The sequence below is a fragment of the Acidobacteriota bacterium genome (assembly GCA_018268895.1).
In the GTDB taxonomy this organism is placed as follows: domain Bacteria; phylum Acidobacteriota; class Terriglobia; order Terriglobales; family Acidobacteriaceae; genus Edaphobacter.
In genome coordinates this window covers 863,003-920,673 of record JAFDVP010000007.1, presented here as the reverse complement: position 1 = coordinate 920,673, position 57,671 = coordinate 863,003, and the positions used below count along the sequence as shown (strand labels likewise).

Sequence of the window (57,671 nt, the reverse complement as noted above, 5' to 3'; positions counted from 1 at the left end):
GCCCCTGCCCCTGGTTCGTTTGCCGGTGGTTCCGAATTGTCATCCGGCAGCTCTGCCCCTGACTCCAGCTCCACTCCTCCCAGCCCACAGGCCGCCGATGATCTTCCCGACGCTCCCAGCGCCTTGGGAGGAGAGCCGGAGCCGCAGTTGGAGGATGTCGTCGTCATCGGCGAAGCCTCGCTCAAGGCCAGCGGCAAGGGAGATCGGCCTTGCAACGCGTGGAGGGCGATGCGCGTGATCTACGTCGATCCCAACAAAGCCGATGCGCAGCGGCCCGCGTGCAGCGAGTTGGTCTATCCCTATCAGCGCTTTCTCAATACCGACTTGGCGATCCCTCTCAGTTGGCAGCAGAAGGGATACCTCGCGCTGCACTACAGCACCGATCCGGCCAGCCTCGGTACGATCGCCGGAGTCTCCGCGATCAACATTGCCTCCGACCCCGATACGGCCTATGGCCCCGGCCTGAAGGGCTTCGGAAAGCTGGCGGGGATCAGCATGCTGCAGAACGCCACGGCCGAGTTCTTCGGCACCTTCGCCGTGCCCAGTCTCGTGCATCAGGACCCGCGCTACTACCGGATGCGGGACAGGCCAGTCGGCAGGCGGATCCTCTACGCCATTACACGCAGCTACGTCTCGCGCAGCGACACCGGCAAGACGATCCCCAACTACGGCACGCTCGCCGCCTACCCCATCGTGGCCGAGCTGAGCAACCTCTACGTTCCGGGTATTCAGAGCGACGGGGCCTCCACCGCCGAGCGCATCGCGACCGGACTCGCGCTCGATCCGGTCAACAACCTGGTCAACGAATTTCTTCCCGACGTCGCCCGCCACATTCACGTTCGCATCATCTTTGTGCAGCAGATTCTGAACAATATCGCTGCCTCGCAGGGCGGGATGCCCTAGTCAAACAGGCAGAGCGGCATTTTGCATCATTTTCAAACCTGCCATTCACCCAACTGACGTTACCGTTCAATGCGCGTTTTCGCCGTTCGCTTGCTTAACCTTCGGTTAACCCTCCAATCTGAGTACCTTTTAAAAGATTCAAGTCCAGCCTTCTCATCTACTTAACAGGTGGGCGCGCTATGGGTTGAATCAGGGTGCTCACTTCCGGCTGGCGCCCTTCGGCCAATAAGCTTTATTTGGAAGCTGCATCGGCTATACCCAGATTCAGCCGGAAGACATCAGGAGACAAAACGCTATGGCAAAGTCCGCGAAGTTGGCCGAAAAGGCCCTTACGTATGGAGCAAAGGCTGCATGGGCCGTGTTCGACAAACTGAACTCGATCTCGCCCAACCCGAGCTTTACCCCGAAGTGGAGCGACAAACCCCTCCTGAAGTCCTACCAGAAAGAGAAGCCCCCGCTGGGCTGGCCGCGTACCACCGACTCGCTGTGCCCCAAGTGCATCCCTGAGATCCGTCAGCAGATCGTCGACGGCAAGCTGCCCCACGAGATTCTTCTGAACGAGAAGGTCGGCGAGATCAAGGCCCAGATCATCGAGCGCGACGGCCAGATCCTGATGGTCAAGGACTGCCCGATCCACGGCCACTTCGAGGATGTCATGTCCATCGACCCGCCGATGATGAAGCACCTCGAAGATGTCTTCCCCGGCCGCGACATCCGCGCCCACAACGACGAGAAGCTCCACAACCACGGCACGTCCACCGTGACGCACGGCCGCGGCTCGGTTCTGACGATCGACCTGACCAACCGCTGCAACATGATGTGCGACCCCTGCTTCATGGACGCCAACCAGGTCGGCTTCGTGCATGAGCTGACGTGGGACGAGATCAAGACCATGCTCGACAACGCGATCCAGATCAAGCCGCGTCGTCAGATGAGCGTACAGTTCTCGGGCGGCGAGCCCACGCTCTCGCCCTACTTCCTCGACGCCGTCGCCTACGCCCGCAAGGTCGGTTACAACTCGGTGCAGGCCGCGACCAACGGCATCGAGTTCGCGAAGTCGAAGGAGTTCGCCAAGGCCGCCGCTGAGGCCGGTCTGCGCTACGCCTACCTCCAGTTCGACGGTATCGGCAACGCCGCCAACTCGCACCGCAAGGTCGGCAACGCGTTCGACGTGAAGCTCCAGGCGATCCACAACCTGCACGAGGCCGGCGTCGACATCGTTCCCGTCACGACGATCGTCAACGGCATCAACAACGAGCAGGTCGGCCGCATCATCGAGTTCGCGCTCGACAACCCGAAGAAGATCAACTTCCTTTCGTTCCAGCCGGTATCGTTCACTGGCCGCGACGAAGAGATCTCGGACGAGCGCCGCACGGCGCAGCGCTACACGCTGTCGCACCTCGCGCACGACATCCGCAACCAGACCGGCCTCGGCGAATCCACACGCGACTGGTTCCCGATCTCCTTCATGTCCACCTTCAGCGACTGGGCCGACCTCGTACACGGACCGGAGCATGACTGGGGCCAGCTCTCCTGCGGCTGCCACCCGAACTGCGGTATCGGCATGGCGCTGATGATCGACAAGGAGACCAAGGAAGCGGTTCCGGTCACCAGCTTCCTCGACGCTGTGCAGCTCGCCAAGGACGTCGCTCGCATCAACGACGCCGCCCGCGGCAAGTTCCTGTCCATCGTCGGCGTCTCGCTCGCGCTTCTTCGCAACTACAACCCCTCGAACGCCCCGACGCACTTCCGCATCATGGACCTGCTGCAGAAGTTCGACAAGTGCTTCGGCGCCACCGGCAAGAACTACGGCAAGGTGACCGGGGACCGCACCATGGCCGACATCGAGAAGCGCCGCGCCGACCGCTGGAACTTCCTCTTCATCGCCGGCATGTGGTTCCAGGACCTGTTCAACTACGACTTCCGCCGCACCGAACAGTGCATCATCCCCTACGCCACGCAGGAAGGCGAGATCAGCTTCTGCGCTTACAACACCGGCGTGGGCTGGAGGAACATCATCGAGAAGATGCACATGACCGCCACCCTCACCAAGTGGTACGAGGAGCACGGCCGTCATGAGATCTTCGCCGGCGGCAAGAAGGTCGGTATCGAGAAGCAGGAGAAGTACGACCTGGTGCTGAATGAGTCCCACGTCAACGCCGCTGCCAACGACACCTTCGACAAGAGCGGCATCGCCAAGAACGCCCGCGAGGAGAAAATCCGGGCGCGCGACGCGAAGATCAAGCAGGACGCGGAAAACGCGAAGATGGCCAAGCTCTATCGCAAGGAGATCCTCAAGGAGCAGGAGCAGCCCGGCTTCATCTCCCTCGGCGAGATCAAGGCAGCCCCCTCACCCGCGAAGGTTGAGTCGGAAGAGACCGTCGCCGGAGACTAACCATTGTGGAGCAGACGCGCTCCGCGCGAAAGCCAAAACTACAAAGGCCGCCAGTAATGGCGGCCTTTCAGCGTCAGGAGGCTGAGTTTGCCTCTACCTGAGCAATCTACGCAAATCCAAGTATCGTTATTCTGTTGCGTAACCGAGAAGACTGCCGCGCCAATCCTTTTGTCACGTCGTTCAATCGATTGAGAAGCAAGGCTATAATCCGTTTTGCGAAAGTGGAGCGCAATCAGCGCAATAAGGACGACCGATGTCTTTTGGACAGACTGCAAGCACTGGAAGGCGAGCTTTCTTGAAGAGCGCACTGGCTGCAGGCGCTGCAAGCACGATACCGGCGGCGTCCATTGGCCAACCCCCTGTTTCCGCCAGTAGCGACGATCGTTCGTATTGGCTCGAAGTAGTCCAACGCATATCACACCCTGTCCTTGAGGCCGTTGGAGGGGGACAGTTACGGGCACTGATGCCGGTTGAAGCAGTTGCCGGCGTTGTGGAGGACCGGAAAAAATCGACGCATCTTGAGGCATTCGGCCGCCTTGTAACCGGCCTTGCACCCTGGCTGGAGAGCTCGACCGAAGGCAAGGAGGCCGGGCTCCAAGCAAAGTATCGCGAGTGGACGCGCAATGGGATCCGTTACGGCACCGATCCGCAGTCGGCCGATTACATGAACTTCGGCATGACACCGCAGTCGGTGGTGGATGCTGCGTTTCTTGTGCTTGGCATTTTGCGCGCGCCAAAACAGTTGTGGGAACCACTGGATGCTGCGACAAAGGCAAATGTGATTAAGGCGCTTGAGGCCACGCGGCAGATCCTTCCGGGGCAGTCGAACTGGCTTCTATTCTCGGCGATGATTGAGGCCGGGCTCTACTTCATGGGAGCGCGGTGGGATGCCATGCGGGTGGACTACGCCCTTGAGATGCACAAAGAGTGGTACATGGGCGATGGAACTTATGGCGATGGCAAGAGCTTCCACTGGGACTACTACAACAGCTTTGTGATTCAACCCATGCTGATGAAGGTTCTGGAGACTGTTCCAGCCAGAAGTGCAATGTGGACTGCGCTAAAGCCTGTCGTTTTTGAACGCGCACAGAGGTACGCGGCGATCCAGGAGAGAATGATCAGCCCTGAAGGCACCTTTCCTGCGATCGGACGCTCGCTGACATATCGTTTTGGCGCCTTCCACCTGCTGAGCGATATCAGCCTGCGACGACAACTGCCCGAGGGAGTGACTCCCGAACAGGTGCGATGTGCGCTGACTGCCGTGATGCGTCGCATGGTCGAGCGGCCAGGGACATTCGATACAAAGGGTTGGCTCACGATTGGCTTTGCGGGACATCAACCAGGATTGGGCGAGACATATATCTCAACCGGAAGCCTTTATCTGTGTTCGGCGGCATGGCTTCCGCTCGGGCTTCCCACGAGCGACAGCTTCTGGTCAGGCTCGTCTCGACCATGGACCGAGGTGAAGGTGTGGAGCGGTCAGAATATGAAGACCGATCATGCCCTACCCTCTTAGCTCTTCCATGGAATCGCTCAGAAGTGCTGGCAAGCAGTGACTTGGGATATTGGCAGAATGACATCGAGCGTTGACGTGCAATACCTGTTTGTGAGTAGAATCTAGTTTCGTTCTCAATGGTTGGATCGTTGAGTCTCATGGATCGATCGGATCGCGGGCCCAAATGTTTCAAGCCGGAGTGAACTGTGGCTACCAGCACTGCTCGACCCGAGGAGCGCACGCTCAATCATCCGTCTGCGGACTGGTCGACATCCTACACGCAGTTTCTGGCGCGGAGTGCCTCCAGCACAGCCAAAACATTGAAGTTATACCAGGAGGCGCTCGAATACGTCTCGCAGGGACGGCTGCCTGCGACGATCTTTCAGGAGCACTTCCCGCGCTTCATCCAACAGCATGGCGCCGTCTATACCGATCGCCTGGGGAAGATTGGCGCAGAGTTCCTGCACAGCGTCAGTGCTTTGAACAGAAGCAGGTCGCCCCGCGCAGGCGAGACGAATGACCTGAATGATGAGGTGACCCCGCCGGTCTTCGACGCTTCGAATCCTGCGAGATGGTTTGAGCAGTATGCGGAGTATGCGGGCAGGCTGAACGCGCAAGCACTGGCGGCGTATCGGCGGCAACTCGACCGGGTGGCCGCCGGTGAGCTGAAGGCGGAGGATGTACAGGAGAAAACGGCTGCGCAGATGTCTGAGGAACTGCCTGAGTATTTGCAGCGAGTGGGCCAGTTGTATTTCGACTTCATGAAGGAGCTCGATGAGCTTCGCAGCAACTATGAAGAAGATTACTTCGAGGGCATCCTCGCGCTCGCGAATGCGAGCAACGGTGAACCGGTTAATTTCTTAATGCTTCGCGGCCCAGTGGGTGGGGCTGCATTTGCATCGCTTGCCATTACGAATACAACTGAACAACGAACTGCGATCCACTATATCGCTACGGAGGTTCGCCGCCTCGATGGCATAGAAGCCGCTTTCAGCCCGAAGATGGCGATCACTCCCGAGGTGCTGGAGCTTGGACCGGGTGAAGAGGCGACCATCACCTTCTCCCTTCAACTGGAAGCCGATAAATACGATGCAGACGTCCCTTACATCGGATTTTTGTACATCACCGGCGACGGCGATCTTCGAGTAGAGATGCAACTGAGAGTTGTCGCAACGGAAAACGACACCAACGAAGTTTGATGAGGCCGGAGTATGTCCCGCTCAAAAGAAACAAGCGGTTTTGAATCGACTGAGCCGCGGGCCAACGCTCACGAACCCATCGCCATCATCGGCATGAGAGGCCGTTTTCCTGGCGCAAACAGCCTGGATACCTATTGGAAAAATCTGTCGGAAGGTGTTGAGTCGATCACGACCCTGACACAGGAGGAGATGCGCGCGGCAGGAATACCCGACCACATTTCGCGTCTGCCGGGATATGTGAATGCGTCTCCGCTGCTTGAAGGCGTGGACAAGTTCGATGCGCAGTTCTTCGGCTTCTCGGCTCGCGATGCCACGCTTACGGACCCGCAGCACCGCTTATTTCTGGAGACAGCCTGGGAGGCGCTTGAGGATGCGGGATATGACCCGGAGACCTTCGAGAAGCCGATAGGCATCTTCGGTGGATCGGAACTGAGCACGTATCTGTACCACCTCTATCAGAACCAGGATGCGCTGAAATACATCGACGGCATGCAGTTGATGGTGACCAACGACAAAGACCACCTCTGCACACAGGTCTCTTACCGTTTGAACCTTAAGGGGCCGAGCGTTGTTGTGCAGACGACTTGCTCCACCTCGCTTGTTGCAGTTTCGCTTGCCTGCGAGAGCCTGCATCATGGGCGTTGCGATATGGCCCTGGCAGGCGGCGTCACCGTGCGCGTCCCCCAGCGAGGAGGGTATTTCTACACGGCAGGCTCCATTCTTTCTCCGGATGGGCATTGCAGGCCGTTCGACGCGAAGGCGCAAGGAACGATTGTAGGCAGCGGCGTTGGACTGGTTGTTCTTAAGCGGCTGTCGGATGCGGTGAGGGGGCGAGACAATATCCGCGCTGTCATTCTTGGCACAGGCATCAACAACGATGGCAACGACAAGGTTGGCTATACGGCGCCGAGCATTCACGGGCAGGCTGCGGCGATCCGCGCCGCCCACCGCATGGCAGGCGTATCGGCAGATTCGATTGGATATGTTGAAGCGCATGGGACGGGGACGATTCTTGGCGACCCGATTGAGATCTCCGCTTTGTCGGAGGTCTTTCGCGAGAGCAGCAAGAAACGTGGGTTCTGCGGAATTGGATCGGTGAAATCGAACTTTGGACATCTGTCGTGCGCGGCGGGCATCGCAGGACTGATCAAGACGGTGCTCTCGCTTGAATATGCCGCGATTCCGCCGACTGTACATTACACAGCGCCGAACCCTGGGATCGACATCGCAGCCAGTCCTTTTTATGTGACGCAGAAATTAAGCCGGTGGGAACGGAATGGAACTCCACGACGCGCAGGGGTCAGTTCGTTCGGCGTGGGAGGAACGAATGCTCACATTGTCGTGGAAGAGGCCCCTCGTCCGACAGAAGCAGCTACAAAACGAGAATTTCAGTTGATGACGGTCTCGGCGCGAAGCGAGGCGGCCCTGAAGATCGCGACGGAACAACTGGCCGCTCACCTGGAAGTTCACCCAGAGATCGAGCTGCCCGATGCGGCGCATACATTGCATGTGGGCCGCAGGCCATTTCGCTTTCGCCGTGCCATTGTTACATCGGACACCGACCGCAATCGTGCAATCGACACGCTGCGAGAGTCGACACATCTGTCTGTAGATGCTGCTCCGACAGAGCGTCCAGTTGTATTCATGTATCCGGGGCAAGGGTCCCAGTATCCGGAGATGGCGAAAGGTTTGTACGACAGCGAGGAAGTTGTTCGAGACGCAATCGATCGCTGCGCGCAGCTTCTACAACGCCACTTGAAGCAGGACATTCGCCAGATACTCTTTCCAGGTGCGAGACAGAGCAAGAATGCAGCGGAGGCTTTGAAGGACACAAAGTATGCACAGCCGACATTGTTCATCATTGGCTATGCGCTCTCGATGCTCTGGCAGACGTGGGGAATCAAGCCGGCGATGATGATCGGGCACAGTGTTGGCGAATACGTTGCCGCGACGCTTGCTGGAGTCATGTCGCTCGATGACGCTCTCGCAATCATTGCCCGGCGCGGGAAACTCATCTCGGCGTTATCTCGCGGCTCGATGCTTGGAGTGTTCGCAGAGCATACAGCCGTGGAAAACTTCGTTACCGATGGGTTGGCTCTCGCTGCTCTCAATGCACCGGGGTTTTGCGTCCTGTCCGGTTCCACACGAGCCATCAACCGCGTGGAGAAACTTCTCATTGGAGAATCGATACCGAATCGCAAGCTGCATACGTCACATGCCTTTCATTCCGAGATGATGGAGCCGATCCTCGCCGAATTTGAGGAGGTGTTCGCAAAGATCAAGCTGCATTCGCCCAGACTTCCATTCATTTCAACATTGACCGGAGGCATGGCGGACGCAAACGTGGCAAAGCCGGAGTACTGGGTGTCGCAACTGAGACAGACGGTTCGCTTTGGCGATGGGTTGCAGTTGCTGGCTGAAGGAAAAACAGCCGCCGGCAAAGATCCGATCTATCTTGAAGCAGGCCCTGGGAACACTTTAACCACGTTCGTCAAAGCAACGGCGAAAGCTACTGGTACGAAGGGAGAGTGCGTGAGTTGTCTTCCGACAGCTGACAGCGCAATACCCGATACAGAGACGATTCTTGCTGCGCTTGGAAGGCTATGGACCGGTGGAGCGGCGGTTGACTGGAAGGGATTTCATCAGGCGGAACGAAGAAGGCGGGTCAGTCTGCCAACCTATCCGTTTGAGCGGCAAAGCTACTGGGTAGGGGCGCTGCCGGACGCACAAACTCAGACTGTAGAACTTCGCGATACTTCGAAATGGATGTTTAAAGCGCTGTGGAGCCGCACGAAGCCGCTCAACACAGATGCCGCATCGCTAAAGGGACGCAGGATTCTCATCTTTGATGAGACGACGGCGCCTGGAACCGATATTGCAGAAACGCTGCGGGGAGCGGGGGCAGACGTCATTGCCGTGCGGCGTGGGAACAACTTTAAAAAGACAAAACGTTTTTACACGCTGAATCCCGAGAACCCGGAAGACTATCAACGCCTGGCAGCGGATGTGTGCAGCGGAGAGGGCCGGCTGGCTGGCGTTGTCTATTGCTGGAATGCGGCGCCTCCGGGCGATACCTTGCTTGACGATGCTGCGCCGGTTGCATTGTTGGGTCCAATGCGGTTGGCTCATGCACTCAGCAGCCAGTTGACGGTGCGCCCTCTGCCGCTGCTTTTCGTCGCGCGCGGCACTGCTCTTGTAAGTGCGGAGGACAGGCTCGATCCCGCGCGAGCGCTTTGTGCGGGAGTGGCCAGAGTGCTTCCTCAGGAGCACCCCGGCCTCCGTGTTGCTCACATCGATGTCGATGATGATGTATCCGTCGCTAAGGCGATCGCTACGGAGATGGCAGCAGGACTTCCCGATCCCGCAGTCGCAACCAGAAAGGGGCAGCGCTTCGTCGAAACATTCGTCCCGGCAGCGACCAGCGTGCCAAAGGCTCCTCTCAATCTACCTGCGTCTCCTGTCGTTCTGATTACCGGCGGACTCGGTCACATGGGACTGCACCTTGCAGAGGCGATGTTTAACCGCATCGGTGCGCGGCTTGTCCTGATGGGGAGAACATCGCTGCCTTCTCCGCCGGAGTGGGAGGCAGCGAGCAAAGATGTCTCCGCTTCAGCCGGTCAGCGAAATATCCTGAAGCGTCTAGCAGCGATGCGCTCGAAGAGGGACGACGTGCTTGTCTTGAAGGCTGATCTCAACCATGCGCAGGAGGTTTCTTCTGCGGTTGATGCTGCCATTGCGCATTTTGGAAGGATCGACCTCATCGTGCACGGGGCCGCGCGAATTGATGCAGCGGCTTTTGCTTCTGCGGCAGAGACGGGAATCGACGTGATGGAAGCGCAGTTCTCGCCCAAGATTCGCGGCCTGTTTCACCTGATGACTGCAATGAAAGGGCGGGAGCCGAAGCGCTGGGTCCTGCATTCGTCAATCTCTTCTACCCTTGGCGGTTTGGGACTTGCAGCTTATGCGGGCGTCAATGCGCTGCTGGACGTGCTCGCGTTGCAGCAAGGAGAGAACTGGCTGAGTATCGATTGGGACGCCTGGGACAATGCTGCCGAAGCGCAGAGTGTGAGTATGCCACTGGCGATTACCCCGCCTGAGGGAAGCGATGCTCTGCTGAGGCTGCTTGCATCGCCGATTGGCTCGCGCGTCGTGGTGGCCGTAAATCTTGAGGAACGATTGAAGGCGTGGGTGCAGCATAAGAGTGCGGATTCAACTGCTGCGAAGGCCGAACTGCATCCGCGGCCTAATCTTGCAACGGCTTATGTAGAACCACGAACAGATACTGAGCGCAAGCTGGAGGAGATATGGGGCCAGCAGCTTGGTCTTGATACGATCGGCATCCATGACCGCTTCTTCGATCTTGGCGGACATTCGTTGCTGGCGGCGCAGATTGCCGCCGAGATATGCGATCGCTTTCAAATCGAGCTTCCCGTGTTGAGGCTCTTCCAGGCACCCACCATTGGAGAGCTGGCGGTAGTTGTCGATAAGGCGCAGACCGGAGCGGGAGAAACGGAAGCCGCGGGTCTTCCCTTGGCAACTGACATTCCTGAAGCCACGGAGCTGCAAGGCGACGAGCCAGGCAAAGCGGCGAAGGCCGGCTACCGCGATTTCTACAACGATGTCACGAGGCGGCTTGAGACCTCAGGTCTGGGCGCCGCATCATTCTTTCTCAACTACGGCTATATCAGCAAGAACGGTACGGATGAGTCTTGTTACGAGGTCCCGGAACATGTGTTCAATCGAAACTCAGTGCGGCTTGCCTTTGAGTTGATTGGCAACGCTTCACTCAAGGGGAAGCGAGTGCTTGACGTGGGCTGCGGCAGGGGAGGCACGGTAGCTCTTATGGCAGAGGTGCTCGGCGCGAAATCGGTAGGCGTGGACCTGTCGCCTGAGGCCGTAGCATTCTGCAGACGCACCCACAAGCACGGAACGAAGTTCGTCGTTGGCGATTCGGAGAACCTGCCATTCAAGAACAATACGTTCGATGCAGTGACGAACATCGAGTCGTCGCACACTTACCCCAATCTACGGGCGTTCTTTGGCGAAGTCAGTCGGGTGATCAGGAAAAAGGGGAAATTTCTTTATACGGATCTTCTGCCAGTCGAGCGCTGGCTTGAAGTTCGCGCACTCCTTGCTCCATTGGGCTTCCGCATTCTCAGCGACAGAGAGATCACGCAAAATGTGCTGGCATCGTGTGACGATGTGGCCTCCACTCGCGCGGAGGCTTTTGGAGGACACGACGCGATGATCGACAACTTTCTTGCCGTTCCCGGATCGGCTGTCTACGAACAGATGAGCAGCGGCGCGTGGCAGTATCGCATTCTACGCGCCGAGCGGATCTGAGACGAAAACTAGTGTCAGCAGCAGCCGCATAGGCAGCCGACACGATGAGAGCCGCAACGGTCGGGGAGCACAGCTACAGCGACGACGATGGGGCGAATCAGGCAGCCATCGGCTTTGAGCGTTGCATAGCCAACCTTGCATGAATCCAATGCAGCATTTATACGAGCAACTCCCGCAGCATCGGTGGTATCGGTTGACTGCCCGCAGTCGATCGATACAGTGATGGCAACGGTCTTTTCTCCGCATGGCGGCAGAGTGAAGGTTGTATCGGACAGGGAGCCCTTCCAGGGCAACTGCTGTCCGCTATCGGTCAGGAACGAACCGAACTCGAGAGTCACCTGGCGTTCGCGCCGCGAATCGTTATCGAAGGTGATGAGGATCTTGCGGGTCTCGCCGCAACGCGCATATTCGACCGTGTCCGCGCACCGAATGCAGCAGTCGCAGCCGCAATCATCCTCTTCGTGGCAGTTGCAGCCATGATGACGCTTTCCGTGGTGCTGTGGAGCAGGAGTAGCCGTTGTTGATGCAGCCTGCGCCATATCCACCATCTGCTGCAAAGCTGTCGTAGGGCTTTGATACAGATTGGTATATCCCTTCTGAACATTTCCGACGTAGTCGTTGTAATCCATCATCCGCATCCTACGGGTGTCGTGACAGTAACCGTAGAACACCTCGGGGCCTTTCGACTCCGTGCAAGGCCCCGAATAGCGACTTTGTTGAGTGTTCATAGCTGTCTCCTTAGCTCATGCAAGATTTTCGATCTACCGATTGCCACTGATCCGCACGCGAAGGCCACCATCTTGAGAACCTTGGGAACCAGACTGCGACTTCTGCTGCGATACCTGCGGCTGCTGCGCGTGGCAGTTGCAATGTGTGTGCGCCGGCTTCACAGGATCGTTCAACAGCGTTTCGTAACGGCCGGAGGTCGTAAACCCGAACAGCTCCATTCCCATAAACGTAAAGCCGAAGTGCTGCGAATACGGCTGCTCCATTCTTATTGGCGGCAGAGGAGCAATCTTGATGGTCTGGCAGGAGTCGACAGCGACCGGCTTCAGGTCGACGACGGAGTTTGAATCGCTTGTAACGGAGAGCGGTTCCACCTTGAGATCGAGCTTGGAGTCGCTATTGCTCGTCGATTGCGTCACGACAGGCTGCGTCACAGCCAGGGTTGAGTTCACATTGATGGGAGCAATCTCGGCGATGTGGATGTTATCGAGATCGGTATCGATGTGAACCGTCGAGCCATCACTGCCGAGCTTGATGGTCCACGGATTCGGAATAGACGGGGTTCCACCCTTGCTCATGGTGTGCTCTCCTTCGCTTTGCGCCGGGCAGCGCGGGCACCGTAGTTGGCCGTGGTATAGATATCAACAGAAAGCGTCGCATTGTAGAGCTGAAGATTTGCGTGGTAATGCCGCAAAGGCTTCAGGCTCGCGGGAAGGTCGAAGGTCACATCGACCGAGAGCCTCTGGCCGGGATGCAACACGATTGGGTCCCGCCGGGTGACGAGCGTTCCCGCCTGAAGATCGCCCCAGTGCAGAAGAATCCCCTTCACCATGGACTCGACTGACGCCTTATCAGAGTCGTTAATGCCGGCGACAAGCGCCGAAGCCAGATCGAACGAATCGAAGATCGGGGCCTCGCACTGAGCACCTGTTGGCAGATCGACGTTGCCCGCATTCTCGGCGATAAAGGTTCTGGTGTAAGTTGTATCGCCGCCGGCGAGTATGGTGATCTGCGCGGGGTCCATGCGGAGGTCGACGACCTCCTCGACATGCGCTTCCGCAGCGAGAGTGCGGTCTCCCACGGTCAGCTCAAATTCGTAGCGTCCAGGCGATGTGCTGGAGTCGAGCACGATGGTTCCGGGGACACTCGCCTGCTCGCCCGGATATAGCTTTGCGAAGAAGGGCATCTCGCCTAACGGCAGTTGCGCAGCCCCCCTGAGCGAACGGGACTTCAGGCCGACGCTTCGCAGCTTTTGTTTTCCCGCGCTATTGTTGACGAGCGGGATGGTTCCACTGAGGCCCTGTGGAGGGCCAGAGAAGAAGAGTTTTTTGGCGGAGCCTGCAAGTTGCAGCGTGGGCTCAACCCGAACCATATCGCGTTTATCAGCAGTCATGCGGGGACATGCCTCCCTGATAAGGGCCCGGTAGTGGGATTACGTTACTCGGTATTCCAACGCGATGTCAATGCTCCGGCCTGCAATTAAGCGGCTTTCTTTCAGCCGCATTCCACAAAGTGGTTGGGTTTCAGGAATCATTTTAAGGATCGAACTCTAAACGTGCGCTTTCTCCTTCAATTCCGGGACTTCATTCCTGAGCACGTTCAACAGTTCGCCCAACTGCTGCTGCAATGCAGCGACCTCTGGCCTGCCATAGAGATTCTTTGTCTCGCCGGGATCGTTTTGAAGGTCGTAAAGTTCAAACTCCTGCGGCTCGTTCACATAGTGAATCAACTTATAGCGCTCTGTCCGGATGCCACGGTGAGGTGGAACCGCTTCGGGGTTTGGCCATTCGTAGTACTCGTAGTACCACTCTTTTCGAAATGATGGATCGGGAGCTTTTGCGAGTGGAAGCACACTCTTACCCTGCATGTGTTCGGGAATGGCAACACCGGCAAGATCGAGGAAGGTCGGGGCAAGGTCCGTGTCGAGAACCATCTCACTGCGGACTGTGCCCGCGGGAATCCTGTGTGGATAGCGAATCATGAGCGGCACACGAATGGACGGTTCGTGCATGAGGCGCTTGTCGAAGAGCCTGAACTCGCCAAGAAAATAGCCATGGTCGGAGCTGTGCACGATTGCGGTGTCGTCGAGAATGTTCTTCTTCTCAAGATAAGAGAGAATGCGCCCAATGTTTTCGTCTACAGCAACAAGGCCAGAGTAATAATCTTTCACAATGCCCTCGTGCGAGCCGCAGGCCGTGTGCGACATTGTGGTGCCGATTTTGTTTTCTGCGTCGACAAACCCCTTTGGCTTTCCCGGATAACCCTTCAGATCGTCGTCGAAGGTGGCTGGCTTCGGAATTGCAGTCGAGCGATATAGATCGAAATGGCGTCGCGCGCGGAAGAACGGTTCATGCGGAGCGACGAACCAGACCAGAAGGCAGAACGGCTTATCGCCACGGTCCTCCTCAAGCCAGGCCAGAGCGCGATCTACCGTAAGGTCGTCGGGGTAGACACCGAAGTACTGCTTCTGCTCGCCGATCTTTCCTTTACGCCCCTCTTTAAATAGAGGGTTCGCATAGTTATTGCTCGGATCATTGTGCCCGAAGTAGTAATCCCAGTAGCGATCTTCCACTCCGTTGCGAACATGCACCTTTCCCAGAATTGCAACTTCGTATCCCGCTTCATGAAGAATTTCGGTAAAGAGCGGGATGTCCTTGGGCAATGGTTGGTGCGGCTTTGTGTTATCCAGCGCGCCGCTGCTTTTTGAATAAAGCCCCGTCAGCGCTGTGGCACGCGCTGGAGCGCAAAGCGCATTGGTGCAAAAGGCATTCTGGAAAAACATCCCTTCCTTGCCGATACGATCGTGATTCGGCGTCTTCAGAACAGGATTTCCGGCAATGGACAAGGCATCGGCCCGCTGCCCTTCTCCAAAGAAAAATACAAGGTTGGGCCGCTTCTTAGCCTGTTCCGGGGCAGATGCCGAGAGTGTTCCGGGAGCGACCATCGTGACGCCAACGGCAGCGAGTGAGCCTTGCAGGAACTCCCTGCGGTTGGTCGTCGCCGACTGTGATTCAGACTTTGGTTGACTCAAATCCTCAGGGCTTGTCATGTTCCTCCAGCGTTAGCTTGCGCTTTTGGATCATAACGAATTATTAGCAGGCATGCGACTGCTTATGCACCGCCCCACCGACAGGCATCAATACTGGTTTGGTTGCGGAGAATAATCTTTGCCGAACTTATTTTTGTGATGTGCCAGTGGATCGGCGCCTGGAACAAAAATCAGATCGCCTAAAGATACGCCTCGCGCCGCTATCTGAACGATGCGTTCCGCTTCATCTGCCGAAGCGGGCTGAAGCTGTTCCGCCCAGGTTTCAACACGATATTTGCCTGGAGGTACTCCATGAACAACGATGGTGCCATCAGCGGATGAGATCGCATAGTAAGGAGACCTCAAGGAGACAACCACCGCTCCCATCTCTGGATGGATATTGCAGAAGATGTAGGAAACGCCTTCGCGATCGAAGCTCACCGCACGATGCGAACCTGCCTCATACAGCCCCAGATCGAACCGCCTGCCGTTGAACAACGAGAAGACATTGTGAAAGAACGGATCGAGATTGGGAAAATCGACGCTGGTGCCGATGGGAATAACCAGTAAATGCGGGCTGAATTCCTTGTTCTTCTGGATGAGCCGGACATGTTGTTTCGGTACAGGTGCAGGCAAGGGTCTATCAAGAGGCGTAAGCCAAAGCACCACATTCGCAGGCGAGATGTGTTTTGCATGAGCTGCCGGAGTCACTTCATTGACGCGAACTTTGGCGATCACATCGCCTTCCTGGGCATACAACCCTGGCAATGCCGTTGCTGCCAGAAGCAATAGCATTGCGGGCTTGGAAGTTTTGTCGAGCTTCATCATGAAAATGACCGTTCCTAGAAGCGATACCCAAAAGAGAGCGTAAAGAGGTTTGCCACCGATGCTGCGCTGTTGATGGGAGATGTACGGATACGCCGATATTCCGGCGATATAATCAGGTAAGTCCGCGGCGTATAGATCAGGTTTGCAGAGATCATCTGATTTCGCGCGCGAAGCTGCACTGCTCCAGCGGTTGGCGAAAGAATGAGCGAGTGGAAGTCGCGGGCAAAGCCGTTGTCTTGACCGAATGCCCCGTTAGCTTCAAGAAGCCGTGTAAAACGCACCTTTGCCTGCGACCACCCTCCGACGTCATTGAGCAGACGGAACGTGGCGCGTCCGGTAATTGGATCGGCGCCGTTGACGACATCCTTATAAACGCCGCCTCCAAGTCCGCCGAGAGCGCGGCCTCGATAGACTTCACCGCTCAACTCAACGAATCGGGTGACCGGCAGCTTCCAGTCACCAGTGACTGCCCATGAGTCTCCATTCCGCCCCGTGTAGCTTTGGCGAGAGTAGTATCCGCTTGCGCCGAGTTGCAAATATGCGAGGCTACCCTGTTCTCCGTGTGTGTATGAAAATCTTGTCTCATAGGCAGGTTGAGCACTGCGCTCGCCAGACGAGGGCGCGCGATAGACGTCCGGATTGTTATAACCGGCTGCCGGCGGATCCCAAAGGCCAAACTGCCACCCGAGATCACCGTTGCGCGGACCGGCGAAGAGATGCTTGTAGCTCAACTGGGGGGCCCATGTCCACAGGTTGCCTGCCCACGCCATCCCGGGTTCAGCTACAGTCGCATACGAACTCGGCGAGAGCGGAGAGATCAATGGCTCAACGAACCCAACCTCTGCTGTATCGCGTTGCCACGCGAGGCGCGCACTTCCCGTGCGAAGGCGAACAAGACCGCCGCTCGTGCCGAAGCTGTTGTATGGAATTCCACCGTAAAAATCGAAGTTGACGTCCGCCTGACTCGAGGCGCCAAGCAGACGAGGTCCAACCGCATGGACTCCTAAAATTGTCTGACGCATGCTGGCTCCCGAACTGCGCGTGGACGCATCAGGGGCCGGCGCAACTGCCAGCGAGGGTAGATCGAAGTTGTCGACAGTGCCGCTGTTGGTAAAGGCATTGAAGAGAACGAGCCCCGTAAAGCGAACGGGATATTTCGAAACGCTCTCCACCTTCGACTGATCGTGTTGCGCCACCTGCGATTCGAGAACATCAACGCGCTCCGACATCTCAGGCGGTGGAGCGCTGGCGCTTTCCACAGCAGGCACTTTTTCCGTAGAAGCGCTTGCAGCTAACTGCGTGCGCAGAGCGGCTAGTTGTTGCTGAAGCTGATCGATCTCATGTTGTGAATCCCGCAGCTTCTCCTGTGCAGCGTCAAGCCGGGTCGCAATCTGTTTGAGCTGCGCCTCGGGAGTAAGCGCGGAAGTGTCAGCCCCAGTAGATTGCCCACGCATCAGGCTTCCCGTACATGCAAGATCAACACAGAGGAGACACAAGACCACTCTTGAGGTCAGGAGCCGTGGGCGAAAAGCGAATGGGAGGTTCATGATGTTGTCTCCGTAGGCGCACTGGTCCCGATGACTGCATCGGTAGACGCCTGCTCTGTAACTTTGGGTAACACCATAGAAAATACGGTCAGGTTATCGGATGTGCGCTCGAACTCAATATGCCCGCCATGCTCCGATGCAATGTGCTCAGAGAGGGTCAAACCCAGCCCTGTTCCACTCTGTTTGCCTTCACTGACGAACGGCATGAACATTGTTCGCTTGACAGTCTCGGCGACACCGGCCCCGTTATCTGAAATGCAGATGCGTATGGAGTTGGGGTCTTCCACAAGCGTAAGGCTGACTGCTGGAGCTTGCGAGCTTTGCTTTGCGGCTTCGCAGCCATTCAGCAGCAGGTTGTAGACAGCGCGACCCAGTTTCTTCGCATCGACATACGCTGTCAATGGAGATAGCCCAAGTAGCGATATTTGCACATCGCGCGCTGCCGGATGCGAACGCAGCATAGCAACGGCACGCTGCAGAATGAGCGCAATCGATTCAAAGTGCCGGTGCAAAGCCCTGCCGGTCTGGCTGAATAATAAGAGGGAGTCGAGCAGATCGGTCATACCATGGACTGCCGTGCTCACCTCGGCCAAAAGCTCTTCGCGCTCGGCCTGCGGAATGTTCGCTTCACTCATAAACTCGGCATTTGCGTAAATAGCTGAAAGATAATGCCGCAGATCGTGAGAGATCGAACTCGCCATGCGGCCAATCGTAGCCAGGCGTTCAGCCTGCACAAGCTCCTTCTGCGATTGCTGCAGCTGCGTTCGCATGCGATCGAAGGCGCGGCTCAGCTCACGAACCTCTTCCGCTCCTTCGTCGCGGATGCGATAGGTGTAGTTGCCCCCGCCGACTGCACGAACTCCTTCCATCAAAGAAGCCAGCGGGCGCGTAATGGACTGCGAGATGGACAGGAGGATTGCAGCGCCGGCGCACAATACCAGAAGCCCCAGCGCCGTAACCCAGCGGTTGACACGCATGATCAGGGCCTGCCCCTGCTCAAAGGATTTCAACACCACCAGGAGTGGGCGTGGAGCGCCGATTCCGTGCGTCTGCAATGGGATGGCCGCGGCAAGATACCGCTGACCACCAAGCCTCACCGTCTTTCCTTGTGCGTCATTTTGAATTTGAGGAAGAACTGCTCGCAGTTGGCCCTGAAGATCGGGACTGAGAGTAGCAACAAGCAGGTTGCCTCGATCTGCAAATGCAACCTCCGCGGCCGCGGCCTGACTGACCTGCTGCGCTACGCGCTTATCAAGCGCGTAGCCAACGGCAATATATCCGAGCGTGGAACCGGTTACGTGGTCGCCAAAGATGATCGGCTGTGCAGCAACCTCGTAAAGGCTCCCATCAAGCACCAGGTAAAAGGAGTCTTCTGCCGCGCGCAGATGAGGCTGAATCGAATTTTCGAACTCGGATGCATGCAGCACCGAGTCGCGCCTGTATCCGGCCGCCAGCTTGAAATCGGGAGTAAAGAGTGCAAATAGATCGCTGTCGCTGGTGCGCCAGAATTCGGTTCCGGCATCTTCAATTGTCTTCTTATCTTCCGAGGTCATCAGCGCTTTAATGGTCGGGAGATCCGCCATGAGGACAGATTCGCGGTGCATCATCTCGCGGTGATAGTGCTGGAGATTCTGATAGGTCGTAATGGAGTGGGCCAGGTCGGAGCTGAGGTCGCTTCGCGTCTGCTGCTCAACAATGACACGGAGGATGAGGAAGCTCAGCAGCGTCCAGCCGAAAAAGATGAACAGTAACGGCACCAGCAGCCTGGTGCGCATGCGAAGCCGATCGAGGATGTTTTTTATGAACATGCCGGTTCAGCCAGTTCACTGCCCGCCGACGAACTTATATCCGATGCCGTGCATCGTACGAAAGAAATGCGGGCGCGCAGGATCGGGTTCGAGCTTCTGTCTGAGCTTCATCACCTGATTGTCTACGGTCCTCGTGGTGGGATAGGAATGATAACCCCATACGTCGGTCAGCAGCTTCTCCCGCGTAATTACTCGCTCCGCATGATCGATGAAGTAGCGCAGCAGCTTGAGTTCGTGAGCTGTCATGACGACGGGCTTTCCGTCCTTTCGAACTTCCATGCGCGCAAAATCCGCCGTGACATTGCCAAAACTGGCTACTTCGCTGCGTTCCTCACGACGGCCGCGACGCAACGCCGCCTGCAAGCGGGCCAACAGCTCGCGCGGGCTGAATGGTTTTGTGATGTAGTCGTCAGCACCAATCTCAAGCAGGAGAACCTTGTCCGCAACCTCGGTTACAGCGCTCAAGATGAGGACGGGCGTATCCGGCAATGAATTTTTGATGTTTTTGCAGACGTCGCGGCCAGACATTCCTGGCAGCATCAGGTCGAGAATAACCGCGTCAGGCTTGATCGCCAGCGCTGCGGCAAGCCCATCGGTTCCATTGACTGCGGCGTGAACGTCAAATCCTTCCGTCGTAAATTGCCGCTGAAGGGCTTTTTGGATGCGTGGATCGTCTTCAATTACGAGAATCTTGCTCATGTTCTGCCACCTGTACCGACACTTCTAGTGTGTACAGAAATCTCTTATTGCAGAAGGCGAATTATCACCAAAATACAATCCTGAGACAATTTTGTGACATTTTGACACAAGAAAGACTAAGAGCGGCTTACCTGGTGGAAGAACCGTAACAGATTGCCTCCCCAGAATTTGTCGATGCGCTCTTCTGTGTATCCCCTGCGCAACATGGCATCGGTAATCATAGGCAGATCGCGGACATCTCTCATGCCGCGCGCCAGAGTAGGTCCGCCGTCAAAGTCGGTTCCGAGCGCAACGTGGTCTTCGCCGACCAGATGAATGGCCCGGTCGACAACGGCCACCCAGTCATCGACAGCCATCATGACCGACTCCGGCACATGTGCGCCAAGCATGGGGAACTGCGGCGCAACCAACTGATCCACCTCGTAGATCGTTTTGCCTTTGACCCTGTCGGGAATGCTCGAGGTATCGAAGAAGGTCTTTCCTCGTTGTGCGGTCAGCCACTCATACTCCTTGGGATAACTGAACTCGCTGCCGATTTGAAATCCGATGATTCCACCTTTAGCAGCTAACTTTTTTAGCAGCCCATCCGGCATATTTCTCGGAATGTTGTTCACGCTGCGCAGGCCGTGGTGAGTTGCGATAACTGGCCTGTCGCTGATATCGATCACCTGCGAGATGGTGTCATCTGAAGAATGTGAGACGTTAATCATCATTCCCAGGCGGTTCATCTCTCGAATGACATCGCGGCCATGAGCTGTCAGGCCGCCAAACTTTGGCGTCGAACAGCAGGAGTCGGAGTAGTTCTGGTTCCAGTTGTGCGCCGAAAGCTGAGCGGAGCGCAGGCCCAGACGATGGAGATCCCGCAGCACTCCCAGATCGCCATCGAGATCATAGCTTCCTTCAATATCCAGCACCGCCGCCATCTTGCCTTTCGCGCGAATGCGTTCGACGTCATTTGCGTTCAGCGCAAGCTCGACCACCGATCGGTTTTCTTCAAGCTGACGGAGAGCATGATCGACCCGCCGTAACGTTTGCTTTGTCTCGAAGCGGTTGGGGTAATACTCCTCTGGAACGAAGATCGACAGAAAAAACGCGCCTTCGCCGCCTTCACGCGCTCGCGGCAGATCCCACTGCCCGTCGGCTCTTCTGTCGCCCATACTGCCGCCGTGGTAGAACTCGCGGTCCAACGCATGGACGTGACCGTCAAAGATGAAGGCGCGTTTGTGGATCGCCAACGCCTGCGGAGAAATCTGCGGAGCCGCCTGATCCGCCGCACCGCTTTCCAATAAATTTCTGCCCCAGAGTAATGGGTCCACAATGGCAGGCACCGCGGCGCTATAGCGGAGAAATCTGCGGCGAGTCAGCACTGCCCACCTCCCGGAACGGCGTGAATTGTGCAGGGGCTGGCTGTAGCTCGCATATCATTCTCAGCAGATAACATGCGGGTCAGTATACAAGGAATCCGAATGATTCTTTTAGATCGAAAAACATACAAGACATTTGACCTAGCAGCAAAACGTAATTCATAGGTAATATCCTCCCGTTATCGACTACTTCGAAATATCCGTATCCAAGGATCTGCCATGGCCCCCAATGGATCGCCCGTCAAACGTCCGCGACTAGCGGCCGCAGTGACCTCGTACAAGAAACTTCTCCACCCTCAACACGTCGTCGACCGTCTCCTCGACGGCTATGGATGGAACGGCACCTATCATCGGCCCGAGATGGACGTCGTCTCGCTCTATGTCGATCAGCGCGGTGAAGGAGACCTCTTTCAGGAGCGGGCGGACCGGCATCCTGGCATGAAGATATGCCCCACAATCGCCGATGCTCTGACGCTGGGCACAAGCAAACTTGCCGTCGATGGAGTGGTCGTCGTGGCGGAACATGGCATATATCCGCTCAGCCCCAACGGCATTATGATGCACCCACACTATGAGTTCTTCGAGCAGATCACCAACGTATTCCGCTCGAGCGGGCGTTCAGTTCCCTACTTCAACGACAAGGAACTCTCGTGGAACTGGGACTGGTCCAAGAAGATGGTGGATGTCTCGCACGAGCTCAAGTTCCCATTGCAGGGAGGCTCCAGCCTCGCCGTAACTTGGAGAATTCCGTCCGTCGAGTTTCCGCTGGGAGCGGTCGCGAAAGAGGCCCTCTCCGTAGGTTATGGCGGAATGACGAGCTACGACTTTCATGGGCTCGAGACCATTCAATGCATGGTCGAACGGCGCAAGGGCGGGGAGACCGGTGTCGAATGGGTGCAGACCTATCGCGGACCTGCCTTCTGGAAGGCGCATCAGGATGGCGTCTGGTCGCAAGCGCTATTCAAATCCGCGCTCAGCCGAAGCTCAACATTAAGGTCCGGCGACCCGAGCTACACGAATATCTTTCCCACGCTCGAACAGATGAAGGCAATGGTGCCGGACCCCGTTGCCTATCATTACCGGCACCGCGACGGTCTGCTGAGCACGATGATCCTGATGAACGGAATGGTCCGCGACTTTACCTTCGCCGCAACCATCGAAGGTCAGTCGAAGCCGTTTTCGACACAGATGTATCTGCCGATGCCCGACGGCCGCACAACGTTGGCCAGCTTCTTCAGCCCGTTGGTGTGGAACGCCGAGCAGATGTTCCTGACCGGCAAGGCGCAGTATCCGATTGAACGAACCCTTTTGACCAGTGGGCTGTTGATCGCCGGCGTTGAGAGCGACAAGAAAGGCCAGCAACTTCAGACGCCCAACCTGGCAGCCGTAAACTACCAGCCCAATCCCAAGTCCACCTTCTGGAGAAGCTAATGCTGACACGTCGCCGCTTCGTTGGCTATTCTGCTCTGTCGTCCTCCGCGTTGATGTGTCCTCCGCTGCTGCGCTCGGCCTTCGGGCAGGCGCATGCCGCGACTGGTGAGCGCCCGGTGCGTCTCGCAATCCTGGGCTCGACCTATCGCCGCGGCTCGAATCTTCAAACCATCGCCGATCGTTTTCTCGTGGGCTACCCCTACGAGGGCGACTGGCATATGCCGAACGTGCAGGTCGTCTCCGTTTATGTCGACGAGAGAATTCGCAAGGCAACTGCGGCGGCCAACGAGTTTCAGTTGGCCCTTGCCGGCAAAACGAGACGGCGGCAGCCGCCGCCACCGCCTGCTCCGGGAGCAAAGCGCACCCCCGATGAGCGATGGGAGCCTGCCGCGCCGTCGTCGGAGGAACAGGGGCTCATGAACGATCTCTGCCCGGCGCGTGCGCAGCAGTTCGGTTTTCGTCTCTGCCACAACATTCCGGAGGCGCTGCGTTGCGGTGGCGACAAGATCGCAGTCGACGCCGTTCTCACGGTCGTCGAACAGTGCGATGAATATCCCTACGGCACCAATAGCAGGGACCAGGTGCTGCTTCCGCGTTACGATTTTTTCCAGCAATGCGCGCAGGTCTTCGAGACTGAAAGACATTCCGTTCCCTACTTCAATCACAAGCAGCTCTCCTTTAGCTTTGTTGAAGCGCAAAGCATGGTGAAGACCGCCGAGCGCCTCAATTTCCCGTTGATGGCAGGCTCGTCGATGCCTGTAACCTGGCGCCTGCCGGATGTCGACGTTCCCGACGGAGAGCGCGTTCAAGAGGCCGTTATGGTTGGCGTTGGCCGTCTCGATGGCATGGACTTCGATGCTCTCGAAGCGATGCAGAGCATGTTGGAGCGACGCAGGGGAGGAGAGACGGGTGTAAAAGCTGTTCAACTGCTTGAGGGCGACGACGTATGGGCGGCAGGGCAGGCAGGGCGCTGGTCCAAAGAGCTGCTTACTTCCGCGCTCTCGCGCAGCGATACGCCGATGGGATTGACCTTGCTCGACGGCCGCAATCAGGACCTGGTTGGCGACGGCGTGTTGCCGCAACTCGTCAAGGACCCGGCTGCCTACTGCATTGAATACGCCGATGGGACCAAAGCGACGCTGCTGATGCTCAACGGGGCCGTCAGGGACTTCAATATCGCCGTGCGGCTGGCGGGGCAGAATACCGTCTCCACGCAGTTCTTTATGTCGCCCGCGCCGAATGAGACGTATTCCGCCTGTCTCGCTGGAAAGATCGACCAGATGTACCAGGCTCGCGCGACGCCTTACCCTGTCCAGCGCACTCTGCTTACTACAGGCATACTTGAGGCCTGCCTGAATTCCAGACATCGGTTGAATCAGAGGCTGGAGACTCCTCATCTGGCAACAAACTACCCAGCTCCATCCGAATCCCAATATAGCCGCACCTAAATACTGAAGCACGAGTGAGATGGGCAGTCTTGATCGACTGCTCATCTTATCTTCATGAACCTTTCAGGTTGAATTAAGCTAACCTTCTTACTCTTGGCAGGCCGGCGATTCGCCGAGTCCTCATTCAGGAGTTCCCCCATGCGCACTTTTCCGGGAGCAGTTGCTCTGACCCTCCTCTCACTTGCAGTGTCAGCCACTGCCCAGAACTACCACGTCTCCAACCACTGGAAGGTTGGCGGCCAGGGTGGCTGGGACTATTTACTGAGCGATGACGCCGCGCATCGGCTCTACATCACGCACAACTCCCGCGTCGAAGTCGTCGACAGCAAAACCGGAAAGTCCCTTGGAGCCGTAACCGGGCTAAAGAGTACACACGGCGTTGCATTAAATCCCGACGGCAAGACAGGTTACATCAGCGACGGCGCGGGAAACGCCATCGTGGTCTTCGACCGGGCAAGCCTCTCCATCAAAGCAACTGTGCCTGCGGGCACAAATCCCGATGGCATTACATATGAACCCACTACGAAAACGGTATGGGCATTCAATGGCCGCAGCAAGAACGTCTCCGTGATGGATACGGCGTCCAACGGAATCATCGCGACGGTAGCGTTACCCGGCAAGCCGGAGTTTCCGCACGCCGATGGCCATGGGGCTGTTTACGTCAACATCGAAGACAAAAATTCCATTGTGAAGCTGGATGCCGCGACACAAAAGATCGTTGCGACATGGCCGCTTCAAGGTTGCGATTCGCCATCGGGCATGGCTATCGACCATGCACACCACCGTCTGTTCTCGGTTTGCGATGGAGGAAAGATGGCGATTGTCGATTACACCTCCGGCAAGCTGCTTGGGCTGGCCTCGATCGGCGACTCGCCCGACGCAGCCGGCTTCGACCCGAAGAATGGCCTTGCCTTCTCCTCCAACGGAGGCAGCGCCACTCTGAGCGTCATCGATACAACAAAGCCCGGCTTCCCAACGGTCCAGACGTTGAATACAGCCAAGGGAGCCCGAACCATGACTCTCGATTCTTTGACAGGACGCATTTATCTCGTCACCGCTCAGTTCGCACCGGCACCTGCCGCTACAGCGACGATGCCTCATCCGCGGCCAACGATCGTTCCCGACAGCTTTGAAGTGATTGTCGTTGAGAAGTAATCTTTATCGGCTTGCCGGTTACGAGGCCCGCGACATTGTCGCGGGCCTCTCTTCTGCGCTCACGGAATGCGATCTGGTCAGCAGGTAGTAAACCACCGGCGTAACGATCAAGCTCAATACCATCGAGATCAACAGGCCGCCGATGACTGCGATCGCCAGCGGCTGCAACATCTGCGACCCTGAACCCAGCGCGAACGCCAGCGGCAACATGCCGCACACCGCCGCAGTCGCGGTCATCAGGATAGGCCGCAGACGACGCTGGGCGGCATGGACCATCGCATCTCTAGCGGAGACGCCATCGCGACGATAGCGCTCATCGGCATCGAGCAGTAGAATGCCGTTTTTCGCGACGATGCCGATCACCATAATGACGCCCATGAACGACGCGACATTGAAGGTCGTGCGCGTCGCCAGCAGAGCGAAGACAACGCCTGCAATGGAGAGAATCGACGATATCAGGATCGCTGTAGGAGCATAGAAGTTACGAAACTCCACCAGCAGAACGCCGAATACCAGGGCAAGCGAAAGCAGGAGCACGCGCAGCAGCTCATGGAACGATTGTTGCTGCTCCTGGTAGGTTCCTCCATATTCAATGCGCACGGTTGGAGGCAGGCGCATCGCCTGAATCGTCTGCTGCACCTTCGAAATCGCCGTGCCAAGGTCGGAGCCTTCGAGCCTTCCGGTCACGGTAATCAGTTGCTGGAGGTTCTCACGCTTGATCTCATTTTGAGGAGGCAACTGCGTAATCTGCGCCAGCGATCCAAGGTTTGCGAGCTTCCCGGTGGAGCTGTTGAAGACAACATTCTGGATCGTATCCAGCGACTTACGGGTCTCGTCTCCAAGCCGCACACGCACTGTGTATGGACGCCCATTTGCAATCAACGGGTCCGTCGTCGTCACTCCATCGAGAATCGACGTGGCATCTTCCGCTACTTCAGTAGGCGTAAAGCCAAGACGGCCCGCAACACTGGGATCTATCTGAAAGTTGGTCGCCGGCCCGCTGATCGTATTGTCGATACCGTTCTGCACATCGACAACACCACCGATCTTGCTGATGGCATCGCCGATGCGCGGCCCTAACTCCGCCAACAAGAGGGGATCGTTTGCAAACACCTTGATCTGAATCGGCTCTGGAGCGTTGGACAAGTCACCGATCATGTCCTGGAGCACCTGGGTAAATTCAATGTCGAGAGCCGGTTCCGTCTTCTTGATTTGTGCGCGCGCATCGGCGATGACCTCGTCGATACCGCGATCTCGCTTGCTCTTGAGTTTCACGGAGATGTCGCCCGTGTTGGCTTCAGTGACTGCCGCAAGCCCCAGTTGAAGCCCTGTACGCCGCGATGTGCTTTCGACTTCAGGCATATCGTGCAGAATGCGGTCAACGTGGCTCAATACGCGGTTCGTCTCACTCAAGGAGCTGCCGGCCGGCATGATGTAGTCGAGGATGAATCCTCCCTCATCCATCTCCGGCAGCAGGTCGGAACCCAGCGACCGATACCCCAGCCAACTGCCAAAAACGAGCACCGCGCAGATGGCAACCAAAGCGAACGGCCTGTCGAGCGACCAGGCAAGACCACGCTCATGCCAGTTCAGGATCTTCCGCATAAAGCGGCCATGTTCCTCATGCGGCGTACCGGCTGCATGCCCGCGTTCACGCAGCAGAATCAGACTTAGCGCAGGCGTCCAGGTTACAGCGAGAAGAAGCGATGTAAGGAGCGCGGCAGTCATCGTAATCGCAAGCGCGCGAAAGAAACTGCCCGTCACGCCAGTGACCGAGATCAGCGGCAGGAAGACGACGACCGGAGTGATGGTCGAACCCACAAGAGGGACAGCAATCTCTCGCAGCGCCAGCCTGGCTGCGTTGGCGCGCGATTCGCCCGAGTCGCGATGCAACACGATATTTTCGACGACGACGATGGCATCGTCGATAACAAGGCCAATTGCCGCGGCAAGTCCTCCCAGAGTCATCAGGTTGAAGCTTTCCCCGATGATCCACAGGAAGAGGATCGTGATCGCTACGGTGACCGGAATCACCAGTCCGGCAACCACAGAGGATGTCCAATCGCCCAGGAACAGGAACAGGATGATGCAGGCAAGCACAAGTCCGATCAGAATAGCGTCACGCACACTCCGGATGCTCTCGCGAACAAGCTCCGACTGGTCGTAGAAAGGCTCCAGGCGGACCCCGGGCGGAAGCGTCTTCTTCAGTTGCTGGACTTCAGATGCAACCGCATCGGCCACTGTGACGGTGTTGCTTGATGGTTGACGCGTTATGTTCAACAGCACTGCGGGCCGATCGTTTGCAGTGACGGTGGTGTAGACAGGAAGCACACCCTGCTGGACCGTCGCTACATCGGAGACGCGGACTGCCGCGCCCCCTGCTGTGGCCTTCACCACCAGGCGGCCAAGCTGGTCCGCATCGTGCGCCTGCGCTCCAATAAGGCCCAGGATGAGTTGGTGGTCTGCCTCGTAGAGGCCGGGCGAATCGATGATATTCGACACCTGCACGGCATTTACCAGGTCGAGGATCGTGACACCGGCCGTCTGCATACGCGCCATGTTGGGGACGATGTGAAACTCCGGGACCTTGCCTCCCTGCACAACGACAGTTCTGACTCCGGGAACGCGATTCAGCGGCGGCCTTAGCTGGTACGTCGCAATCTCCCACAACTGCGTCTGCGACAAACGGTCGGAGGTGAGGCTGTAACCGACGACGGGAAATGTCGCAAACGTCAGCCGGTTCGTCGTAATCGTGGCAGTAGCTGGTAGTGTCTGGCGCGTCTTGCTGAGCGCCGCATCGACCAACTGGAGTGTGCGAAACATATCGACGCCCCAGTCGAAGAAGAGGCTCACCTCAGCAGATCCACGGCTTGTCGTGGAACGGACGGTGACCAGCCCCGGCACCGCATTCATTGCATCCTCGATCGGCTTCGTGATGGTGACCTGCATCTGTTCGACTGGCATCACGCCGTTGTCAACCCCGATCACAACACGAGGAAAGTTGGTTTCGGGGAAGACCGATATCGGAACACGTTGCGAGGCATAGATACCGGTAAGCGAAAGGACGATCAGAAAGAATAGTATGGGGCCGCGGAAGCGTATCAGCCAGAAACTTTGCTCTTGATCAACAGCACTGTGCTCCATTTATTTGGCCTCCCCGCCTTCTGCATCGGGTTTGCCAATCTGCACCTTCGTACCATCGTCCAGCCCATAAGCCCCTGTAGTAACAACCAGGTCGACGTTCGTCAGCCCTTGCGTCACCTGGATGTCCTGACCGTCATTGATGCCGAGTTGGATGGCCCTCTTGTGGGCGATGCTGTCGGGACCAACTACCATCGCAGACTTCGATCCATCCTGACTGGTCAGAACAGCGGTCAAAGGAATCTTGACTGCGTTAGTAACGGTACGGCCAACGATCGATGTCCGCACCGGAGTACCGGCCTTGTACTTTCCAGCCTTGTTCTCAACCCGAAGCCACACCTCCACCGTAGTACTGCCAGGGTCTAGCGCCGGGCTGATCAACGATACCTTCGCCGGAACCGGCTCCTCGACACCTGGCACCTTGACTGTTGCGTCGTCACCGATGCTCAGGCGCTGAGCTACCGTTTGAGCCAGATGGACCTTCGCCAACAACGCCGAGGTGTCCATCACTGTGATAAGTGTGCTGCCGGAGTTGGCAGTCTCTCCCGGAAACAAAGGGCGGTCTGTGACGACGCCGTCTATTGGACTGCGAATCTCGGAGTAAACCACCTGCGCCTCTGCGGCCAGATACTTCCCCTTGGCAGAAGACAGTTGCCCTTGCGCCTGCTGAAGCGTCGCCTCACGGCTCACCCGCTGCAAAGAAGAATAATGATTGTTGGCAACGTCATACGCCGACCGCGCCTGCACAAGTGCAGCAACAGCCGTGTCGTAATCTCTACCCGCAATAGCGCCTTCCTTCAGCAGCTTCTCGCGCGCGGCAGTAATCTCTTCCTGAAGGCTTAGCTGTGCTTTGGCTTGCGCGAGATCCAACTCCGCCTTTTTGTAGTCTTCCGGAACCTGGGCTTTCGTCTGCATCTCATAAGCCGCTTCCGCTGCCTTGTATTGGCCATTGCTGTCCATCGCCTGCGCTGCAAGGTCGCGATTCTCGAGCACGGCCAGCAATTGTCCTGCCCTCACCTTCGCCCCGCGCTGCACGTAGAACTTCCGTACCGGCGCTGTGATCTTTGGAGAGATCGCAGCCTGCGCCAACGGCGAAAGCGTCGCATCCGCCATGATGTACTCCGAGATCGCACCCGTCTCCGGATGCTCAGCCTGCACTGTCACAAGAGTTGACGGCCCGGTATCGTCCGCTTTTTTGCAGCCCTGCAACATCAGCGAAAACGCAATCGCAACCACTACATGCTTCGCGTCCGGCATTGCGGAGCATAACGATGTCTTTATCACTTGCCTCATAGTGTCCCCATCAATAGCTGTAACGCCGCCAGAGCCGACTGATAGCGGACAGTCCCGTCTGTCTGCGCTGTCTCCGTTTGCAAGTACGAATTCTGCGCATCGACGACCTCAAGCGCAGTCGATTCACCCGCCGTATAACGCAGCTTGGTCAATCGCAGGCTCTCCGACGCTGTGCGAACACTCTCGTCAAGCAGGCTGAGTTGCACTTGAGCTGCCGACGCTTCAGCGTATGCCTCTTCGAGAGTAGCAATGAGGCGCCTTTGTGTTGCGCTCAGGTTCGTCTTCGCAGTGTCGCGCAAGATCTCGCTCTGCTTCACGCGCTTCTGCGTCGAAAACCAGTCCCATACGGGGATATCGAGAGTCCCGCTGATCGAGTAACCCAGGTTCTGCACGCCATCCGGCCCCTTCTTGGCGAACTGTGGAGCGTCGATTCCATAGGTGAAGTTGAGAGCGAGATCGGGAAGATATGCCGCCCTTGCCGAAACCACCCCTGCGTCGCCTGCACGAAGCTGGGCCAATGCGCTTCGGATCTCTGGATTATTCGCAGAGGCCAGGCTGCTGACCTCGTCGTGCGTCGGAAGCGCAGGTGGAGGGCTGGCAGTCTGTGTCGTATACGGCGTTCTTGGATCGGGGAAGAGCAAGACGCCCAACTCAAGGCGCGCTTTGTCGGCTGCAATCGTTGCATCGCTTAGATCGCGCTGACGCTGCTGTTGTTGAAGTTGAGCCTTCACGACGTCGGCATGGGCTACCTCACGGGCAGCTTCACGCTTCTGCGTCAGATCGGTAAAGGCCGATGCCTCCTGAAGGGCCTCCGTGAACAGGTTTCGCTTGGCATCGGTTGCAGAGACCTGGCTGTACAGGTTGACGACGGCAAAGACCAGACCGCGCCGTGCGATCTCCAACTCCGCCGTTGCCCTGGCAGCGTTCGCGGATGCCACCTGTGCATCGGAGAGTTGTTTGAGTCCAAATGTTTCATTGATCGACGCCTGGCTGATGTATTCATGCACAGCATTGTTCGCAATGAAGATCGGCGGGGTCTGCGTTCCCGCCTGCCCGCTCGAACCGGCCTGTCCATTCGGTTGCGTGTAAAGCATCTGGTTGTGATATGTCACCGAAGGGAGCAGCGCCGCCTTCGCCAGGTATCCGGCAATCACTGTATTCTTCTGTGCCGCTATACTTGCCGCAAACAGCGGCTCATTCAACTGTGCTTTCCGGATGGCTTCCTGGACTGTAATCATAGGCACGGAAGGCGCCTGTGCATGAGCGAGGCATGAAACCCCCGCCAGGCAAAGAGTCGTAGCACCGAAGGATCGTAACCGGCTATAAGTCCGTTCCAGGAAGCACATGCGCTTTACTTTATAGAACGAAACTTAATTTTCCCTTAATCAAAATACTTACCCAGGTAGCTGGAACGGGGCGCCTCACCCTCTCGGATGATCAGCCTTCGCCGAAAAAATGACACGATTTCGATCCAACCGGTAGCAGCAAGCTACCATTGGAAGTACATTTTGATGGATAAAGATGAAAATTTCAGGCTGGATTGTCCTAGGCACCTATTTCCTCTTGATGATCGGCGTAGGAGCGTTCGCCAGAAGGAAGGTGCGAAACGCCAGCGACTTTTTCACCGCTGGAGGATCGATGCCATGGTGGCTCTCCGGCATATCCCATCACATGTCAGGCTATAGTTCGGCAGTGTTCGTCGGCTACGCTGCGCTGGCCTATACATCCGGCATCACAGTCTATTTCTGGTGGGCCAGTTCGATCTCGCTTGCCCTGCTTGTTGGTTCCCGTATCTTCGCGCCAAAATGGTCGCGCCTTCGCCAATATCTCAATGTTGTATCCCCATTGGAGTATCTCAAGGTCCGGTACAACGTTCCGGCACAACAGATATTGGGCTGGAGCGGAGCGCTTCTAAAGATCTTCGATGTCGGCGCGAAGTGGAGCGCGTCGGCGATTCTTCTACATGCCTTTGCGAATGTACCCTTCCTGTGGGGCGTCTTGCTGACAGGCAGCGTAACGCTGATGTACTCCGTTATGGGTGGATTATGGGCGGATGCGCTCACCGATCTCAGCCAGTTTGTTATCCAGTTTGTAGCAGGACTTGCAATGCTGGTCGCAGTACTTCATCGTCTGGGTGGAGCGAGTGCCTTATGGGAAATGTGGAAGCTCCTCCCTCCCGATCACATAAAACCATTCCATGGCGACTATACGGTCATCTTTGCCTCGGTCTATTTCTTCGTCAATCTGCTGTCGTACAACGGAGGCACATGGAGCCTCGCTCAACGATTTCTCGCTGCACCCACCGAAGCGGACGCCAGACGATCGGCACGGCTATCGGCAGCACTCTATCTGGCCTGGCCGCCTGTCTTGTTTTTTCCCATGTGGGCGGCGCCAATAATCTTTCCCCACCTTGCGAATCCTTCAGAGTCATATGCACTGCTGACGAAGGAGCTTCTACCATCGTCCTTGATAGGTCTAGTTCTCGCCGGTCTATTTGCACATACCATGGCCATGACCTCTTCAGACGCAAACGCGGTTGCCGCTGTCATCGTGCGCGACATTCTCCCGGTTTTGCATCGCGGGGCTGCGAAGCTGGACGACGCGAATCAACTTCTTTCCGGCCGCATTGCCACTTTTATATTCCTGGCGCTCAGCATGCTGCTGGCCCTGTTTTCTTCCCACTTCGGTGGGGTAATCGGCATCATCATCCTTTGGTATGGAGCGCTCGTCGGTCCCATGGCAATTCCTGTATTGCTGGGCCTGCTCCCCGTATTTCGACGCAGTGGCCCAACCGCAGCTATCGCTTGCTGGTTGACCGGCGTCATCATATTTGGCGCAATCAAGGTCTTCCCTTCCGCTTATTGGCCTGATTCAGCCGCACGCTACGAAAATGCACTCACGGTGGGAGCCCCGCTTGCTCTGTCGTTTTTGGCTTATGTCGCAATGGGATGGCTTGCGCCGCTACGAAAGCCCGATTCAGAGCGCCTTTTGGCCGCTCTGAATGCGACTCAGGCTGGTTTGCCTACACCAGCTTTGAGAGCATCTGACGTGCCGTTGGAAAAATAGATGTACCAATCCAGAATGGCTGAATTTGCATGGAAGCATGGAGGGAGCATGGGCGAGAGAACGATAGAAGGACGAGATCCAGGCAGTGGAGATGGAATCGCTCTCACCATCTCCGGAGAAGGAATTACTTCTATCGTTCCCGCCCATGTATCGAGTGACCTTTGGATATCGCCGGGACTCGTGGATCTCCAGGTCAACGGATTCGCGGGGTTCGACCTGAATGGGCCGGCCCTCAGCGCGGAGACGGTTTCCGGCCTTACCCGATGTCTTCTTCAATTGGGCACAACTTCGTTTGCGCCCACTTTGATCACTGCATCGGAAGAAGATCTGCTGTACCGGCTTAAGTGCATCGATGATGCCTGCCGTACGGACCCAATTGCGGCAGCGTGCATTCCTTTCATTCACATTGAAGGCCCCTCCATCTCTCCGTTAGATGGGTTTCGTGGAGCCCATCCGCTAGAGCACGTGCGGCCTCCTTCGCTCGCTGAATTTGAACGATGGCAAGCAGCATGTAACCAACGAATAGGAATGGTGACTCTGTCACCGCATTTTGCAGAGGCAGAACGCTATATCGCTTCTCTATCGGAGCGCGGAGTTCATGTCTCCCTGGGCCACACCAATGCAACCCATGAGCAACTCGAGACCGCGACGAAAGCGGGTGCGCGCCTGTCAACTCACCTTGGGAATGGTATCGCCTTGCAGATTGACCGCCACCTGAATCCCATCTGGAGTCAACTTGCGGACAAGCGCCTCACCGCGTCCTTTATTGCAGACGGACACCACCTCCCGGAGCAAGTGCTGATCTCCATGATGCGCGCCAAAGGTCTGGGTCGCTGCATTCTAGTATCCGATGCTGTAGCCCTGGCAGGTATGCCCCCTGGAACATACGAAACCACCATTGGAGGGCATGTCCATTTGTCTCCTGAAGGCAGGCTGTCCATCGATGGCACATCTCTGCTCGCCGGTTCCGCCAGTTCCTTGCTAAGGTGCGTTGAGGCCGCCGTTCGAATGACCGGGCTTCCTTTGGCAACTTTATTAAAGATGGCGACAGAAATCCCTGGACGATTTGCAGGCCGTGGCCGCCTGCATCCAGGTGCGCGTGCAGACATCATGCGTTTCAGATGGAACGATACGCTGAATACGGCTACCATCCATGACGTGTGGGTCGCCGGTGAACACTTTTACCATGCCTGATAGCTCAAGGAGCTGAATTCAGTCACTCGCCCTATGCTCAGTTCGATCACTTTGTTCCTTGCATGTTCCAGATGCTACCGCCTCGCGCGGGAAACTGGATCCGCACTGTGTTGATGGAATACGGAGCTACATTGAGGTTAAGCTCGTTTCCGTTGAGTGATATATCCGGGTTCGAGGTAAGGTCCTGCTCCATCAGATTGACTTCCCGCGCCTCGGATGCGCCTGCTGGAATTCTGATCTTTGCACGTGTTTCCTCCCCCGCCCACTCATAGAAGCGAAGAATGATGCTGTCGTTATCTTCATCTTTCTTCATTGCGGTTAAAACGAGGTTATGGGGAGCTACGCGGACAAACGAGTGAGTTGACGGCAGGTCGCCGGCGTGCGATTCAATCTGCGAAGCCTGCATGTTGTAGTTGTACTCGTAGCCGCGCAGAACCGTGTCAGCCTGCTTCCATGAACCGGCATGAGGGTAAAGCGAGTAGCTGAAGTGCTGGTGTCCCCGGTCAGAGGTGGGATCGGGATAAAGTGGCGCGCGCAGCAGCGAGAGCCGCAGGACGTTGCCAAGAGCATCATAGCCATACTTGGAGTCATTGACGACACTGAAGCCGTGGCGACTGTCGCCAAGGTCGGCCCAACGCAGTGCGGGAACCTCAAAGCGTGCGGCATCGATGGGATTGTCGCGCGTTGTGCTGCGCTCGATGCCGCCGAATGGTATCTCATAGGTGGCAGCAGAGCTTGTAGCGGTAAGTGGAAAGCTGGCTTTGAGCAGAACATGTGTCTCGTGCCAGTCGATATCGTTGACCACATCGACCCGCGGCGTCGCGGCGTAAAGGATGACGTCCTGAACAAAGGTGGACTTGCTCCAGTGGCGCGTGATGCGAATTACCGCGCGGAGCGGACCGCGCTCAACAGTCTCAATGCTCGCGAGTGCCGTAAGGTCTGTCTTCTGTTTGTTGTAGTCCTTGTCGATGTTCCAGGCGTCTTCGACGCGGATACTGTCGAGGTTGGCCTCGGTCAAGCTGCGACCGGTATCGACAAAGGCCTCAAGCAGGTTGCCGCACTGGCCGGGAACGATGCTCTCGAACTTGGCGGCTTTGTGGTAAAGACTGGTAATGCAGCCGTTCTTTGGATCGAGCGAGACACGGAGAAAGGCGTTCTCCATGGTTGTGCCATGGAGTGCAAGGTCGCTCGCAGCCTTGCGTTGGCCAGGCAGCGCGTGCAGAACCGTGTATCCAATGGCGGGCACGCTCCTGGGCTTTAGGAGCAGATGGTAGATGTTGGTCTGCTTGTCATGCGAAAGAACCTGCATGAGGACCGGCTGCCTGTCGGCGTCGAGCACGTTGATACCGTTGGGCGTAGCATGCGGCATCTGCACAGTAGTGGAGATAGCATCGGAACGATCCCAGCTCAGCGAATTCCACACAACGATGGGTACGCCGGGCTGAGCAGCGGTATCGATATGACTATCGAGCTCGTGGAGGGCGCTGTCTGTCGCCTCACTTGAAATCCTGTGCACAGCATCATAGTCTCGCTGGGCGTCTTTGTAGACTGAAGCGATCGCGGTTCCGGCGGCAACATCGTGGAACTCATTGAACGCTTTTTTCTTCCAGGCCTCGGTCAAAGAGGCTTCGGGATAATCCCGGCCGCTTAGCCATGCAAGTGAAGAGTATTTCTCCGCGTCGAGCAGCCATTCGTCGCTTCGGCGCATATTCGCTTTCTGGGTCGCCTGGCTGGTGAAGGTTCCGCGGTGATGCTCGAGATATATCTCGTCGTTCCAGACGGGCAGACTGATCTTACCAACGGGCGGGGCGGGTAGCTGCACGTTGCCAGCGGCCAGAGTCCTGTAGTTCCAGACCGGCATACCAGTGGCGGCGAGGCGTTGGTTCATGTCGTTGAAGAATGACTGCGAGGTGCGGAACTCTACGCGTGGGTACACCCGGTCGGGATTGGACCAGTCGATTCCGTTTTCGATGGATTCGCGCGCTCCAGGAATGTTGAGACGGCCCAGGCTGGGGCCATAGACGTGCATGAGAGCCTCCTGACCTGGATTGAGCTTGATGGCAACGCTGAGATCGCGTGCCATCTCGTCGGCCTCAGTGCCCTGGACGATGTCGTGCGGAAAGTAAGAGAGGACGCGGCTGCCATCAGGTGACTGCCACCAGAAAAGCTTAAGCGGGAGCTGGTTGGTGTCGTTGTAACGAAGCTTCTGCGTAATGAAGTAATCGATACCAGACTTCTTATATATCTGTGGGAGCTGCCAATCGTATCCGAAGGAATCGACATTCCACCCAATCTTGACGTCGACGTTGAACTTCTTCTGGAAGTAACGTTTACCGAGCAGCAGTTGGCGAACCTGAGATTCACCATCGGTCATATTGAGATCGGGTTCGACCCACATGCCGCCGACCAGCTCCCATCGCCCTTCTTTCACGCGCTTCTGAATCTCGGCAAATATCCCGGGAAACTTCTCTTCCATCCACTCGTAGTACTGGGCGCTTGACTGAGACAACGTGTATTGAGGGTATTCGCGCATCATTTGGAGCGCACTAGAGAAGGTAAAACGCACCTGGTCGACGGCCTCAGAGGCAGTCCAAAGCCACGCTGCATCAATGTGGGCATCGCCCGTTAGCTGGATAAAGAACTTCTTCAGCAGAGGCTGTAGCGGCTTAAGGGCGTCTTGCGCTCGAATCAACGAGGCGTCGAACGCGGGCTGATCGTTCCGATCGAGCGCAGCGAGGTCGACGGAATTGGCTGCATCGTCGAGAACCTTCTCTTGCGATGCAAGTTCTGTGGGACCTTTTACGATAGCTGGCAGAAGCTGCGCCGCCGAGATCAGCTCGGTGGCAAGCGCGACGGGGTTGGGACGGGCCGGAAGGAAATTCACCGAGACCGAAGCTCCCTCAAAGTGCTTGATCTCGGAGGTGAGCGGCATCTTGACGGCGATGAGCACCTTGTCGCCGGGCTTTGCGCTCTCAAAGAGGGTACGCGGCGCGATGTATGTGCCTTCAATAACGCGCTTACCGTTGAAGTAGATCATCTCGTAGAGATAGCCTCGCCCCGGGCCAAAGCCGCCGACATCGATCTTGAAGGTGATACGTGTGCCGGTGAGGTCGTAACCGTTCAACGTTTTGGGAATCTCGATCCATCGGCGCAGCCATATCTCCTGGACCGGGGCGACGAAAGGCAGATGCACGGTCTTCCATCCGGAAGTGTCTAGGTCGGGACTTTCGCCGTGTTCAACAGGACCTTCGTGGTACTGCCAATCACGGGCATCAAGACTGCCGAAGGAAGAGAGGCGCTGGACGACTGCCCTGGCCTGAGGGGAAAACTGATAGGCGTAACCGGGTTGAGCGAATAATGGCACAGTCACGAAGAGACTTGCAACCAAGCAGATGGTCTTGCAGAGTCTCCAACTCAAAGGGCACGCAGGTAGATATTTCCCCATGGAGAATCATTCTGCCAAACGAGCCCATGTATTCCAAATCTGAAAGACTTGGCCCGTAGATCGGGCGGCCTCGCGATCACGATGCCTTTGCCGACGACCTGCTAGTTTTGACGGAACACGTAGTGATCGAAAGACGAAATGGCGGTGGATGCAGTCTAGAGCGAACGGCTCTCTGTGATTAATTCCCAGTAACAGGGAAAAGTACAGGGAATTTCTTGTGATTTCGGCTAACTGCCCTGGCGGGAATGCCTCTATCACCTTGCATTCAGGCTATTTATTGCATTTAGCTCTCGACCTCGCGCTCTACGGAACAGGGAATTTTCATTTATGTATCAGGAAATTGCATTCCCTGATATTCGCTTGAAGTTCCCAACCCCTTCCGTTCAATTAACCAAAATGTCATTTATAATCAACAACTTAAATGTAACCACAGTTTAGCGTTTTGGTCTGTCGAACAATAGTCGAACCTCCTGTTCACCCTCTTCCTGCTCCGCGATTTTGCTCTCCAACATGTTCCAGATTACCTTCGCCGTAGTGCCGGTTCTGGTGATGTGCTTGCGTCCCAACTTGGAATAACGCTCGGTCATTTTGATATTCGAGTGCCGAGAATCTTCGCCAGATCGTAGGGATCACCGTCGTTCATCATGTACCAGGAGACAAAAGTTTGACGCAGATCATGGAACCAGAAGTCCCGAATCTTCGCTCGTTTGAGCAAATCCTCAAACTCCCCTTCTCGGCCCCTTACTCTTCGGTTCACCTTCGGCGGGAAGATCTGATCCTCATTGATCGTTGGGGATAAGCTGGTTCTTCCCGTGAGCATATAAAGAGTTTCGGCCCGCGTTTCCAAAGGTGTACGGGGTGCGGGAGAGTTGTCGCACTAATGGATGACCAGCGAAATACTGAGTTAGCTACATTGCCAGGCAGCCTGAAAAGGCCGGCGTCTCGCGTCCTCTCAACGTCAGTCACGAAATGCGATGGCTTCCGCCTTTGCCTGTATTTTGTCTGGGCTAACACCGGATACGCTCTTGAGCTGGTCCAGACCCTTGATGTCGCCATTCTGTTGCCGGTAAGAGACGATCGCTTGTGCTTCTTTCTCTGTCAGACCTAGCCCTTCTTCAAGCTGAGCTGCGGCCGCTTTGTTTACGTTCGTCTTCCCGAAGTACTTCGAGAGATACGCGGTCACATCCGCAGTCTCCGGCTCTGATAGTTGTGCACCGCGCTCTACCATAACGCCGACCATTCGGCGCCATCCGGCCTCTGTGTATCGTTCCCTGGTCGCCACGTCGACTTGGTGACATTGCACACAAGCGCGCAGCAAAGCCGCCTTGCCCTTACCCTCCGGCAGCTCATCGTTTTGCTTCTCCGCAGCCACCGGTACTGCAACAGTTTGTGTGATAGAAGACTGATCGCGGCTAGTAGCAGTTCCTTCAGTGCTGAGCTTGGGTTGAGCGAGAGTGGTGAACCGATTCACGGATCGCGTGGCGTCGTCTGATCCCACGTTTTCTTGCTTAATTCCGAACGCTACAATTCGGTCGGTGCCAACATAGACATTTCCATCAGCTATTGTTGGCGAGTTGTATTTTCCGCTCGTTTGAAGAAGTCCAGGATCGGTTTTCCAAATAACCTTCAACGTATTTGGATCTACTGCATAGAGAACAGGCTGCGGAGACTTGGGTCCGGTGAGGATCGCGCTGCGCGGCGCGTTCTCGTCCAACACCCACACGATCCCGTCCTTGCCACCGTTGCTGCTGACCACCGGGGGACCGGGATTCTTCAGCACGAAGTCCATCGCCCGCCCATCCACCCGAAGGTACGGATGGACGCCCGCCGAACGCAATAACTGCAGCCGCACCAGGCTGGGCGCAACGCTGATCTCCGTGTCCTCAGGATCCTTGTTGTTGCCCGAGTAGAACAGGTACTCGTAGCCGGAGGCATTCCGGAAGTAGGCGGGGGTAGCCCGGTTCTTCGCCCGGTCGAGCATGCCTTCGGTATCGGAATAGGGTCCAAAAATATTGAGCGGACCACGCTTGCCGAATTGCGGTTGCGGTTCCGGTGGGAGCAGGGATTGATCGGTGCTGGCGTCCTCACTACAGGGACGGCGTTCATCACCGAGGACCGTGAAACTAGATTGGCCGAGGAGATACGCGTTACCCTGCTTGCCTCCCACCGCGACCAGCGGATCCTCGAAGGCCGACTTGCTGTCAACATCCGGCAGGATGCTCGCTCCGCTGCTGCCGACGTCGACATCCCCCGCCTCGGTGCGACAGTAGTTGAAAGGCGTGTAGACGCCCCGCAACGTCAAGCCGGAGGCGGAAACGGGATCAAATTTCAGTACGGACTGTGCCCAGTTATGCAAGGGAGGCGCGTGCTTCTGGCTACCGCTTGCCCCGGTAACGGCATAGATATTGCCGCGAGCATCGATGGACACGCCGGTTGAGCCCCATACTCCTCCAATAGAATCCTCGGCCAACGGCGTGCTGCTGAATGCTGTCGTCAGAGTCTTACGCTGCGTGTCGATCGCCACCACCCAGCCGCGGCCCTGACCGATGGTGGCGAAAAGATAGCGATCATCGGGGCTGAGGTTGAGCGCACCACGCTGGATCGAGAATCGACCGGGCCGCCAAGGCGCTGCGGGGGTGTCGCCATAGCGCGGATTGCGATTGATTGACGGTTGTTCGAGTGCTTTTTCATCCATCGCCACCGGCCAGCCGTCAAGCACCATGCCATTCGACAGGTCGAGTCCATACATTCGGAAGCTCGTGACCTCGCCGCAGCTCACGACATAGAGATGTTTGCGGGCCTTGTCGATCACAGGCGTGCCGACGATGCCCATGGCGCTGGCGTCCCAGCGCAGGATGCAGGGAGCATCCAATTGGGTCTTCCAAAGGATTGCACCGGGAGCAACCCCGTTCGACCGGGTCGCATTAATGGCATAGACATAGCCGGTGCTCGCTGCAGCGATGACGACGCGGAAGGTCTTCCCGCTATACTCCTTGGTCTGAATCTTCAGTCCATCTATATAAAGAGGTGAAGCGTAAAGGCGCGCCGGATATTTCCCGAATCCGTCGAGTTCAGGGGACTCCCACAGCTTGCCGAACCGCCCCGCGGCAAGCGTGGCAGGAGTGAGCTTACGTTCCCTGGAGAACCAGCCGGTGCGTTGACGGTCAGCGTGCGCGGTGAGCACGTCGGCCCGCTTCGCCTCTTCCGCTACTGCCGCTCCGGCTACCGACAGGCACAAAAGTGACAGGACAAGAACGTTCGCTATCCGTATCGTCATTTTTCTCCGATCGCAATCCGGTCAGCGGAGTTGTAGGAAATCGACAGGACCGCGTCCTCCTTGCCGATGTTGCGCGCGTTGTGCAGTGTCCCTTCGGGGATCGTCACAGTGTCGCCTGCACTCATCTCGTATTCTTTGTCGCCCACCCGGTTCATGATGTGCCCCTGAACGACGTGCAGGATCTCATCGCAATTGGGGTGGCTGTGAACCGGGTTTTCCTTCCCGGGGTTGATGGTGGCTATGCCTACGGTCATAAAGAGAGAGTTCCCAAGCTCTCGCGACGCGAGCCATTCGAGCTTGCCCCAGGGCTGCGGCTGGACAACAGCTTCCGCCCGCGTTAGGAGCAGACGCCGGGGTGTGGCCGAAGCGCGGCCTCCTCCGTGTGGCATCGTCGGGGCGTTCGTAGTCGCCCCAGCAAGAGGCACGTCGCGTTTGGATGTCCAGAGGATCGCGTTCAGTAGCATGTCGCGAATCTGCGGCTGATCGAACGTCAACAGATAGTGGCCACCGGTGAATGCGAACGACCGGCCGCCATTGGGCCGCTCAGCAGCCCACGCAATGACATGGTCTGCGGGAGGCTCCTCGAAGACAGGCTTGTTGTTTTGGGTTTGGATATGGACCTTCGCGGAAAGTATCGGTGTGACTTTGTCGGTCTTGGAGAAGGTTAGGGTTGGGTAGAACTCGTCCAGAAGCTCAAAAGGTTTCAGTCCATTGGCAATGGGATTTTTATCCGCTCCTGAGATCTGCATCTGTGCGATCTCAGTCGTGCGGTCAGCCATACCGAAGCGAACGCCGCCGAGCCAATCGGCCATCGGAATGATGCTGGCCTGGCTGGGGAGGGTGGACGCCTGGTGCAGGGCGATGAGCCCTGCGCCCTTGTCCATCAACCGCTCCATGGCCACTCGACGCGGTTCATTGTCTAAGGCGTGGCCCATCCTCCCGACATGCCGTTCGCCGCCTCCGTAATCCATCCCAAAATACATGAGGACGACATCAGCGTCGGCGATCTGGGAAAGGTCCGCGGGAAAGCCCGTCGGGAATGACTTGACGACCGGATTGAGGGCCTGGAATTGGGGGGATCCCTTGATCAACCGCTCGATCGCGAGAATCCCGTCAGGATAGTCATGCTCAGTCCGGGGATAACCCTGTTTAGCTCCGCCGATCAGAACGATCGTAGGCCCTGATGGGGTCGCAGTGGTCGTGGACCCGGATTGGGCCGCAGCGGCAAAGCAAGCGACTACCGCCAATGTGCAGATAGTCAGCATTGCGACAGGTAACTTTGCTAAGACACATGAAACAGTCAACTTCTCGATAACTCTCATAAGGACACCTTGGCCTTCTAACTATGCAGGTTCAGTTTGGGAAATTCACGCACCTGACCAACCATCGCGCTTCCAGTCGGGTTTAATAACGCAGCTGACATAAGCGATCAGAACGTGTATTTAATCGCAGCCTGTAGAATGCGTGGATTATTCGCCGAGAGTATTTTTCCGAAATTACTCGATGTAAGAGTTGTCGTCGGATTATTGAATACCGGGTGGTTCAAAACGTTAAAGGCCTCGACTCGCACCTGCAAGCCTTGGCTCTCTCGTATCTTGAACGTACGGGAAAGCGCAGCGTCGAAAGTAAAGCCTCCTGGCCCCAGGATCGAGTAGCTTCCTGCATTTCCATATGTGCCCGTGGCTTGTTTGGCGTAGGCGGAGGTGTTAAACCATTGACGAATCGTCGGATTACTCAGATGGGGATTCCCAACCAAATTGGGCCGGTCGTTGCCAACATTCGTCAGCGAAACGTCTTGGCCGTCCGTCGGCGTTAGCCAGCTTCCGCTACGAGCTCCAATGATTCCCGATTGTTGCCAATTACTGAGGACCTTATCCATAAGCGGGCTTTTGAAATGCGGGCTCTTCGCGATATACGACAGATTGAATATGTGACGGACGTCGCTGATGCAGTTCCCACGACTCGCGCGTATATTAGACGGATCCTGGATACTCCCCCCACCTCCCTCCGCATTTTGCTCCCCTTCGCTTATGCAATGTGACCATGCGTAGTTCGCAAGAACACTGAAATAACCGCTGAAACGGCGGTTGGCCGAAAGAAGGATTGCATTGTAGTTAGCGTTGGCTCCGTCGTTCGTGTAAGGAACGCTGCCAATGAGGGCCCCCGCCGTCGGGTTTATGAGGCTTAGGACGCGCCTGGACTGCGTATTTGCAGTCGTGGAACACGGTTTGCTACCACACGTACCGGGTATGTACACAGCAGGGTCCAAGGGAATCCCTACCCAGCGGTGAGTGGATTTGTTCCCGAGATAAGACACCGTGAGAAGTAAATCAGACCCTATCTGCCGCTGGACCGAAAGGTTCCACTGCTGCGTGTTAGGCGGATGAATGTGCAAAGGCAAAGTAAAGAACTGACCAGCAGCAACGAAGGAGATATTGGAGGTTGGCGGAAAGGGCAGAGGAAATGGATCGCCACCAGGAATGCCCGCATAGGGATTTGAGAGACCTCCTGCGGGGCTGGTGAGTGAGATTTGGTTCCCATATGGCGCGATGTAGGAATACGTTTCAAAAAATGCCATCTCCGGATCCGCGTAAAAAAGGCCGTAGGCTGTTCGCACACTCCACTGTCCCGAACCCGTAGGGTCCCAAGCGATACCAACCCGAGGCGCGAAGTTCCATAAGCGGTTATTGGTCCCGGCTCGCGGGAAGGCTCCGTGCCCGGGAATCGTATCCCCCGGGAAGAAGACGCCTGGCGGTGCATTGAGGAACTTGGTGCTGTGCAGCCCCAAAGTGTAGTCTTCCTTGTCAAAGTACGAACTACGACCGTAGATGTCATACGGGGCAAAGTAAGGGGACCAGCGGACACCGCCCATGAGGGTGAGCCGTTGGTTGGGGTGGAAGTTGTCCTGCGCGTACAGACCTAACATGTTGTCCCGGGCATTCCAGACCTGAGGTGAACCCTGGCTAAATCCAATGTTGCGCCCAAGGAGAAAATCGGCCAGGCCAAGGCCCGTGAACGACCCGTCGAAGGAATAACTCCCGGTAGAAAGGGTTGCGTAGTTTTGGTTCAACTGCGCGCGTTCATATAGCCCTCCAAACGTAAACTGATGGCGGCCATGGGTCCAGATGACGTCATCCCTCACTTCAGCCTGGTTCCGATTGACGTATGCATTGGCACAAGTGCCGCAACTGGTAGTAAACCCGCCGTTGATGCTGAAGGACGGAGTATTTCCCGGAGACGGGGCGATGTTCAATCCCAGGCTGGCGGCTGAAGGCAGGTTTGCGGCTGGTCCCCGAGTCAGTGGCTCACGGGTCCAGGTCAAGTGCAAACTATTGATCACTTTTGAAGTAAATGTAAAAGTATCGCCCATCGTAACCGCCTGAACCAACATGTCGATTCCAGTCCGGGTGGTCTGAAGGAGATTGCTTCCGTCAAAGAATGGCGGATTGGTATAGTGCGTGTTGAAGTATCGACCAAATACAATGTTCCGTGTGCCGCTTGTCCAGTCAACCCTGCCAATGAATTGATTTTCATTACTCGGGTTTGGAATCCCGATCAGAAGCTTTCCGCACGGATCGTTCGTAGCAGGGAGATATTTCTTTGCCAGTTGCAGCGCCGAGGCATTGAAGAGAGCAGGGTCAATGTAGTTTCCTGCAAACGTCCCGCCTGCGGGGTTGGTCAGAGTAATAGGTTTACTTGTGCACGCAGTTGACGCGAGTGTACTGAAATCCCCGCTGAGAGCGGCTGCCGTTGGGACGAAGAATGTGCTCGTAGGTGGAGTGGTGCGCGTTCTCGTCCCCTGATATCCACCAAAAAAGAAAAGCTTGTTCTTTACTATCGGCCCGCCTAGCGTACCGCCAAATTGGTTGCGTTTCAATGTATCTACAGTGGTTGCAAAATAGTTAGCGGCGTTCACTGCATAGTTGCGTATAAATTCGAAAAGAGATCCATGGAAGTTATTCGTTCCCGACATGGTGACGAGATTGACGGCTCCTCCCGGGTATCCACCGTACTGCGCGGGAATCATGCTGGTTTGAACGCTGAATTCCTGCACCGCATCCGGAAAAGGCAATGGCAGGTTAGATCCCCCGTAGAGATCGTTATATGCGCCGCCGCCGTCCACCATATAACCAGTCCCAGCGGCTTCTCCTCCTGCCACGTTTATCGTATGTGAGGTCGGATAGTTCTTACTGCTGATGGAATCGCCGTAATTTGTCTGCACTGCCGCGCCAGAGAGTAGAACCAATTGCGACAGGTCCCTTCCATTTAGTGGGAGATCCACTACGCGTCTATTTTCGATAACCGACGATACAGATGTTGACTCCGTATTTACCATCGAGGCGTTTGCACTCACAGAGACACTCTCAGTAGACGCACCGACTTGGAGTTGGATGGCAACTGTAGCGTTGTCATTTACCTGGAGGACAATTCCCCGCTGAAAGTAGGTTTTGAACCCCGAGCTAATGACCTGCAGTTCATAAGGTCCGATAGCCAAGTTAGGAAGGACGTAAGCTCCGTCTAGTCCGGTGACAGCAGTGCGTGTAAAGCCAGTCTCTGTCTGAACAACTCTCACCTGGGCTCCGGGAACAACGGCCCCCGTTGGATCGGAAACCGCACCTGTGATCTGAGCCACCGCCCCAATTGATGCCTGCGCAAACAATGGCGTGGAGGGCGAACACGGTAATAAGATCAGCGCCATCCCGGCAAGAAATGTAACTTGGAAGATAAGCTTCATGCTTTGACCTCGTTCATCAGATTGTTTGGCGTAATTGATATGCACATCAATTCTGAAAGCTTTCAAAATTAGGATCAGAAAAATCTAAAACTTGTTCGATGAGCTGTTCGCACTAACTTCCGGCAACCGATCAAAGTTATGCTCCCTCCGAGCGGTCGCCTTAAACTTCCGAACCTGAGCCGTGATTGCCTGCTCGGCCGGAAGTCGTTCTACGCTGGATGCGCCAAAGAAACCTGCAACAGAGTGTGTTCGACTGAGCACAAACTCTACGTCGTCCGGTTCTGCAATCGGGCCGCCATGGCACAGCACGATCACATCGGAACGGACCGATTTCGCCGCATCGCAAATCGATTGCACCCGAGAGACCGCTTGGTCGAGAGTCATCGCCGTTTGGGCTCCGATTGTGCCATTCGTCGTCAACCCCATATGTGCGACGACGATATCCGCGCCCGCCGCGACCATGATGCGTGCCTGCCCTTCGTCGAAGACATAAGGGCTAGTCAACAGATCCAGTTTGTGAGCGGCAGCAATCATCTCAACTTCAAGTCCGAATCCCATTCCAGTCTCCTCGAGATTCTGGCGGAAGTTTCCATCAATCAGGCCGACGGTCGGGAAGTTCTGCACTCCTGCGAATCCCATCTCCTTTAGTTCTTTGAGAAACCTCGGCATAATGCGAAATGGGTCAGTTCCGTTTACGCCGGCCAGCACTGGAGTGTTGTTCACAACTGGAAGAACTTCGCTCGCCATACTTACGACAATGGCGTTGGCATCGCCATAAGCGAGAAGACCCGCCAGCGACCCTCGTCCGGCCATCCGGTAGCGACCGGAGTTATAAATGATGATGAGATCCGCGCCTCCTGTCTCAGCGCACTTGGCGGAAATTCCAGTGCCCGCACCCGCCCCGACGATCGATGTCCCCGCCGCTACTGCCCTCTGTAGCCGCTTCAGGTAGTCTTTTCGAGTCAACTCTGTTCCGCTATTTCCCATTACACTAAGTCCCCTTTGAAGAAAGCCAATTGAGCCCGCCGCCTGTCCGGCAGCGGTGACGCCGTTGCGTAGCCAGGAAGTACCCGGCGAAATACTTCATGCACCGACCCCTGGTGTCGCGGCAGTACCGACACTGAATCCTGATGACGCTTCGGTGCATTTCAAAAACTGGTCAGCAATTGCTTCCGCAAACTCAGGGTCGTTGATGTGCAGATCCAGCTCCACGAGCTTTACGTTCGGTCCGACATTTGCATGGAGAGCATCGAACAAGCTCTTATCGGCAACCGGGTCATAGAACGGCTTGCCAAGACAATCGATGCCGGAGATGCCCTGAAGCGGCAGCATTAAAACAACAGGCCCCTGCGCCTGATTTAACTTCCGAGCCAACATCTCGCCGAGTTCCCGGTTTTCCTCCGGTGTTGTACGCATAAGCGTGACCGCCGGGTTGTGCTGATAAAAGAGGCGGCCAGCAAATTTGGACGGTACAGTTTCGGGTGCGCCAAAATTGACCATATCCAGGGCTCCGACGGAAACGACCTGGGGCACACCCCTTTTTCCCGCCGCCTCCAGCCGGTGAGGCCCTGCGGTCAGAACGCCTCCTACGAGTTCATCCGCAAGCTCCGTAGTCGTGATATCCAAAACGCCTTTCACGAAGCCCTCGACGACCAAACGTTCCATCGCCTGTCCTCCGGTTCCGGTGGCGTGAAAGACCAGAAGCTCATAGCCGCGATCTTCCAGCAGCTCCTTGACGCGGTTCACGCAGGGAGTCGTATTGCCAAACATGGTCGCTGCCAGCAACGTTCGGCTGGACACTTCCGGCAAAGGTGCTCGGCGTCCGCACATCCCCGCCATCGCTTCTGCCGCATTCGCGAGAATGGTGGACGTCAGACTATTGAGACCAGTGAAGTCGGCCACCGAATACATCATGCAAATATCGGACGTCCCGACGTACGGCCGTACATCGCCAGACGCCATCGTTGAAACCATCAATTTGGGAGCACCGATCGGAAGCTCGCGCATTCCCGCGGTGGCAATAGCTGTTCCCGCCGAGCCTCCGATAGCCATCATTCCTTCTCGAAGCCCTCTCTCCCGGCGTTCACGCACCCATGCCGCTAATCCTCTATGCATGGTGGCAGTTGCACGTCCACGATCCTCGGCGGCGACCAACCGAGTGATACTTTCGCCCGCAGCCCACGCTATTTCCTCGCGGGATACATCCGCATGGAAGAGCGGAGGTCCCAGAACTCCGATGTCAACGACTGTTACGGCAAGTCCAGCCTCTATTAGGCGGTCCCGCAGAAACCGCACCTCATTGCCCTTTGTGTCCAGAGTTCCCACGACGAGGATGGAGTAAGACGCAGTCAAAGCGATTGTCCCCTTACATTGTTAGCAATACAAATTAAGTACAATAAGAGAGCAATGACAAACTAATATTGGATATATTCAGGTGTCAAGTACAAAATATAGTGTTAAATTAGGAAAACAATGCCAGTACAATTGGAGAATGTCGAAGCCTATCGAACAGCTAGGGCAATTTATGTTTGAGGAGTTCGGACCGCCCCGTTATGAACAGTTGGCTGCTTTTTTTGAACGCGCGATACGGGCAGGCGAGCTCAGTTCGGGAGATCGCCTTCCCACAGTGCGTCGACTCTCCGGCCTCATGAGCGTGAGCGCTACAACCATCAGCGCCGCGTTCGACCTCCTGGGAAGCCGCAAATTCGTTCGGGCCGAAGTGGGCCGCGGCACATTCGTTATTTCAGACTGGCAGGATGTAAGCCGGAATTCGTCAAATCCGGTTCGCGCCAGCACCCCACAGCCACTGCTGACTCTTAGGGAAACTCGAAGCCCTTGGCGGCGAAATGCGTTAATGCGCGCCAGCTCGCGACTCCGCGCCACGTATCCAACGGCGATGGAATGTAGCACAGGGCGGCCCGATGCGAAACTGCTGCCACTGGAAGTTATCCGACGGGCTTGGGAAGATTGCATTCAGGAAGTCACATCAGCCGATCTGCAATATGCCGGTCCCGAACCCGTCCGGCCTTTGGCGGATGTCCTGGTTCCGATACTGGAAGGCGACCTCATTCCGGCGCGAACTCAGGATCTGATCATTGGTAGTTCGGCACAGCAGTTTTTTGCTCTCATCTATGAAGTCGTAAGCGCGAAATCGGAAAAATCCAAGTTGTCGGTCGCTGTTGAGGAGCCTGGTTATCCGACCCTGATGGACACCTTGGAGCGTGCCGGCGGCAGACTGCTGGGAATTGCCGTAGACCGGTTTGGCGCCATCCCGGCTTCGCTCGATACGGCCTTACGAGGTGGCGCAAAGCTGGTGATTTTAACGCCGCGTGGTCACAATCCAACCGGCGCTTCGTGGTCGGCTGAGCGTTTATCTGAGCTGTCCGACGTATTGAAGGCTCATCCTGACGCGATCATCGTAGAGGATGACCAGGTCGCTGGTATTGCCACTACCAAACCGGGCTCGCTGCTATCCATTCCTGAGTTAGAGAATCGGGTTTTGCATGTCCGCTCATTTTCGAAATCAATAGCTCCGGATCTGAGGATGGCAGCAGCCGTCGCGCGCACCTTCATACGAGAACCGCTGTCGGAAGCCAAAACATTCGCCGATGGCTGGAGTTCGCGGTTGCTTCAGCGAGTTCTTGCACGGACATTACAAACGGACGAGGTAAACATGGTCTTGAAGAAAACGAGCGATGCTTACCGCGATCGTCGGCAAAGCGCATGCTCCGCTTTGAATCAGATCGTAGCGCCACTTGGTGGTGGCTGCTGGTCCGGTCCTGATGGTGTCAATGTGTGGGTTCAGCTACCCCCTGGTGTCGATTCCAAACATATTCAGGAGCGTAGCGCAGCTGCTGGAGTTCGCATCGCTGATGGTGAACCCTTCTTCATTGCCCCCGGCCCAAACAACGTCGTGCGGCTGAATGCCGGTTCGGTCGAAGCAGAAGATGCGGCGAGGGCCGGCAAGATCGTGGGGCAAGCGATTCTTGACTATGGTTGGCAGAATCCCGGGCCGATTCACGTATAGCTGTGACTGGCCTGCCCGGCTAGCATCTTCACTTCAGTCAGCCCGATCTTACGGAGCAATTTCAATTACACCCTTCTTGATGATTAGACATCCATACAGGCGGGTCTCTCCAGTCATTAGAACTCCGAACGCATTTCGAGCGCGTTCATAAAATGCGAAACGATCAATCCGGATTGGCGCTGGTACTGATGGATCATAGCGTCGAATCACATTAATGAAATCGGCTTCGACAGCGGGGTCGAATTTCTTGTGGGCATCTACCGTTATCATGACCAACGAATCTCCGCAGGTCTCAAAAGGAAATAGAGGTGCAATTCCTTCGAGAATATCAGTAACCGAGAGCCCCTCGGAGCGAAGCAGCCGCTTAGCCATGCTGGCTCCAGGAAAGTTAGAGTCGGCAAGGACCAGTTCATCTCCATGCCCCATCTCGCATAAGAGCTTCAGTAGCTCTGGACTAACAACAGGTGAAATTCCCTTGAGCATTGTCTAAATCCTTTTACTTGTTGCTATCAGGAGGCGCGCCGAGGGTCTATTTTTAACTATCTCCTCGGACGTCGCATTGCTTGGAGTTGTTGCACTTGCCACTTGCAACGCTCCTAAGACTTCAGCGTCAGCGGCGGCGCCGCGGTCCTCAGAAACGTGCGACGGTCTGTTCCGATCTTTTTCACTACAGCCTCCTTGTACATGCAGTCCTGAGCCACCGTGGCAATTCGCACCGGTCAATATATGAGCTGGATATCCAGCGCATCCTTCCGATGCGCCATCGTCGGGGCATCAGGCTCTGCTCGTGCTCCTTTCATTGCGCATCTTTCACACACCGGAAGCCGAGCGTGCCGGAGCGATCGATGCTGGGAGCCATCAACAGCAACTTGCCGTGCTGATCGTTTCTGTACGCCTCCGGGAAGTACCAGAGCGAACCGGCTGGGCGATAGTGGCTGCCTCCGCGAATAATAGCGGCGCGGGTATGGTCATCCAGATATTCGTCGGTCCATTGCCATACATTTCCGACCATGTCCATCACGCCGAAAGGACTTGCTCCTTGGGGATGCGCATCGACATCGCTGGGAAGAGGCAGCGTGCGGCCGTTGTCCTGAACCGGTGCCAGAGTCTTGGCATCTGCGGGGCAGCCACTCGGACCTCCGCCTCGCGAGCCTCCGAGCCAATCGCAGTTGCCCCAGGGAAACGTGCGTCCATCGTTACCTTGCGCAGCGTACTGCCACTCCCACTCGTGAGGAAGCCGCTTCCCTGCCCATTTTGCATACTCACGTGCGTCTTCGATTGACACCCAGGTGACCGGCTTGTTGGCCCATCCATCGGGATAGGAACCATCCTTCCAGTCCTTGAGGAAGTTGAGACTGTCTTTGGGTTGATAGTGCGTAGCATCGAGAAATTTCTTGAACTCTGCATTGGTCACCGGGTACTTATCCATGAAAAAGGGCTTGATCTGTACAAAGTGTTCATGAAAGCGACGAGGGCTGTCTTCCCATGCATACTGAACATCAACCCCAACATCGTTGCTCCCCTCAATCTCGATTCCCTGCACACGGAACAGGTAATCGGCACCTTCGATGCGAACCATTCCTTCGGGTGCGGATGCGGCACGCGTCGAAGGTGCGATCTCTACCATCTGCTGCGGCAGGAACTGCCACTCATGCGAATAGCTGGACAAAGGTTTGGCAGTCATCTCTTTCATCTTTCCCATCAGCCCTTTCAGCTTCGGATCCAGTTCGCCGTTGGTCGCGACGATTGCTCCATAGCCATGAGCTTCGGTTGAAAACGAGAGTACTGCCTCATCGCCTTTTATTTCAGGCTTGAGTTCCACGCCATGATAGAGATCGAAGTAACGCATGCCCTGCTTGTAGGGTGTCGTCATCTGATTTCCCTCGGCGTTGTATTCGTTGCGGTTCACGATGGTCCATACCGTCTGGTCGGCCAGCGGCCAGCGGCTGGAGAAGACACCGTATCTCAGCATTGGGTAGTACGGCTCCCATCCCTCGCTCGCGAAAAACGGAGCCACGGCACGCTCGATGGTTGCCACGCGACGCGTTGCCTCTGCGTCGCGTGGAGTAACACCGTTCCAGATACCCCAGACGTTTTCCCAGCTCTCCCAACCTTCTCCGTTAAAGAAGGCGTACTGCAGAGCATTGGTTTTATCGCGGTCCCAGCGGCCTTGAATATTGACCTGGTGACGCGGTTCAAGCCAGCGGTACTTGTCGACCCCGGGAGCGAATGTGTATTGGTACTGGCCCCAGGTGAGGACATTCCATGCAAGAGCTTCATCGCTTGGTCCGCCCTCCGGCTCAAACGCCAATGGATGGCCGGCCTTCTCAGCCGCCAGAGAGAATGCCTGAGGCACGCCGTCCTGCGTGTCGCCATTGACCCCGTCAGCATCGATCTCTTTCATGAATTCCGCAAACGCCGTCGGCCAGTCGGTTCCCGGGCCTTTCGTTCCCTGGTCCCACATCATCATGGGAAACAAAACTTTCACGCCGCGGCGATGAAAATCCGCCACCATGCGCTTCACGCCCTCGACACCGCCTGGCATGGAGCGAACCATGTCAAGCTGGTTTCGCTCGTCCATGCCTACGTTGGGATAAACCGCCCAAATGAGTACGGCATCGATGCCACCGTAGCGTTTCTCCAAATCGTCGAGATACCGATCTACAGTGTATTTACCTGCGACTGGGTCGTAGAAATAGCGATCATGCACCATCATCTGTGGCTGTATGAAGCTATGTTGCGCCCATTGAAGCTGGGGCAGCGCGTAGCGGAATCCATCGTAGCCGATACGGATGCGACGTTCAGTACGCCAATGCGTATTGTCGGCGAGCCAGTCGCGATGAGTCGACGGAGTACAAGCAGCAGCCCCTGGCCGCATGATAGGTCCCGTTGCCAGGCACGGTGGCGCAAGAATAAGTTGCCCTTGAGGATTTCCAAACTGCGCATTGGCTTGCGCAGCGCAGAGAGCAGCGAGAAGAGAGAGGCCTGCGGTACACCACATCGTTCGGAATTCAGCTTTCATTTCGTAGTTCCTTTCGTGCAGATGAGTTCGGATGGTTTATTGGCCGACACGAAGAAGGTGAGGGCCGTATCTATGTAGATCAAAAGCAAACTATCGTTACGCAAGTTCACTCGCAGTCTCGATGAGATTGGCGTTTATGAACTTCTCTACTTCAGCCATACTGGGCATTGAGGGCTGAGCTCCTCTTCGCGTCACAGAGATAGCGGCAACCGCGGCGGCAAAACTTGCACTGTCCAAAGGAGACTTGCCCAACATGAGCGCGGTTGCGAAGCCCGCGTTGAACGCATCGCCTGCAGCCGTCGTATCGATCGCATTGACAGAGAACGCGGGAACCAGACTGCCAATGCCTTCCTGCGATGCCAGATAGGTTCCAAGAGCGCCCATTTTAAGAACGGTTCCTCGACACCCATTGGCTAGGAACGCCTTTGCCATCTCAGCAGGCATTGGCTCATTGGCACCAGCGTGCTTCTTTTCAAAGTAGAAAGCTGCTTCTGTCTGGTTCGGGGTAAACCACGTAACAGCTTTGAAGATGTGCGGCGGCAGATCCTTCGCTGGCGCCGGGTCAAGAATCAGAGGCACATTCTCCCGCGCACAGATTCGAGCCAGGTACTCAACAGTTTCGACTGGGATCTCAAGCTGCGCCAAAACCATTCCGGCACTTCTCAGCATTGAGATGTTTGCATCAAGGTCTTCGGGAATGACCTTAAAATTGGCGCCCGGAGCGAGGACAATGCTATTTTCCCCGTGTTCCGAAACTACGATCACGGCTACGCCGGAAGCACCATCGCTCATGGAAACTCCAGCTATATCAACTCCTGCATTCTCGAGATGACTTCTCAGTTCCGCGCCGAACGTATCATTCCCCACGCGCCCGATGAGTCGTACAGGATACCCGAGCCGGGCCACAGCGACGGCCTGATTTGCGCCTTTTCCACCCGGATGAATCTGAAAGTCCGATCCAATGACGGTCTCGCCTATTACAGGAATTCTCTTAGCAACCGCCACCAGGTCTGTATTGATGCTGCCGACAACAACAATTGGTTTTTTCGCAGACAATTGCATTCTCCTCAAAGGGATAAAGGGGTTATGGAAAGATCGGAGCACAAGCGACCGCGGTCAACCCACAGAGAAAAAAGATGAACATCCATTTCAGACTGCTTTTTGATCGAGCTGGAGCTGCACTGAATTCGCGCCAGACAAATACGCCCCAACAAGCTGAAATCATCGTGGCGCCTTGTCCAATGGAATACGAGACGGCGGGGCCTACGATGTTGGCCTGCGATGCCACGAAATTGGCCATCGCTCCTGTACACCAGATCGCACCACCTAGAGCACCCCAGAGATGCCAGATACCGGGCGCTCGCCAATAGCTCCGCATGGAGGCCGGCTCTTGGCCATCAAGGGGAAATCGCATGAGGAGATAGTTCACAGGAATAGCGCAAATCGATACCCCGATAACGAAGAACAGCAGGATGGCATATGGACCCGGTGTACCTTCTCCCGTCATTGCCTTCGAAACGAAGGGATAGAAGGTACCCATCAAAAGTCCCGCGATCAAACTAATGATGATGCCGCGACGACTCATTGCAGTGCGTTCTGTTTCACGCAGCCTATAGGCTATGGCGTCGAACACAATAGCGGTCACCACGAGTGCGATGCCGCCGAAGAGAAGAAAAGAATTTCCCTTGGGAGAGATAATGTAACTACTGATAGCGCCCACAACAAGCGCCAGGCCGATACCGATAGGAAATGCGACTGCCAGTCCCGCTATATCGATCGCGGCAACGAGCAACAGATTGGCGACATTGAAGATGGCACCACCGGTCATCGCAAGAAGAATCGAATGCATGTTTGCGTGAGCGATGTCTGTATAGAAAGACCGCCCCACAGCTCCCATACTTCCGAGAGTTGCGCCCCACAGAACTGCTCCGCCAATCAGTCCTACAATGAAGTCCCAGTAAAGCAGTTGGAATCGATAACCAGGACAAAGTTTCATAGAATTGGCCCATGATCCCCAGCAAAGCATGCTGAGGATCATGAACAGAAGTGCAATACCGTACGTCTCAGGCTGATACATTGAGCGCTTCCTTTTCAATGAGACAAGTGCAATCAAAAAAGACAATCCGTACTGAGCTCGATAAGCTGGCCTTCGCGACTGCCGGCAATCGGACGAATGCCCGATTTGTCCGGAAGTCTTCATCTACAACTTATTTGAATGCTTTCAGAGCAAGCAGGCACTAAGTACCTGCTTGCTCCGGGATATCTCACGCCTGTCTCAAATTTTGACTCCTTTTGGATCTCGAGCTAACTGGAGACTAGAACTCTAACCGCAGCGCAAGTTGAACCTGCCTTGCTGCTCCGGCGGAAGTGATCTTGCCGAAAACGGACGACGCTAACGATGTTGTTGGGTTGTTGAAAGGCACCCTATTGAACAGATTGAAGATATCCGCACGCAATTGAATCCTGGCACCTTCACGCTTCAAGAACGGAAAGTTCTTCGCAGCGCTCATATCGGTATTGAATGACGAGGGCCCGACAAGGCTGTTGCGTCCGCTATTGCCAAAGGTTCCGTAGGTGTAAGGTGCAAGGAGTGGTGAGCCGTAGGCTGCGGTGTTGAAATATCCCGCTCTAGCCCACGAGTCCCGGCTGCCGCAACCTGCACAGGGATTCGTGCCCGTCGCATTCAGGCGCAGGGCTCCAATATCCCGGCCCGCTCCTAGCCACGGCGCTGCTGACCCGGTAGTCAGCGAGAAGGGAGTACCGCTGCTGTAACTCACAATTCCTGAAAGCATCCATCCACCTACGACATATTTTGCAAGGCGCAGATTCTCGAACTGCGGAAGATTCCAAACCCCGTTGACGCGCAATAGATGCTTTTGATTGAAGTCAGACCTGGAATATTCGCCGGCAATGGGGCTGGCCGGATTTTGCGCAGTTCCACCATCCGCATCGGCAACGGAGCCTGAGTCGAGGGACTTCGCGAACGTATACGCGAATTGCATAGTGTAACCCGTTGAAAAGCGCTTCCGTGCGGTGATCTGCAGGGAGTTGTAATTGGAGAATCCAATATTGGCTATTCTCGTGATGCCAGCGTAATACTGGGGCAGGAACGGACGGCGCGACTGCGCATTCGCGGCCGTTCCGCCCGCAGAGTACGGAGCGGCATTCGCCTGGTTTCCATTCCACAACCGGTCTCCGTGACTTCCTACATAGCCGACCTGCACCATGAATTCTTTCGGCAACTCACGCTGCACATTGAAATTGTATTGTTGCGTGAACGCATTCTTGATATGCGGATCGGGCGAGTAAAACTGCGCCGGAAACGGCCAAAGCGGATTCTTTCCAGGGTTGAGGTAGGGGTATGGGAATGGATTCGTGTACCCAGTCCCACCGTAGGGATCGGTGAAAGTATTCGGGGTAAACACCAGTTGCGTCTCGAAGGGCGGCGCCTCAATTTCATTGGCCATGGTGATGGCACCCGGAGCGTTATAGAAGATGCCATATCCGCCGCGAACCGCTGTCTTTCCATCGCCAAAGACATCGTAGGCAAATCCAAGACGTGGCGCAAAGTCACCTTTGTCCATGAATATGGTTCCAGGCGGGATTCCAGGGTCTCCAGGAAACGCGAGGCCTGGAGGCGCGGTTGGGAAGCGCGTGGAATGAAAACTGGGATCGAAAGTAACGGTAGGAGAGTTGTGGTTAAATTCTACCCAGGGGAAGAAGAGATCCCACCGTATGCCCAGATTCAGTGTCAGCCGGGACGATACCTTGTAAGTATCTTGAGCATAGAATCCCGCTTCCACGGAATGCTCGTTACCGTAATAGGGAGTGTACTGTCCGAAGCTAATAGGCTTACCAATAAGATAGTCGGCCCAATTATTTCCCGTCTGCACGCCGCTAAAGGTTGGATTTCCGGCGGAGTTCGTGTGGGTCCATTCGATATGCTCTGCTTCACGAAGGGCCATCGCACCGAACTGCCATAGGTGCCTTCCCTTGACCCACGACAGCTTTGCGTCGGCTTGTTTCAAAGCCGTATTCTCGTACCACGGACTCCCTGAACCAAAGCTTGTGACGCCAGATACTGTCACCAGCGGGGAGACGTTGTATCCGCCGGTATTATATTGAGCGCCCATTTGCGCCCCCGTTACGATTGTTCCGAAGGGCGTGCCGGTGGTCGAGAGATTCGTGTCCGAAAATCCGAAGTCGCCAATCAGATTGGGTGTGAAGGTGTGCGTGTCCCTGACGGTAGTACCCCAATTGGCGTTCGCAAAGTTATCGCCGAACTTCGAGGAAATGATGGCGGAATATGGAGGACCAGTTACAGCCGAGGTAACCATATGGAAGAAACGGACGTATGCCTGATCGTTCTTCGTTACGCGGTAATCGCCTCTGATCGTGTATTGGTTGCCGGTGGTAGGGGTTGGCACCTGGTCGGTATTCGCCCACAGGCCGGAGGCTTGCAGAGTTGGAACGGGTATGTAGGTGTTCATGAAAGCCAGCGACATTGTGTCCCATTCGCTCTTGGGGATTTGATTTTTGCCTGCATATCCATTGGCGGCAGTGTAATTACAGGGAGTGGTACCAGTACCCGGACCATTGCCATTTGTACCGCAGGTTGCCTTATACGGATCGTGGAGTTGTGTCGAAACGGCGCTAAAGTCCCCATTACGTTGAGCCGGAGTTATGGTGGCGAGGTTCTCAAGAGTTACCTGGTGAATTCGCAGGCCCTCGTAGGTGGCGAAGAAGAAGGCCTTGTCCTTCAGGATTGGTCCGCCGCCGGCGACGCCGAATTGGTTTTGTTTCAATATCGGTTTTGCCGCCGGCGGCGGCGCGAACCAGTTTCTTGCGTTGAGGGCGTCGTTGCGAAGAAACTCCCATACTGATCCGTGGAACGAGTTAGTTCCCGCTTTGCTAACTGCTATGAATGCTCCTCCTGACGCGTGTCCCAATTCTGCGCCATAGCTATTTGTAAGCAGCGAAAATTCGCCGATCGAGTCAGGATTCGTAAGGTTTGCTGGGCGGTTATAGAGGCCGGTTACAAAGATAGCGCCGTCAAGTGAGACTTGACTGCCGTTGACGCGGCTTCCGTTCACGTTGAATGT

The 57,671-nt window shown here is 56.2% G+C and carries 34 protein-coding genes (2 of these 34 running past the window's edge); 11 read left to right on the top strand and 23 right to left on the bottom strand.

The window, feature by feature from the left end; all coding sequences use genetic code 11:
• The 5 genes from JSS95_11480 to JSS95_11460 all read left to right on the top strand — a co-directional run.
• Window positions 1-903, top strand: partial view of a hypothetical protein gene (locus JSS95_11480; protein ID MBS1800437.1) — the 3' portion only. Its footprint begins 66 nt before the window's first position; the window shows 903 of its 969 coding nt (coding positions 67-969); its start codon lies beyond the left edge, outside the window; the stop codon is at window positions 901-903.
• Window positions 904-1,198: 295 nt separating this feature from the next.
• The gene (locus tag JSS95_11475; protein MBS1800436.1) at window positions 1,199-3,298 is read left to right on the top strand and encodes a radical SAM protein; all 2,100 of its coding nucleotides are present in this window, start codon (window positions 1,199-1,201) and stop codon (window positions 3,296-3,298) included.
• Window positions 3,299-3,551: 253 nt separating this feature from the next.
• Complete coding sequence (locus JSS95_11470) at window positions 3,552-4,814, top strand: DUF2264 domain-containing protein (protein MBS1800435.1); 1,263 nt, start codon at window positions 3,552-3,554, stop codon at window positions 4,812-4,814.
• 185 nt (window positions 4,815-4,999) lie between these two features.
• Window positions 5,000-5,992, top strand: a complete 993-nt coding sequence (locus tag JSS95_11465) for a hypothetical protein (GenBank protein MBS1800434.1) — start codon at window positions 5,000-5,002, stop codon at window positions 5,990-5,992.
• A gap of 12 nt (window positions 5,993-6,004) precedes the next feature.
• The gene (locus JSS95_11460) at window positions 6,005-11,335 is read left to right on the top strand and encodes an SDR family NAD(P)-dependent oxidoreductase (GenBank protein ID MBS1800433.1); all 5,331 of its coding nucleotides are present in this window, start codon (window positions 6,005-6,007) and stop codon (window positions 11,333-11,335) included.
• A 14-nt stretch (window positions 11,336-11,349) separates the two neighbouring features.
• Here the strand turns inward: JSS95_11460 and JSS95_11455 are convergent, their stop codons facing one another.
• The 9 genes from JSS95_11455 to JSS95_11415 all read right to left on the bottom strand — a co-directional run bounded on the left by JSS95_11455 (window position 11,350) and on the right by JSS95_11415 (window position 21,338).
• Window positions 11,350-12,063 carry a hypothetical protein gene (locus JSS95_11455; protein ID MBS1800432.1) on the bottom strand — a complete coding sequence of 238 codons (714 nt, stop codon included), beginning with the start codon at window positions 12,061-12,063 and terminating at the stop codon, window positions 11,350-11,352.
• 33 nt (window positions 12,064-12,096) lie between these two features.
• Window positions 12,097-12,639 carry a hypothetical protein gene (locus JSS95_11450; GenBank protein ID MBS1800431.1) on the bottom strand — a complete coding sequence of 181 codons (543 nt, stop codon included), beginning with the start codon at window positions 12,637-12,639 and terminating at the stop codon, window positions 12,097-12,099.
• Window positions 12,636-13,454, bottom strand: coding sequence for a hypothetical protein (locus JSS95_11445; GenBank protein ID MBS1800430.1), 819 nt, complete (start codon window positions 13,452-13,454; stop codon window positions 12,636-12,638). Before JSS95_11445 ends, JSS95_11450 begins: the two co-directional genes overlap by 4 nt.
• Before the next feature lie 156 nt (window positions 13,455-13,610).
• A complete protein-coding gene (locus JSS95_11440; protein ID MBS1800429.1) occupies window positions 13,611-15,110 on the bottom strand; it encodes a sulfatase in 1,500 nt (499 codons plus the stop codon).
• An 87-nt stretch (window positions 15,111-15,197) separates the two neighbouring features.
• Window positions 15,198-15,917 carry a hypothetical protein gene (locus tag JSS95_11435; protein ID MBS1800428.1) on the bottom strand — a complete coding sequence of 240 codons (720 nt, stop codon included), beginning with the start codon at window positions 15,915-15,917 and terminating at the stop codon, window positions 15,198-15,200.
• Window positions 15,918-15,931: 14 nt separating this feature from the next.
• The gene (locus JSS95_11430) at window positions 15,932-17,371 is read right to left on the bottom strand and encodes a hypothetical protein (protein ID MBS1800427.1); all 1,440 of its coding nucleotides are present in this window, start codon (window positions 17,369-17,371) and stop codon (window positions 15,932-15,934) included.
• An 89-nt stretch (window positions 17,372-17,460) separates the two neighbouring features.
• Window positions 17,461-19,272, bottom strand: a complete 1,812-nt coding sequence (locus JSS95_11425; GenBank protein MBS1800426.1) for a HAMP domain-containing histidine kinase — start codon at window positions 19,270-19,272, stop codon at window positions 17,461-17,463.
• Window positions 19,273-19,287: 15 nt separating this feature from the next.
• Window positions 19,288-19,971, bottom strand: coding sequence for a response regulator transcription factor (locus tag JSS95_11420; protein ID MBS1800425.1), 684 nt, complete (start codon window positions 19,969-19,971; stop codon window positions 19,288-19,290).
• A gap of 116 nt (window positions 19,972-20,087) precedes the next feature.
• Window positions 20,088-21,338 carry a membrane dipeptidase gene (locus JSS95_11415; GenBank protein MBS1800424.1) on the bottom strand — a complete coding sequence of 417 codons (1,251 nt, stop codon included), beginning with the start codon at window positions 21,336-21,338 and terminating at the stop codon, window positions 20,088-20,090.
• Window positions 21,339-21,554: 216 nt separating this feature from the next.
• Between JSS95_11415 and JSS95_11410 the strand changes: the two genes are divergently transcribed.
• The 3 genes from JSS95_11410 to JSS95_11400 all read left to right on the top strand — a co-directional run bounded on the left by JSS95_11410 (window position 21,555) and on the right by JSS95_11400 (window position 25,369).
• Entirely contained in the window at window positions 21,555-22,766 is a 1,212-nt protein-coding gene (locus tag JSS95_11410; GenBank protein MBS1800423.1) for a hypothetical protein, read from the top strand.
• 416 nt (window positions 22,767-23,182) lie between these two features.
• Window positions 23,183-24,214 carry a hypothetical protein gene (locus JSS95_11405; GenBank protein ID MBS1800422.1) on the top strand — a complete coding sequence of 344 codons (1,032 nt, stop codon included), beginning with the start codon at window positions 23,183-23,185 and terminating at the stop codon, window positions 24,212-24,214.
• A gap of 138 nt (window positions 24,215-24,352) precedes the next feature.
• Window positions 24,353-25,369 (top strand): YncE family protein, encoded by a 1,017-nt coding sequence (locus JSS95_11400; GenBank protein MBS1800421.1) that lies wholly within the window; start codon window positions 24,353-24,355, stop codon window positions 25,367-25,369.
• 18 nt (window positions 25,370-25,387) lie between these two features.
• Here JSS95_11400 and JSS95_11395 read toward each other — a convergent pair whose 3' ends face one another.
• Genes JSS95_11395 through JSS95_11385 form a run of 3 tightly spaced genes read right to left on the bottom strand, consistent with a single transcriptional unit; the run spans window position 25,388 to window position 31,149 of the window.
• On the bottom strand, window positions 25,388-28,513 hold the full coding sequence (locus tag JSS95_11395; GenBank protein MBS1800420.1) for an efflux RND transporter permease subunit: 3,126 nt from the start codon (window positions 28,511-28,513) through the stop codon (window positions 25,388-25,390).
• Entirely contained in the window at window positions 28,514-29,767 is a 1,254-nt protein-coding gene (locus JSS95_11390; GenBank protein ID MBS1800419.1) for an efflux RND transporter periplasmic adaptor subunit, read from the bottom strand.
• A gap of 32 nt (window positions 29,768-29,799) precedes the next feature.
• Window positions 29,800-31,149 carry a TolC family protein gene (locus JSS95_11385; GenBank protein ID MBS1800418.1) on the bottom strand — a complete coding sequence of 450 codons (1,350 nt, stop codon included), beginning with the start codon at window positions 31,147-31,149 and terminating at the stop codon, window positions 29,800-29,802.
• Between the two features lie 175 nt (window positions 31,150-31,324).
• Here JSS95_11385 and JSS95_11380 point away from each other — a divergent pair, with 175 nt between their 5' ends.
• Window positions 31,325-32,869: a Na+:solute symporter gene (locus JSS95_11380; protein ID MBS1800417.1), complete on the top strand. Its 1,545-nt coding sequence runs from the start codon at window positions 31,325-31,327 to the stop codon at window positions 32,867-32,869.
• A 15-nt stretch (window positions 32,870-32,884) separates the two neighbouring features.
• The gene (locus JSS95_11375; protein ID MBS1800416.1) at window positions 32,885-34,063 is read left to right on the top strand and encodes an amidohydrolase family protein; all 1,179 of its coding nucleotides are present in this window, start codon (window positions 32,885-32,887) and stop codon (window positions 34,061-34,063) included.
• Window positions 34,064-34,109: 46 nt separating this feature from the next.
• Here JSS95_11375 and JSS95_11370 read toward each other — a convergent pair whose 3' ends face one another.
• The 6 genes from JSS95_11370 to JSS95_11345 form a co-directional block, all read right to left on the bottom strand.
• Window positions 34,110-37,508, bottom strand: coding sequence for an alpha-mannosidase (locus tag JSS95_11370; GenBank protein MBS1800415.1), 3,399 nt, complete (start codon window positions 37,506-37,508; stop codon window positions 34,110-34,112).
• Between the two features lie 958 nt (window positions 37,509-38,466).
• On the bottom strand, window positions 38,467-40,785 hold the full coding sequence (locus tag JSS95_11365) for a helix-hairpin-helix domain-containing protein (protein MBS1800414.1): 2,319 nt from the start codon (window positions 40,783-40,785) through the stop codon (window positions 38,467-38,469).
• Entirely contained in the window at window positions 40,782-42,050 is a 1,269-nt protein-coding gene (locus JSS95_11360) for a ThuA domain-containing protein (GenBank protein ID MBS1800413.1), read from the bottom strand. The genes JSS95_11365 and JSS95_11360 overlap by 4 nt, the downstream gene beginning before the upstream one ends.
• A gap of 164 nt (window positions 42,051-42,214) precedes the next feature.
• Window positions 42,215-45,520, bottom strand: a complete 3,306-nt coding sequence (locus JSS95_11355; protein MBS1800412.1) for a TonB-dependent receptor — start codon at window positions 45,518-45,520, stop codon at window positions 42,215-42,217.
• A gap of 84 nt (window positions 45,521-45,604) precedes the next feature.
• Window positions 45,605-46,507: a phosphoenolpyruvate hydrolase family protein gene (locus tag JSS95_11350; GenBank protein ID MBS1800411.1), complete on the bottom strand. Its 903-nt coding sequence runs from the start codon at window positions 46,505-46,507 to the stop codon at window positions 45,605-45,607.
• A gap of 96 nt (window positions 46,508-46,603) precedes the next feature.
• The gene (locus JSS95_11345) at window positions 46,604-47,878 is read right to left on the bottom strand and encodes a Tm-1-like ATP-binding domain-containing protein (GenBank protein ID MBS1800410.1); all 1,275 of its coding nucleotides are present in this window, start codon (window positions 47,876-47,878) and stop codon (window positions 46,604-46,606) included.
• Between the two features lie 133 nt (window positions 47,879-48,011).
• Here JSS95_11345 and JSS95_11340 point away from each other — a divergent pair, with 133 nt between their 5' ends.
• Window positions 48,012-49,547 (top strand): PLP-dependent aminotransferase family protein, encoded by a 1,536-nt coding sequence (locus JSS95_11340; protein ID MBS1800409.1) that lies wholly within the window; start codon window positions 48,012-48,014, stop codon window positions 49,545-49,547.
• Between the two features lie 48 nt (window positions 49,548-49,595).
• On the opposite strand, the gene fucU is transcribed toward JSS95_11340, so the two are convergent.
• The 5 genes from fucU to JSS95_11315 form a co-directional block, all read right to left on the bottom strand.
• A complete protein-coding gene (gene fucU / locus JSS95_11335; protein MBS1800408.1) occupies window positions 49,596-50,030 on the bottom strand; it encodes an L-fucose mutarotase in 435 nt (144 codons plus the stop codon).
• A gap of 313 nt (window positions 50,031-50,343) precedes the next feature.
• On the bottom strand, window positions 50,344-52,548 hold the full coding sequence (locus JSS95_11330; protein MBS1800407.1) for an SUMF1/EgtB/PvdO family nonheme iron enzyme: 2,205 nt from the start codon (window positions 52,546-52,548) through the stop codon (window positions 50,344-50,346).
• Between the two features lie 117 nt (window positions 52,549-52,665).
• A complete protein-coding gene (gene rbsK / locus JSS95_11325; protein ID MBS1800406.1) occupies window positions 52,666-53,631 on the bottom strand; it encodes a ribokinase in 966 nt (321 codons plus the stop codon).
• A gap of 22 nt (window positions 53,632-53,653) precedes the next feature.
• Window positions 53,654-54,646 carry an AcrB/AcrD/AcrF family protein gene (locus JSS95_11320; GenBank protein MBS1800405.1) on the bottom strand — a complete coding sequence of 331 codons (993 nt, stop codon included), beginning with the start codon at window positions 54,644-54,646 and terminating at the stop codon, window positions 53,654-53,656.
• A 238-nt stretch (window positions 54,647-54,884) separates the two neighbouring features.
• Window positions 54,885-57,671, bottom strand: partial view of a TonB-dependent receptor gene (locus JSS95_11315; protein ID MBS1800404.1) — the 3' portion only. It continues 576 nt past the right edge of the window; the window shows 2,787 of its 3,363 coding nt (coding positions 577-3,363); its start codon lies beyond the right edge, outside the window; it ends in the stop codon at window positions 54,885-54,887.

Excerpts from the sequence above, each read along its gene's own strand:
- JSS95_11475 (MBS1800436.1), top strand. The coding sequence starts at position 1,199 with ATGGCAAAGTCCGCGAAGTTGGCCGAAAAGGCCCTTACGTATGGAGCA.
- JSS95_11365 (MBS1800414.1), bottom strand. The coding sequence starts at position 40,785 with ATGACGATACGGATAGCGAACGTTCTTGTCCTGTCACTTTTGTGCCTG.
- JSS95_11445 (MBS1800430.1), bottom strand. The coding sequence starts at position 13,454 with ATGACTGCTGATAAACGCGATATGGTTCGGGTTGAGCCCACGCTGCAA.
- JSS95_11395 (MBS1800420.1), bottom strand. The coding sequence starts at position 28,513 with ATGGAGCACAGTGCTGTTGATCAAGAGCAAAGTTTCTGGCTGATACGC.
- JSS95_11390 (MBS1800419.1), bottom strand. The coding sequence starts at position 29,767 with ATGCCGGACGCGAAGCATGTAGTGGTTGCGATTGCGTTTTCGCTGATG.
- JSS95_11420 (MBS1800425.1), bottom strand. The coding sequence starts at position 19,971 with ATGAGCAAGATTCTCGTAATTGAAGACGATCCACGCATCCAAAAAGCC.
- JSS95_11370 (MBS1800415.1), bottom strand. The coding sequence starts at position 37,508 with ATGGGGAAATATCTACCTGCGTGCCCTTTGAGTTGGAGACTCTGCAAG.
- JSS95_11450 (MBS1800431.1), bottom strand. The coding sequence starts at position 12,639 with ATGAGCAAGGGTGGAACCCCGTCTATTCCGAATCCGTGGACCATCAAG.
- JSS95_11375 (MBS1800416.1), top strand. The coding sequence starts at position 32,885 with ATGGCTGAATTTGCATGGAAGCATGGAGGGAGCATGGGCGAGAGAACG.
- JSS95_11470 (MBS1800435.1), top strand. The coding sequence starts at position 3,552 with ATGTCTTTTGGACAGACTGCAAGCACTGGAAGGCGAGCTTTCTTGAAG.
- JSS95_11330 (MBS1800407.1), bottom strand. The coding sequence starts at position 52,548 with ATGTGGTGTACCGCAGGCCTCTCTCTTCTCGCTGCTCTCTGCGCTGCG.
- rbsK (MBS1800406.1), bottom strand. The coding sequence starts at position 53,631 with ATGCAATTGTCTGCGAAAAAACCAATTGTTGTTGTCGGCAGCATCAAT.
- JSS95_11455 (MBS1800432.1), bottom strand. The coding sequence starts at position 12,063 with ATGAACACTCAACAAAGTCGCTATTCGGGGCCTTGCACGGAGTCGAAA.
- JSS95_11340 (MBS1800409.1), top strand. The coding sequence starts at position 48,012 with ATGTCGAAGCCTATCGAACAGCTAGGGCAATTTATGTTTGAGGAGTTC.
- JSS95_11440 (MBS1800429.1), bottom strand. The coding sequence starts at position 15,110 with ATGACAAGCCCTGAGGATTTGAGTCAACCAAAGTCTGAATCACAGTCG.
- JSS95_11460 (MBS1800433.1), top strand. The coding sequence starts at position 6,005 with ATGTCCCGCTCAAAAGAAACAAGCGGTTTTGAATCGACTGAGCCGCGG.
- JSS95_11435 (MBS1800428.1), bottom strand. The coding sequence starts at position 15,917 with ATGATGAAGCTCGACAAAACTTCCAAGCCCGCAATGCTATTGCTTCTG.
- JSS95_11360 (MBS1800413.1), bottom strand. The coding sequence starts at position 42,050 with ATGCTGACTATCTGCACATTGGCGGTAGTCGCTTGCTTTGCCGCTGCG.
- JSS95_11405 (MBS1800422.1), top strand. The coding sequence starts at position 23,183 with ATGAACGATCTCTGCCCGGCGCGTGCGCAGCAGTTCGGTTTTCGTCTC.
- JSS95_11320 (MBS1800405.1), bottom strand. The coding sequence starts at position 54,646 with ATGTATCAGCCTGAGACGTACGGTATTGCACTTCTGTTCATGATCCTC.
- JSS95_11400 (MBS1800421.1), top strand. The coding sequence starts at position 24,353 with ATGCGCACTTTTCCGGGAGCAGTTGCTCTGACCCTCCTCTCACTTGCA.
- JSS95_11355 (MBS1800412.1), bottom strand. The coding sequence starts at position 45,520 with ATGAAGCTTATCTTCCAAGTTACATTTCTTGCCGGGATGGCGCTGATC.
- fucU (MBS1800408.1), bottom strand. The coding sequence starts at position 50,030 with ATGCTCAAGGGAATTTCACCTGTTGTTAGTCCAGAGCTACTGAAGCTC.
- JSS95_11350 (MBS1800411.1), bottom strand. The coding sequence starts at position 46,507 with ATGGGAAATAGCGGAACAGAGTTGACTCGAAAAGACTACCTGAAGCGG.
- JSS95_11385 (MBS1800418.1), bottom strand. The coding sequence starts at position 31,149 with ATGTGCTTCCTGGAACGGACTTATAGCCGGTTACGATCCTTCGGTGCT.
- JSS95_11380 (MBS1800417.1), top strand. The coding sequence starts at position 31,325 with ATGAAAATTTCAGGCTGGATTGTCCTAGGCACCTATTTCCTCTTGATG.
- JSS95_11410 (MBS1800423.1), top strand. The coding sequence starts at position 21,555 with ATGGCCCCCAATGGATCGCCCGTCAAACGTCCGCGACTAGCGGCCGCA.
- JSS95_11430 (MBS1800427.1), bottom strand. The coding sequence starts at position 17,371 with ATGCGTGGGCAATCTACTGGGGCTGACACTTCCGCGCTTACTCCCGAG.
- JSS95_11425 (MBS1800426.1), bottom strand. The coding sequence starts at position 19,272 with ATGTTCATAAAAAACATCCTCGATCGGCTTCGCATGCGCACCAGGCTG.